53 protein-coding genes and 2 pseudogenes (2 of these 55 cut by a window edge) are annotated in these 57208 nt (G+C 58.1%); 30 read left to right on the plus strand and 25 right to left on the minus strand.

All coding sequences use genetic code 11. The features are described from left to right. From AFK66_RS19770 to AFK66_RS19805, 10 genes and pseudogenes are all read left to right on the plus strand, one after another. Window positions 1-3783 carry the 3' portion of an RHS repeat-associated core domain-containing protein gene (locus AFK66_RS19770; RefSeq protein WP_081050448.1) on the plus strand. It extends 777 nt beyond the left edge of the window, so 3783 of the gene's 4560 nt are visible here — the last part of the coding sequence; the start codon falls outside the window, past its left edge; it ends in the stop codon at window positions 3781-3783. A 10-nt stretch (window positions 3784-3793) separates the two neighbouring features. Then, on the plus strand, window positions 3794-4279 hold the full coding sequence (locus AFK66_RS19775) for an SMI1/KNR4 family protein (protein WP_007779851.1): 486 nt from the start codon (window positions 3794-3796) through the stop codon (window positions 4277-4279). A 516-nt stretch (window positions 4280-4795) separates the two neighbouring features. Continuing rightward, window positions 4796-7111 (plus strand): annotated as a pseudogene (locus tag AFK66_RS23095) (RHS repeat-associated core domain-containing protein); the annotation flags it as partial. 224 nt (window positions 7112-7335) lie between these two features. After that, window positions 7336-7509 (plus strand): hypothetical protein, encoded by a 174-nt coding sequence (locus tag AFK66_RS22660; protein ID WP_155242686.1) that lies wholly within the window; start codon window positions 7336-7338, stop codon window positions 7507-7509. A 12-nt stretch (window positions 7510-7521) separates the two neighbouring features. Next, on the plus strand, window positions 7522-8142 hold the full coding sequence (locus tag AFK66_RS19785) for a hypothetical protein (RefSeq protein WP_023897755.1): 621 nt from the start codon (window positions 7522-7524) through the stop codon (window positions 8140-8142). Window positions 8143-8339: 197 nt separating this feature from the next. Then, entirely contained in the window at window positions 8340-8702 is a 363-nt protein-coding gene (locus AFK66_RS19790) for an SMI1/KNR4 family protein (protein ID WP_032968527.1), read from the plus strand. Window positions 8703-8729: 27 nt separating this feature from the next. Then, window positions 8730-9008: an RHS repeat domain-containing protein gene (locus AFK66_RS19795; protein ID WP_007779857.1), complete on the plus strand. Its 279-nt coding sequence runs from the start codon at window positions 8730-8732 to the stop codon at window positions 9006-9008. Window positions 9009-9237: 229 nt separating this feature from the next. Then, window positions 9238-9537: pseudogene (locus tag AFK66_RS21920) on the plus strand (immunity 22 family protein). 144 nt (window positions 9538-9681) lie between these two features. Further along, entirely contained in the window at window positions 9682-10122 is a 441-nt protein-coding gene (locus AFK66_RS19800) for an SMI1/KNR4 family protein (protein ID WP_007779860.1), read from the plus strand. 445 nt (window positions 10123-10567) lie between these two features. Next, window positions 10568-10957, plus strand: a complete 390-nt coding sequence (locus AFK66_RS19805; protein ID WP_007779863.1) for a DcrB-related protein — start codon at window positions 10568-10570, stop codon at window positions 10955-10957. Between the two features lie 61 nt (window positions 10958-11018). Here the strand turns inward: AFK66_RS19805 and tpiA are convergent, their stop codons facing one another. Together tpiA and AFK66_RS19815 are read right to left on the minus strand one after the other, a co-directional pair. After that, the gene (tpiA, locus tag AFK66_RS19810; RefSeq protein ID WP_007872501.1) at window positions 11019-11786 is read right to left on the minus strand and encodes a triose-phosphate isomerase; all 768 of its coding nucleotides are present in this window, start codon (window positions 11784-11786) and stop codon (window positions 11019-11021) included. A gap of 106 nt (window positions 11787-11892) precedes the next feature. Next, window positions 11893-12492 carry a YiiQ family protein gene (locus tag AFK66_RS19815; protein WP_007779871.1) on the minus strand — a complete coding sequence of 200 codons (600 nt, stop codon included), beginning with the start codon at window positions 12490-12492 and terminating at the stop codon, window positions 11893-11895. Between the two features lie 114 nt (window positions 12493-12606). Between AFK66_RS19815 and AFK66_RS19820 the strand changes: the two genes are divergently transcribed. After that, on the plus strand, window positions 12607-13026 hold the full coding sequence (locus tag AFK66_RS19820; protein WP_007779874.1) for a DUF805 domain-containing protein: 420 nt from the start codon (window positions 12607-12609) through the stop codon (window positions 13024-13026). Here AFK66_RS19820 and fpr read toward each other — a convergent pair whose 3' ends face one another. The 5 genes from fpr to AFK66_RS19845 all read right to left on the minus strand — a co-directional run bounded on the left by fpr (window position 13027) and on the right by AFK66_RS19845 (window position 18834). Next, window positions 13027-13773, minus strand: a complete 747-nt coding sequence (fpr, locus tag AFK66_RS19825) for a ferredoxin--NADP(+) reductase (protein ID WP_007779877.1) — start codon at window positions 13771-13773, stop codon at window positions 13027-13029. Window positions 13774-13866: 93 nt separating this feature from the next. Further along, window positions 13867-14877 (minus strand): class II fructose-bisphosphatase, encoded by a 1011-nt coding sequence (glpX, locus tag AFK66_RS19830; protein ID WP_023897758.1) that lies wholly within the window; start codon window positions 14875-14877, stop codon window positions 13867-13869. A gap of 112 nt (window positions 14878-14989) precedes the next feature. Then, window positions 14990-15529 carry a mannitol operon repressor MtlR gene (gene mtlR, locus AFK66_RS19835; RefSeq protein WP_007779881.1) on the minus strand — a complete coding sequence of 180 codons (540 nt, stop codon included), beginning with the start codon at window positions 15527-15529 and terminating at the stop codon, window positions 14990-14992. Between the two features lie 48 nt (window positions 15530-15577). Continuing rightward, window positions 15578-16726 carry a mannitol-1-phosphate 5-dehydrogenase gene (gene mtlD, locus AFK66_RS19840; RefSeq protein WP_007779883.1) on the minus strand — a complete coding sequence of 383 codons (1149 nt, stop codon included), beginning with the start codon at window positions 16724-16726 and terminating at the stop codon, window positions 15578-15580. Between the two features lie 188 nt (window positions 16727-16914). After that, a complete protein-coding gene (locus AFK66_RS19845; RefSeq protein WP_007779929.1) occupies window positions 16915-18834 on the minus strand; it encodes a PTS mannitol transporter subunit IICBA in 1920 nt (639 codons plus the stop codon). A gap of 531 nt (window positions 18835-19365) precedes the next feature. On the opposite strand from AFK66_RS19845, the gene AFK66_RS19850 reads away from it, so the two are divergent. The 4 genes from AFK66_RS19850 (at window position 19366) to yiaY (ending at window position 24671) form a co-directional block, all read left to right on the plus strand. After that, a complete protein-coding gene (locus AFK66_RS19850) occupies window positions 19366-19974 on the plus strand; it encodes a glutathione S-transferase (protein WP_023897759.1) in 609 nt (202 codons plus the stop codon). A gap of 104 nt (window positions 19975-20078) precedes the next feature. Then, window positions 20079-21461, plus strand: a complete 1383-nt coding sequence (gene selA, locus AFK66_RS19855; protein WP_032983188.1) for an L-seryl-tRNA(Sec) selenium transferase — start codon at window positions 20079-20081, stop codon at window positions 21459-21461. Next, a complete protein-coding gene (selB, locus tag AFK66_RS19860; RefSeq protein WP_023897761.1) occupies window positions 21458-23305 on the plus strand; it encodes a selenocysteine-specific translation elongation factor in 1848 nt (615 codons plus the stop codon). Before selA ends, selB begins: the two co-directional genes overlap by 4 nt. 214 nt (window positions 23306-23519) lie before the next feature. Further along, window positions 23520-24671 carry an L-threonine dehydrogenase gene (yiaY, locus tag AFK66_RS19865; RefSeq protein WP_032983190.1) on the plus strand — a complete coding sequence of 384 codons (1152 nt, stop codon included), beginning with the start codon at window positions 23520-23522 and terminating at the stop codon, window positions 24669-24671. 24 nt (window positions 24672-24695) lie between these two features. On the opposite strand, the gene AFK66_RS19870 is transcribed toward yiaY, so the two are convergent. Further along, window positions 24696-25568 (minus strand): ROK family protein, encoded by an 873-nt coding sequence (locus AFK66_RS19870; protein WP_023897763.1) that lies wholly within the window; start codon window positions 25566-25568, stop codon window positions 24696-24698. Between the two features lie 156 nt (window positions 25569-25724). On the opposite strand from AFK66_RS19870, the gene AFK66_RS19875 reads away from it, so the two are divergent. From AFK66_RS19875 to nadS, 3 genes are all read left to right on the plus strand, one after another. Beyond that, the gene (locus AFK66_RS19875) at window positions 25725-26324 is read left to right on the plus strand and encodes a LysE family translocator (protein ID WP_007779941.1); all 600 of its coding nucleotides are present in this window, start codon (window positions 25725-25727) and stop codon (window positions 26322-26324) included. 199 nt (window positions 26325-26523) lie between these two features. Continuing rightward, a complete protein-coding gene (locus AFK66_RS19880) occupies window positions 26524-26844 on the plus strand; it encodes a hypothetical protein (protein WP_007779945.1) in 321 nt (106 codons plus the stop codon). Next, window positions 26844-27134 carry a NadS family protein gene (gene nadS / locus AFK66_RS19885; protein ID WP_007779948.1) on the plus strand — a complete coding sequence of 97 codons (291 nt, stop codon included), beginning with the start codon at window positions 26844-26846 and terminating at the stop codon, window positions 27132-27134. Before AFK66_RS19880 ends, nadS begins: the two co-directional genes overlap by 1 nt. Window positions 27135-27207: 73 nt before the next feature. On the opposite strand, the gene fdhE is transcribed toward nadS, so the two are convergent. From fdhE to fdnG, 4 genes are read right to left on the minus strand one after another with little or no spacing between them, the layout of a single operon-like run. Beyond that, a complete protein-coding gene (gene fdhE, locus AFK66_RS19890) occupies window positions 27208-28137 on the minus strand; it encodes a formate dehydrogenase accessory protein FdhE (RefSeq protein WP_023897767.1) in 930 nt (309 codons plus the stop codon). Further along, complete coding sequence (fdoI, locus tag AFK66_RS19895) at window positions 28134-28769, minus strand: formate dehydrogenase cytochrome b556 subunit (protein ID WP_004385165.1); 636 nt, start codon at window positions 28767-28769, stop codon at window positions 28134-28136. The genes fdhE and fdoI overlap by 4 nt, the downstream gene beginning before the upstream one ends. Beyond that, window positions 28766-29668 carry a formate dehydrogenase subunit beta gene (fdxH, locus tag AFK66_RS19900; protein WP_004385164.1) on the minus strand — a complete coding sequence of 301 codons (903 nt, stop codon included), beginning with the start codon at window positions 29666-29668 and terminating at the stop codon, window positions 28766-28768. The genes fdoI and fdxH overlap by 4 nt, the downstream gene beginning before the upstream one ends. A 12-nt stretch (window positions 29669-29680) precedes the next feature. Continuing rightward, window positions 29681-32731 carry a formate dehydrogenase-N subunit alpha gene (fdnG, locus tag AFK66_RS19905; protein ID WP_085959986.1) on the minus strand — a complete coding sequence of 1017 codons (3051 nt, stop codon included), beginning with the start codon at window positions 32729-32731 and terminating at the stop codon, window positions 29681-29683. 165 nt (window positions 32732-32896) lie between these two features. Between fdnG and fdhD the strand changes: the two genes are divergently transcribed. After that, window positions 32897-33739 carry a formate dehydrogenase accessory sulfurtransferase FdhD gene (gene fdhD, locus AFK66_RS19915; protein WP_007779970.1) on the plus strand — a complete coding sequence of 281 codons (843 nt, stop codon included), beginning with the start codon at window positions 32897-32899 and terminating at the stop codon, window positions 33737-33739. Window positions 33740-33869: 130 nt separating this feature from the next. Then, entirely contained in the window at window positions 33870-34079 is a 210-nt protein-coding gene (locus tag AFK66_RS19920; protein WP_007779971.1) for a YdgH/BhsA/McbA-like domain containing protein, read from the plus strand. Window positions 34080-34117: 38 nt separating this feature from the next. Here the strand turns inward: AFK66_RS19920 and AFK66_RS19925 are convergent, their stop codons facing one another. Both AFK66_RS19925 and AFK66_RS19930 read right to left on the minus strand, forming a co-directional pair. After that, on the minus strand, window positions 34118-34441 hold the full coding sequence (locus tag AFK66_RS19925) for an AzlD domain-containing protein (RefSeq protein WP_007779973.1): 324 nt from the start codon (window positions 34439-34441) through the stop codon (window positions 34118-34120). Then, complete coding sequence (locus AFK66_RS19930; RefSeq protein WP_105609483.1) at window positions 34441-35100, minus strand: AzlC family ABC transporter permease; 660 nt, start codon at window positions 35098-35100, stop codon at window positions 34441-34443. Before AFK66_RS19930 ends, AFK66_RS19925 begins: the two co-directional genes overlap by 1 nt. A 105-nt stretch (window positions 35101-35205) precedes the next feature. Between AFK66_RS19930 and AFK66_RS19935 the strand changes: the two genes are divergently transcribed. The 4 genes from AFK66_RS19935 (at window position 35206) to AFK66_RS19950 (ending at window position 40398) form a co-directional block, all read left to right on the plus strand. After that, window positions 35206-35754, plus strand: a complete 549-nt coding sequence (locus tag AFK66_RS19935) for a helix-turn-helix domain-containing protein (RefSeq protein ID WP_007779975.1) — start codon at window positions 35206-35208, stop codon at window positions 35752-35754. Between the two features lie 75 nt (window positions 35755-35829). Continuing rightward, on the plus strand, window positions 35830-36837 hold the full coding sequence (locus tag AFK66_RS19940; RefSeq protein ID WP_023897771.1) for a substrate-binding domain-containing protein: 1008 nt from the start codon (window positions 35830-35832) through the stop codon (window positions 36835-36837). Window positions 36838-36954: 117 nt separating this feature from the next. Then, window positions 36955-39078, plus strand: coding sequence for an alpha-galactosidase (locus AFK66_RS19945; RefSeq protein ID WP_007779979.1), 2124 nt, complete (start codon window positions 36955-36957; stop codon window positions 39076-39078). Window positions 39079-39135: 57 nt separating this feature from the next. Continuing rightward, the gene (locus tag AFK66_RS19950; protein ID WP_007779982.1) at window positions 39136-40398 is read left to right on the plus strand and encodes an MFS transporter; all 1263 of its coding nucleotides are present in this window, start codon (window positions 39136-39138) and stop codon (window positions 40396-40398) included. Between the two features lie 133 nt (window positions 40399-40531). Here AFK66_RS19950 and rhaM read toward each other — a convergent pair whose 3' ends face one another. The 4 genes from rhaM to rhaB all read right to left on the minus strand — a co-directional run bounded on the left by rhaM (window position 40532) and on the right by rhaB (window position 44619). Then, complete coding sequence (rhaM, locus tag AFK66_RS19955; RefSeq protein WP_007779984.1) at window positions 40532-40846, minus strand: L-rhamnose mutarotase; 315 nt, start codon at window positions 40844-40846, stop codon at window positions 40532-40534. A 213-nt stretch (window positions 40847-41059) separates the two neighbouring features. Next, window positions 41060-41884, minus strand: coding sequence for a rhamnulose-1-phosphate aldolase (gene rhaD / locus AFK66_RS19960; protein WP_007779987.1), 825 nt, complete (start codon window positions 41882-41884; stop codon window positions 41060-41062). Between the two features lie 9 nt (window positions 41885-41893). Further along, window positions 41894-43150, minus strand: a complete 1257-nt coding sequence (locus tag AFK66_RS19965; RefSeq protein WP_023897772.1) for an L-rhamnose isomerase — start codon at window positions 43148-43150, stop codon at window positions 41894-41896. Then, a complete protein-coding gene (rhaB, locus tag AFK66_RS19970) occupies window positions 43147-44619 on the minus strand; it encodes a rhamnulokinase (RefSeq protein ID WP_023897773.1) in 1473 nt (490 codons plus the stop codon). Before rhaB ends, AFK66_RS19965 begins: the two co-directional genes overlap by 4 nt. Before the next feature lie 301 nt (window positions 44620-44920). Here rhaB and rhaS point away from each other — a divergent pair, with 301 nt between their 5' ends. Continuing rightward, on the plus strand, window positions 44921-45757 hold the full coding sequence (rhaS, locus tag AFK66_RS19975; protein ID WP_007779279.1) for an HTH-type transcriptional activator RhaS: 837 nt from the start codon (window positions 44921-44923) through the stop codon (window positions 45755-45757). 70 nt (window positions 45758-45827) lie between these two features. Beyond that, window positions 45828-46679: an HTH-type transcriptional activator RhaR gene (gene rhaR / locus AFK66_RS19980; protein ID WP_032983143.1), complete on the plus strand. Its 852-nt coding sequence runs from the start codon at window positions 45828-45830 to the stop codon at window positions 46677-46679. On the opposite strand, the gene rhaT is transcribed toward rhaR, so the two are convergent. Beyond that, the gene (gene rhaT / locus AFK66_RS19985) at window positions 46676-47713 is read right to left on the minus strand and encodes an L-rhamnose/proton symporter RhaT (protein WP_032968488.1); all 1038 of its coding nucleotides are present in this window, start codon (window positions 47711-47713) and stop codon (window positions 46676-46678) included. The two genes, rhaR and rhaT, sit on opposite strands and share 4 nt — an antisense overlap. Window positions 47714-48084: 371 nt before the next feature. Between rhaT and sodA the strand changes: the two genes are divergently transcribed. Beyond that, a complete protein-coding gene (gene sodA / locus AFK66_RS19990) occupies window positions 48085-48705 on the plus strand; it encodes a superoxide dismutase [Mn] (protein ID WP_015387089.1) in 621 nt (206 codons plus the stop codon). Between the two features lie 70 nt (window positions 48706-48775). Next, on the plus strand, window positions 48776-49453 hold the full coding sequence (gene yiiM / locus AFK66_RS19995; RefSeq protein WP_007779269.1) for a 6-hydroxyaminopurine reductase: 678 nt from the start codon (window positions 48776-48778) through the stop codon (window positions 49451-49453). A 290-nt stretch (window positions 49454-49743) separates the two neighbouring features. Here yiiM and lldD read toward each other — a convergent pair whose 3' ends face one another. From lldD to lldP, 3 genes are read right to left on the minus strand one after another with little or no spacing between them, the layout of a single operon-like run. Next, a complete protein-coding gene (gene lldD / locus AFK66_RS20000) occupies window positions 49744-50949 on the minus strand; it encodes an FMN-dependent L-lactate dehydrogenase LldD (protein ID WP_004385743.1) in 1206 nt (401 codons plus the stop codon). Further along, a complete protein-coding gene (lldR, locus tag AFK66_RS20005) occupies window positions 50946-51734 on the minus strand; it encodes a transcriptional regulator LldR (protein ID WP_007704167.1) in 789 nt (262 codons plus the stop codon). Before lldR ends, lldD begins: the two co-directional genes overlap by 4 nt. Next, a complete protein-coding gene (gene lldP, locus AFK66_RS20010) occupies window positions 51731-53386 on the minus strand; it encodes an L-lactate permease (RefSeq protein ID WP_023897776.1) in 1656 nt (551 codons plus the stop codon). The genes lldR and lldP overlap by 4 nt, the downstream gene beginning before the upstream one ends. 403 nt (window positions 53387-53789) lie before the next feature. Here lldP and AFK66_RS20015 point away from each other — a divergent pair, with 403 nt between their 5' ends. Both AFK66_RS20015 and AFK66_RS20020 read left to right on the plus strand, forming a co-directional pair. Further along, complete coding sequence (locus AFK66_RS20015; protein WP_007779262.1) at window positions 53790-54110, plus strand: type II toxin-antitoxin system RelE/ParE family toxin; 321 nt, start codon at window positions 53790-53792, stop codon at window positions 54108-54110. Continuing rightward, window positions 54100-54306 (plus strand): hypothetical protein, encoded by a 207-nt coding sequence (locus AFK66_RS20020; protein ID WP_007798045.1) that lies wholly within the window; start codon window positions 54100-54102, stop codon window positions 54304-54306. The genes AFK66_RS20015 and AFK66_RS20020 overlap by 11 nt, the downstream gene beginning before the upstream one ends. Window positions 54307-54413: 107 nt before the next feature. Here the strand turns inward: AFK66_RS20020 and AFK66_RS20025 are convergent, their stop codons facing one another. The 3 genes from AFK66_RS20025 to AFK66_RS20035 form a co-directional block, all read right to left on the minus strand. Continuing rightward, window positions 54414-54776: a YibL family ribosome-associated protein gene (locus AFK66_RS20025; RefSeq protein ID WP_007779260.1), complete on the minus strand. Its 363-nt coding sequence runs from the start codon at window positions 54774-54776 to the stop codon at window positions 54414-54416. Between the two features lie 129 nt (window positions 54777-54905). Next, window positions 54906-56423 carry a glycerol kinase GlpK gene (gene glpK, locus AFK66_RS20030; RefSeq protein WP_007779258.1) on the minus strand — a complete coding sequence of 506 codons (1518 nt, stop codon included), beginning with the start codon at window positions 56421-56423 and terminating at the stop codon, window positions 54906-54908. A gap of 18 nt (window positions 56424-56441) precedes the next feature. Beyond that, a protein-coding gene (locus AFK66_RS20035; protein ID WP_007779257.1) for an MIP/aquaporin family protein crosses the window boundary here: on the minus strand, window positions 56442-57208 show its 3' portion. The gene runs 85 nt beyond the window's last position; only the last 767 of its 852 coding nucleotides appear in the window; its start codon lies beyond the right edge, outside the window; the stop codon is at window positions 56442-56444.

Here is a 57208-nt window from a genome sequence, read left to right on the forward strand (position 1 = left end):
GTGGTACGCGATATCCGCAGCGGTAAGAATTTCTGGGCGCGGCTTATCGGTAACGCTATCGGTAGCCTTGGGCCGGGAATATTGCGCAATCTCAGCAAAGGGTTGTTCAGGGCGATATTCAACCGTCGCATGGGCAAGATGTTCTGCTGCCAGCTTCTTTCTGATTTCACCATGGGGCTGACGACGATTGCCCTGCTTCAGGCGGGACGCATTGGCAGTGAGGCGCGCCAGACGCAGCACCCGGTGGATATCGCCAGCGGCGCGAAAATCCTCGCGGGCGGCGAAGACCGCGATTTCACGCTGGAAGACCGCATTCCGCTCATCTGGCAGCGTGTCTACAACAGCCGCAATCTGGCGACCGGTATGCTCGGCACCGGCTGGCTGCTGCCGTTTGAAACCCGCTTCTTCCGCCTTGAGAACAATCAGTTTATCTGGCGCGATATGTCGGGCCGCGAGCTGGGCTTCGGCGAGTTGACCCCCGGCGACGTGGTGGATTATCTCGAAGACGGCATCACGCTCTATTACACCGTCAGCGGCACGCTGATGCTCCAGATGACGAGCGGCGAATACCACGTCTACGAACCGGACCCGACGCGTCCGGGCGAGTGGCGGCTGTTCCGCATCTACGATCGTCACGAGAACTGCCAGTATTACAGCTGGGATGAACACGGCAGGCTGGTGCGGATTTCCGGCGACAACGAAGCGCTGGATGTCGAACTCGCGTATGAGAAAACGCATGGCCGTCTCGCCAGCGTGCATCAGGTATGCAACGGCGAGCGTCGCCTGCTGGTCACTTACGGCTATAACGAACACGGGCAACTGACTGACGTGACCGACGCGGACGGCATCGTCACGCGCCGCTTCGGCTGGGATCGCGCCAGCGACATGATGGGCTGGCACAGCTACTCCACCAACCTGAGCGTGCATTATCAGTGGCAGCCCGCCGCCGATGCACCGAACTGGCGCGTGTGCGGTTATCAGGTGCTGGACGACCAGGACAACGTGCTGGAGCGCTGGCGCATTGACGCCGACGAGGCGAAACGCTGCGCCACGGTCAGCTGCGACGCGGGTTTCTCGACGCGCCACTGCTGGGATTTCCTCTACCGCATCACGGAATACACCGACCGTCACGGCGGCGTGTGGCGCTACGAGTGGGCGGATTATGCCGAGCTGCTGACCGCGGCCACCACGCCGGACGGCAGCCGCTGGGTATATGGCTACGACGAGCACGGCAACTTGACGGAAGTGCGCGACCCGCTTGGCAACAGCACCTTCACGACGTGGCACCCGGTGTTCGCGTTCCCGGTGAAGGAAGTGCTGCCGGACGGCGCCACCTGGCAGTATGAATACAACCCGCGCGGCGATGTGGTCTCACTCACCGACCCGAAAGGCGGCGTGACGCGCTTTGAGTGGAACGAGCAGGGCGACCTGGTTCAGCAGACCGACGCGCTGAACAACACGCACCGGTTCTGGTGGAACGAGCGCGGGCAACTGGTGCGCGACGAGGACTGCTCCGGCAACCAGAGCCACCGGCTTTATGACGACGCGGGGCGACCGCTCAGCGCCAGCGACGCCGAAGGCAACACTGACCGCTGGACGCTGACTGCGGCGGGGCGTCTGCGCACCTGGCGGCGGGCGGACGGCCGCGAGACGCACTACGAATATGACAGCGCCGGGCTGCTGTGCGGGCAGGACGACGACGGGCTGCGCGAGCGCAAGGTGACGCGCAACGCGCGCGGCCAGGTGGTGAGCGCCGCCGACCCGGCAGGCCATCTGACGCGCCTGCGTTACGACCGCTTCGGCCGCCTGACGACGCTGGTGAACCCGAACCGCGAAAGCTGGCGGTTTGAGTATGACGCCGCAGGCCGACTGACGGGCCAGCGGGATTACGCGGGCCGCCTGACGGAATACCGCCACGACGCGCCAGGCCAGGTGACGGAGGTGATTCGCCATCCGCTGCCGGGCAGCGCGGACGCGCCGCTGGTCACCGCGTTTGAATATGACGTGCTGGGCCGCCTGACTGCACGCGAAACCGCAGAGCACCGCACCGAGTACCGCCACAATACGCTGTCGCTGGAAATCCGCCGCGCCACGCGCGCCGAATGGCGTCAGGCGCTGCTGGAAGAGCGGGAGCCTGAGTGGGACGCCGTGCTGGTCTTCACCCGCAACGCCGCGGGCGAGCTGGTGAGCGAGGAGAACCACGGCGGAAAATTTGAGTATGAGTACGACGCACTCGGCAACCTCAGCAGCACAACATTCCCGGATGGCCGCGAACTCGCCACGCTGCGTTACGGCACCGGTCATCTGCTGGAGATGCAGCTGCGCCACGGTGGCGCGACACACACGCTGGCGGCGTACGGCCGCGACCGGCTGCACCGGGAAGTTTCCCGCAGCCAGGGCGTGCTCTCGCAGGAGACCCGTTACGACACCGCCGGGCGCGTCACGCAGCGCACGGTGCTGGACGCGCGCCGCGAGCTGGTGTTCGAACGCCGCTACCGGTGGGACCGCACCGACCAGATAGTCCAGCAGATACACACCGACACCGCGCCTGCGACGCCGGGCGAGAAATACAGCCAGTACCTGTGGGGCTACGACGCGGCGGGCCAGGTCACAAAAGCCGTCGAACCGCAGCGGGAAGAACGCTTCTTCTGGGACCCGGCGGGCAACCGCACCGAAGCGCACCGTAACCCGGTGTGGCACAACCTGCTGCTGCGCCTCGACGGGCTTAAGCTTGACTATGACGGGTTCGGGCGGCTGATTCAGCGGCGGGACAAGTCTGGCGTTATCCAGCATTTTGCCTATGACGATGAGCAGCGGGTAAAGGAAATCACCTTCACCGGTCATGCGGAATTCAAAAAAGTGGAGTACCGCTACGACCCGCTGGGGCGCAGGACGCACAAGATATTATGGCGCTACAACGACCCGCAGCCGGAGACCATCCGCTTCGACTGGCAGGGCCTGCAACTGGCGGGCGAACAGAGCGACCGCGAGCCGGACCACTACGTTCAGTACGTCTACACCGAAGGCAGCTACGAACCGCTGGCGCGCATTGACAGTGTTTTCGACGACTGCGAGATTTACTGGTACCACACCGAACTCAACGGCCTGCCGGAACGGGTGACGGACGCGGACGGCCAGACCGTCTGGCGCGGGCAGTTCAGCACCTGGGGCGAAACGGAGCGCGAACTCAGCGTACCGCAGTGGCACGTACCGCAGAACCTGCGCTTCCAGGGCCAGTACCTCGACCGTGAAAGTGGGCTCCATTACAACCTTTTCCGCTATTACGACCCGGTGGCCGGGCGTTACACCCAGATGGACCCGATTGGGTTAGCGGGCGGGCTGAATACCTATGGATATGTGCCGGACCCATTAACTTGGGTGGATCCGCTTGGTTTAGCTTTACAAGGTGTAGATTTTTCTGGAAGCCCAGACCTTTTTCCAGAAAGTCCTGGTAAAAAAAATATAGTAGAAATCACTATGCAAGGCTCAAGAGATAGGGATTTTACGGAGGCTTATAAGCAAGCGGGTATAACCAAAGCAGAAGCTCACGGGTATACATGGCACCATGTTGATGATTTTGACCCGAATACGGGTAAAACAACTATGCAGTTAGTAAAAACATCTGCACATGAAGCCACTTTCCCGCATAAAGGATCAGTCTCCCAGTTTGAGAAACACTTTGGAGTAAAATATGGTACTCAAGAGGCTATCATAATATCGCATTCAAAAGGTTGGCTGAGAGGTCGGATACCGAAATCTCTTCGTGTTAGTTGTCGTTTATAGGGGGCAAAAGATGGGTAATAAGTTTCATAATTGCGAAGTCAGCATTAACAATGCTGATATCGAAAGATTAGAGGCTCAGGTTGCATATAAGTTTCCTGATAGTTTTGTCAATCATTATCTGAAATATAATGGTGGAGTTCCTGAAAAAAGCTGGTGGGATAGTGAGGATGAGTTTGAGCCTATAGAAATAGCGGCTTTTAAAGCTATTAAAACTGCTGCATCCGACGGCAAAGATGCCTCATCAACTATAAACGGATGCTATAACTTAATGATCTCCCGGCAGGTTATACCTAACAGTCTTATTCCTTTTGGTAATGACTGGGGAGGGAACTTTTTTTGTATAAATAAAAATGATGATAGTGTGGTTTTCTATGCCGTTGACGCTTTCGATGATGAGTTATCATTGGAAGATAATCATAATAATTTACAGAGAAAGCTTGCACCTACATTTGAGGAGTTTATTACTTCCTTGCGATCAGAAAATGAATTAGAATAAAGTGGATGTTATTAAAAAGGAATGATAAATTATTTTGGCGGGCTATGTCTCCCGCCAACTTACTATGGAATCATGTAATAAATTCAATTTTTTCGGAAGGGTCAATGTGAGGGGCAGTGTGGACTGCATTATAGAAATTTCCATCATTATAGAACGGTAACTAAATATTTTATCAGGCTAAACAGAAAAAATCAGTGTGAGGTGTAAATGCTCACAGGCATATGAATATTATCTTTTGCAAATGTTTATTTATACGATTAGGATGTTAAGCAATATAAAAAGGTCTGCGATATAAGCAATTCTACACCTTTATTAAGAAAGCCGAAGCGGCCTCTTAATGTGTTAAGTCTGATAAAAAAGGCCATCCCTTACCCTAAAAAGTATATCCATAAAATGCTCATTAGCATTTAAATGGCATCAAAAATAATATTATGGGGTTAATAAAACATTAGCTTCAAAAGCATTATCAATCATATTACGTAACTGTTAAATACGGTCGGCGTGTGGCGCTACGAGTGGGCGGATTATGCCGAGCTGCTGACCGCGGCCACCACGCCGGACGGCAGCCGCTGGGTATATGGCTACGACGAGCACGGCAACTTGACGGAAGTGCGCGACCCGCTTGGCAACAGCACCTTCACGACGTGGCACCCGGTGTTCGCGTTCCCGGTGAAGGAAGTGCTGCCGGACGGCGCCACCTGGCAGTATGAATACAACCCGCGCGGCGATGTGGTCTCACTCACCGACCCGAAAGGCGGCGTGACGCGCTTTGAGTGGAACGAGCAGGGCGACCTGGTTCAGCAGACCGACGCGCTGAACAACACGCACCGGTTCTGGTGGAACGAGCGCGGGCAACTGGTGCGCGACGAGGACTGCTCCGGCAACCAGAGCCACCGGCTTTATGACGACGCGGGGCGACCGCTCAGCGCCAGCGACGCCGAAGGCAACACTGACCGCTGGACGCTGACTGCGGCGGGGCGTCTGCGCACCTGGCGGCGGGCGGACGGCCGCGAGACGCACTACGAATATGACAGCGCCGGGCTGCTGTGCGGGCAGGACGACGACGGGCTGCGCGAGCGCAAGGTGACGCGCAACGCGCGCGGCCAGGTGGTGAGCGCCGCCGACCCGGCAGGCCATCTGACGCGCCTGCGTTACGACCGCTTCGGCCGCCTGACGACGCTGGTGAACCCGAACCGCGAAAGCTGGCGGTTTGAGTATGACGCCGCAGGCCGACTGACGGGCCAGCGGGATTACGCGGGCCGCCTGACGGAATACCGCCACGACGCGCCAGGCCAGGTGACGGAGGTGATTCGCCATCCGCTGCCGGGCAGCGCGGACGCGCCGCTGGTCACCGCGTTTGAATATGACGTGCTGGGCCGCCTGACTGCACGCGAAACCGCAGAGCACCGCACCGAGTACCGCCACAATACGCTGTCGCTGGAAATCCGCCGCGCCACGCGCGCCGAATGGCGTCAGGCGCTGCTGGAAGAGCGGGAGCCTGAGTGGGACGCCGTGCTGGTCTTCACCCGCAACGCCGCGGGCGAGCTGGTGAGCGAGGAGAACCACGGCGGAAAATTTGAGTATGAGTACGACGCACTCGGCAACCTCAGCAGCACAACATTCCCGGATGGCCGCGAACTCGCCACGCTGCGTTACGGCACCGGTCATCTGCTGGAGATGCAGCTGCGCCACGGTGGCGCGACACACACGCTGGCGGCGTACGGCCGCGACCGGCTGCACCGGGAAGTTTCCCGCAGCCAGGGCGTGCTCTCGCAGGAGACCCGTTACGACACCGCCGGGCGCGTCACGCAGCGCACGGTGCTGGACGCGCGCCGCGAGCTGGTGTTCGAACGCCGCTACCGGTGGGACCGCACCGACCAGATAGTCCAGCAGATACACACCGACACCGCGCCTGCGACGCCGGGCGAGAAATACAGCCAGTACCTGTGGGGCTACGACGCGGCGGGCCAGGTCACAAAAGCCGTCGAACCGCAGCGGGAAGAACGCTTCTTCTGGGACCCGGCGGGCAACCGCACCGAAGCGCACCGTAACCCGGTGTGGCACAACCTGCTGCTGCGCCTCGACGGACTGAAGCTGGACTATGACGGGTTCGGGCGGCTGATTCAGCGACGGGACAAGTCTGGTGTTATCCAGCACTTTGCCTATGACGATGAGCAGCGGGTAAAAGAGATTCGGTTTGAGGGGAACGCTGAGTTCCGCCGGGTGGAGTACCGCTATGACCCGCTGGGGCGCAGGACGCATAAGGTTCTGTGGCGCCATAACGACCCGCAGCCGGAAACCATCCACTTCGACTGGCAGGGCTTACAGCTCGCCGGCGAACAGAGCGACCGCGAACCGGACCACTACGTTCAGTACGTCTACACCGAAGGCAGCTATGAGCCGCTGGCGCGCGTCGACAGCGTCTTCGACGACTGCGAGATTTACTGGTACCACACCGAGCTCAACGGCCTGCCGGAACGGGTGACGGACACGGACGGCCAGACCGTCTGGCGCGGCAGTTCAGCACCTGGGGCGAAACGGAGCGCGAACTCAGCGTGCCGCAGTGGCAGGTGCCGCAGAACCTGCGCTTCCAGGGTCAGTATCTCGACCGTGACAAATTTTTCGGGAACAAATTTGAATACGCGTAGCGTACCCCGAAGTGGCGAGCCACAGGGATGTGGCGAGTAGTGCGGGCTTCACTACAACCTGTTCCGTTATTACGATCCGGTGGCCGGGTGTTACACCCAGATGGACCCGATTGGGTTAGCAGGCGGGCTGAACACGTATTCCTACATGGGTGATCCGCTGGTGTGGGTGGATCCGTTGGGGTTGATATGTAAATCAGCCTACAGCGGCAGAAGGGGTACAGTTAAAGCTAAAGCAGCTCTTGAAAAAAGGTTTTAAAGTTGTGGCTGAAGAAGTCACTATGAGAATTAAAAATAGCACAACCAATAAAACTTATAGGATCAGAGCTGATATTGTTGCTACGGATAAAATGGGTAATTACCATGTATTTTGGAAGCGGTAGGCTCACCCGTAAACAGCAAGGAACAGTAATGTTCGATATGACTAACCCTGCAAATACGAATAGCGGTTTGGGGGGAGGTATTATTAGACCTTCCGCAAGTAAAGCTGGAGAACTTGAGGTTGCAACTAAAGGCGCTAATGGCTTACCGCTCGGGGGCAATGGTGTCGTTTGGGATGCACGTTTCTGGTTATTGAAATATTGACAAGGTCCGAATATGTCTATTAATGTAAAAGATTTGAAAAAAGAATTTGAAAAAGAGCTCCTTGTATATTTAAAAGATAAATTTAAAGAGGTTTCGGGAGTTAAAGTCACAAAAAATAAAGTCACACTAACGACACCAGGATCTATCACCACTATTGATATTACTTTTTTAGATAAGTCGAAGGCATACGCAATGGTATGCCTGGTTCAGGCAATGGATATTAATAATAAAATTTCACAAATAAATCCGCCTTATAAATCAAATCTTCCCAATAAAGATTATACTTTATGTGTCAGCACGTTTGGGGAAAATGACAAGAGTCCTCTTTTGCCGACCACAGAAGATGGTATTAAGAAAACATGTGAAAACATCTTTTCCATTATAAAAGATGAATTTTTGGTAATGTCTAAAAATGTTGTTGAACTGAGTGATGAGTTGTTGTTAGATATTTGTAAAAATCCGCAAGTGTATTCATATCCTTTTTTGTTAGCATGTATGGCGATACGAAAGAATAATTTGGAAGAAGTGGATTGGGAGCATCTCCTTAGCGATAAAATATTGGGTTTTCATAATAAAAATGAATTAAAGATTAGATTTAATTCTGAATATGCAAAATCAAATTTTAAGTTCTAATAATAATGTTAATTTCTTAATGGGCGCTTTAAGGTCGCCTTATTTTTACCTATTATCTCAAATAGCTGGTGTTAGGTTCAGTATATAAATGGTTAATCTTATGAGAATATAGAAAAACATTGCTGACGAATATGCCATGTTAAATTTATGACAATAATATTTGATAAGTAGGCTTTGGAAAATATGGTGATTCTATTATGAACAAACATGCTGAAAGTATTAACAAAATTGAACTTGAGCGGAGTATTAAATTCCCTCCTTTATATAAAAAATTTCTCGCAAATGAAGTGAAAGATAGTGATACGTATGAGATAGCTAACAAGGATAACGGAACAATATATTTATATAGCTATAAAGATCTTGTCGAAAGAAATGAAGTATATGATATTCAAAGTGTTGAGCCTTATTATTTATTAATCGGGCAGGATGGCGACTTAGGATACTTTATCTATGTTGAAAGTGGAAAAGAAAGCGATGTCATATTTAGTATTGATTTGGGAGCACTAGGTAGCTTAGAGATGACTGAGGAAGCGAAAGATATATATTCATTAAGTGCTTGATTGAGCTTTTTGAAGAGCCGAGATTTAATGCTCGGCTTTTTAAGTATGATTTGCCAGCTTAGATATCCAACACTGCGACTTAGCGGGTATCTGACGCACCTGCGCTACGACCGCCTGACGACGCTGGTGAACCCGAACCGCGAGCGCTGGCGGTTTGAGTATGATGCCGCAAGCTGCCTGACGGAATACCGCCACGATGCCGCAGGCCAGGTGACAAAAGCCGTTGAGCTGCAGAAGGAAGAGCGCTTCTTCTGGGATGCGGCAGGCAACCGCACCGGGGAGCACCGCAACCTCCCACCATCATAGAAAACCGCAACTCATAACAGTCCTATTGAGCGTGTTTTACGCAAAAAACGGTACATTGACGTCTCATTTCAGGACAGTGTTTAATAACCTTTAAATTATAACCGGCATTTTATTGCCAGAGGCTTTTAAAATGATTAACAATAAGGTTCATATATGGATAGGGAATAAATTTTGATCGGCAGATGACTATATACGTTATTTTGAATTCAATTATTCTACCGATGCTGATATAGACGATCCCGATTATCAAGTGTGCGGATTCTGTAGGGATTTAGGTATCAAATGGTATGATGAAGACTTTATTGGAATTATACCCAGAGAAAATAAATAAGTTTCTTTAGATGATCTTCTTGAACAAGCTGCCGTAGACGAAAGTGAGAAAGAAAACGTTAAATCGAAATGTTACGCATCAGAAATTCAAAAAGTGAATGCTTTAGTATGGCATGCCGACTCCGCATTGGATATGAAGCCAGATCCATCAATTAGCTATAACGGTTTAAAGTACATTGGCCTGTTTAAAGGCGATTGATGTAATGATATTAAAAAATGTTTTGAAGTTAGTGATGCTTTTAACAAACAACTAATGTGCAAATATAGAGTATTTTTAAGAGAGAATAAAAATATCTTACGAGTTTTTCTGTTTAAAAATGACTTCCTAAAGGAGCACGCACCCATGGTTGAACTGGTCGATCCCGAAAGAAAGATAAGTAACATTGAGTGGACAGAATTTGCAAAAAGCTTTCCTGTAGCACTGCCGGAATCCTTCAAAGCGCACTACTTAAGAATAAACGGCGGTTACTTAGCTGAGGAAGACGTTGAGGCAGGCCGGTGGGGAATGCCGGTAGGTGGTTTTAACCCGATCAAGTATGGGGCGCTTCCCATTGAAACACTCATTAATGACATATTCAGCATTTCGCCTGCTGAGAGCGAATATGGCCCCTGGCATGAAAAGGAATTTATTCCGTTCGCTTACGATAATGGCGGGAATCCTTTTTTCCTTTCATTAAAAGCAACCGATTACGGTCATATCTATCTCTATGCGCAAGATGGCGATGCCCTCTTTGAGGTTGCAGAGTCATTTGATGATTTTATAAAGGCATTATACCGGCTATAAATGTGCTTATTTTCAGGATAAAGGCGAGATAGCGCCCGGCGGCTTTTTCCTTTTTTGTCGCCTTTCAACCTTTATCAACCCGATCTTACCGTCTGCTTTTTATCAATTAATGCTTATCTGTTGCCGCATCGGTTATATTGCCTGATCATATGCACAGTAAAATCATAAGAAAATAGAGAATTATCGCTGCTATTGCATAACTACAGCGCATATAACTTATTGTCTGTGTTGAATAAATTTCACATAAGGCAGGAAATTCTCGTCAGGGCTTTTAATTGCCCGACGAAACGCGTTATCCTCTGCCAGAAATGCGGTTTATCTTAACGCAAATACACCCAGCATAAATGTGCGCTTTTAAATATGGCGGTCGCCCGTGTGGCGTCGTGTTTTCTTTTTTTAACAGGTAGCAGAGCGTGTTACGCCCAAAATAGATAAAGACTGAGTTATGAATTTATTCCCCGTTAGTGACAGTAACGAAAGTGAATTAACCTTTGTCGTTTCCCGAGCCTCTGCCAATGCGGATGATAAGGTCCATGCCGTCGCCGCCCGCATCGTCAGAGAAATGGAAACCTCCCTGCCCGAATTCCGTCTGGAATCCACGGAGATGACCGTGATCGACGGCGAACCGGCGGTCGATATGTTTTATCAGTATATGGAAGACAATACGCCGGTGTTTCAGCGCCAGACAGTGATTCTGATAAACGATGCGCAGGAAGGCAAAAAGATGGTGAGCTACATCGGCACCTGCATCGGTGAATTTCTGGATTCACACCACTGGCAGTATCAGGAAATTATGCAGAGCATCAAGTTTCACCGTCAGCGGAAAAGCGCCTGAAGGCAATTGAGAGCGCAGGGAAGGGATAGAAGAGCGCCGCCCGAATGAGCGGCGCAGAGCATTACGCTTTTTTCGCTTCTTCAGCGGCTTTCACGATAACCGCGAACGCGTCCGCTTTCAGAGAGGCACCGCCTACCAGCGCGCCGTCGATGTCCGGCTGGGTGAACAGTTCTGCCGCGTTAGCCGCGTTCACAGAGCCGCCGTACTGAATAATAACCTGCTCGGCGATTTTCGCGTCGGCTTTGGCAATGTGGTCACGGATGAATTTGTGAACCGCCTGAGCCTGCGCCGGAGTAGCGGATTTGCCGGTACCGATAGCCCATACCGGTTCGTAAGCAATCACAACGCCTTCAAACGCCGCAGCGCCCTGGGTTTTCAGCACAGCGTCGATCTGACGTGCGCAGACTTCTTCCGTTTTGCCCGCTTCGTTTTCAGCTTCGGTTTCACCGATGCACAGTACCGGCACCAGACCCTGCGCTTTCAGCACGGCGAATTTTTTCGCGATCAGCTCGTCAGATTCCGCGTGGTAAGTACGACGCTCGGAGTGGCCGATAATGATGTATTTCGCGCCGATGTCTTTAAGCATTTCAGCGGAAGTTTCACCGGTGAACGCGCCGGAGAGGTTAACGTCGACGTTCTGGGCACCAAGAATGATGTGGCTGCCAGCAGCAGCCTGCTTTGCCAGATCCAGATACATCGCCGGCGGGGCGATCGCTACGTCGCAGCCAGATACGCCAGCCAGCTCTTTACGCAGGTTAGCTACCAGCTCGTTTACCATGTGGCGGCTGCCGTTCAGTTTCCAGTTACCCATCACTAAAGGATGTCGCATTTTCATTCTCCACGCGCTAAGCGAATTAAGGAATATTGCTGCCCGTCAGGCAGCGTGGTCTGTGAAACAGTATAGAGATTCGTACCCGGAAAGGCTTTGCTTTTTGTCATTTATTGCTCCCTTCCAGCGTTTGCGATAACGCAAGCTTAATCGGTTCAACCGCGAAGGTAAGACCTTTTTCGCCGCTGTCTGCGACAATATAGCGAATCGCGCCTTCGGCCTGGCTGAAGTAGCGTTTGCCCTTGCCCTCGGTAAGCAAGCGCGTCAGCCGCTGCTGGCTTTGCGCTTTGCTGATTTTCGGCGTGAAACTCCGCAGTAGCGCCGCCATATACTCCAGCGCTTTGGCTTTCGCCGCTTTCTGCTCCGGCCCCTGAATGGGCAGCCAGGTTATCTGGATACTTTTGATTTTGAGCGTGCCGCGCTCCAGCGCCGTGGAGGCATAGAGATTTTCATTAATCTTGCTGGCTGCGCGCATCAGATTGATTTTGTCGCCTTTCACGTCGATGGCGCGAAATTCATTAAGCGGGAGCGTGGGGTTGTCGGCGTTGAAGCGTTCGCGAAACTGGGAAATGGAGAGATCAAAGGTAGGCGAGCCGGGCAGCAGATAGGGCGCGGTCGGCGTCAGCGTATCCGGGTCGGTTTCGGCATCAGCGAAGCACGCCGCCAGCGGCAGCGTCAGAAAAAGAAGATAAAACAGCGGCTTCATGATTCACCTTTCCCGGTTGCGTATCACAGCGATTAAAACCAGATCGGGCTGGCTTGTCAAAACCCGTCCGCACCAGGGTAAACTGTGCGCTACGCACACAGTAAGGTTTTAGCTATGACCCTTCAGCAGTGGTTGTTCTCTTTTAAAGGCCGGATTGGCCGCCGTGATTTCTGGGTATGGATGGCGCTCTGGGTGGCGTCGATGATTATCCTTTTTACCCTCACTGGCAATGATTTACTGAATACGCAGACCGCCGCGTTTATGCTGGTTTGTCTGCTCTGGCCGACGGCGGCAGTGGTAGTGAAACGCCTGCACGACCGCGGCAAATCCGGCGCGTGGGCGCTGTTAATGATCCTCGCGTGGATGCTGCTCGCCGGGAACTGGGCGGTGCTGGGCGGCGTCTGGCAGTGGGCCATGGGGCGCTTCATCCCGACGCTCATCATGGTGATGATGGTGCTGGACCTGGGCGCGTTTCTCGGCACCCAGGGCGAAAACAAATACGGCAAAGACACGCTGGATGTGAAGTACCGCTGATTACCAGTAGTGCTCCGCCGTCATATGTCCCGGACGGCGGCGCAGGTGTTTCGCCATCTGGCGCGTATCTTTGAGCAACTGCTGCGTATCGCGCACCATCTGCGGGTTGCCGCACAGCATCACGTGGCTGGTCGCGGTGTCCATCGGCAGCCCGATCGCCTCTTCCAGCGCGCCGCTCTCAATCAGCGCCGGCACGCGCCCGGTCAGCGAGCCTGAGACCGTTTCCCGGCTTACCACGGTCTGCACCCGTAACTTGCCCTCGTAGCGCTGTTGCAGCTCCAGCATGAGCGGTAAGTAGCTCAAATCCTGGGCGTAGCGCACCGCATGCACCAGCACGATATTTTTGAAGCGCTCGAGATCTTTGCCTTCCTGTAAAATCGACAGATACGGGCCGATGGCCGTGCCGGTCGCCAGCATCCATAACGTCTCGCACTCGGGAATTTCTTCCAGCACGAAAAAGCCCGCCGCGTCGCTCACCACCATCACCTCATCACCTGGCTGCATCGCGTGTAGCCGCGGGCTGAGTTTGCCTTCCGGCACCGTCACCAGGTAAAACTCCAGATCCGGGTTGCCCGGCGCGTTGACGTAAGAATAGGCGCGCTGCACGCGCTCGCCGTCAATCTCAAGGCCCAGCTTGGTGAATTGTCCGGCGGTGAAAGGCGCGACAGGGGCGTGAACCACGAGACTGAAGAGAGAATCGGTCCAGTGCTGAACCCGAACCACTTTACCTGTAACCCAATCCGCCATGTTTCGCTCCTGTGTTAACTGATGCTTTATCTTCGCCAGCGCCGCGCATCATTTCCAGCCCGCGCGGGCCGGAAAGCTCGTTCCGACAAACGATTAAAGAATGTGTGTCTGGATCTCCGGGTCTTTGCGGTCAAGATAGTGAATCGACTGAATGCGGCGAATGGTGCGCGATTTACCGCGGATCAGCAGCGTCTCGGTGGTAGCGATATTGCCCTTGCGGGTGATGCCATCCAGCAGATCGCCTTTGGTGATGCCGGTCGCTGAGAAAATCACGTTATCGTTGTGCGCCATTTCATCCAGTTTCAGCACGTTGCCCGCCGTGATGCCCATCGCCTGACAGCGCGCCAGCTCCTGCTCGCCGATGCGGCGGTTTTCCGGCGTGTCGCCTTTCACAACGTGGCGCGCCAGCAGGCGGCCCTGCATATCGCCATCCAGCGCGCGGATCACTGCCGCCGACACCACGCCTTCCGGCGCGCCGCCGATGCCGTAAAGCACGTCCACTTCGCTGTCCGGCATACAGGTGAGAATAGACGCCGCCACGTCGCCGTCAGGAATCGCGAAAACGCGCACGCCGAGCTGCTGCATCTGTGCGATAACCGCATCGTGGCGCGGCTTGGCGAGAATGGTGACGGTGAGTTCACTAAGCGGTTTATTGAGCGCCGCGGCGATGTTCTTCAGGTTCTGCTCAAGCGGCAGGTTGAGATCGATAACGCCTTTCGCGCCAGGGCCGACAATCAGCTTTTCCATATACATATCGGGCGCGTTCAGGAAGCTGCCTTTATCGCCCACCGCCAGCACCGCCAGCGCGTTGGCCTGGCCCATCGCCGTCATGCGCGTGCCTTCGATAGGATCGACCGCGATATCAACCGCGTCGCCGTTGCCGGTGCCGACCTTCTCGCCGATATAGAGCATCGGCGCTTCATCGATTTCGCCTTCGCCAATCACAATCTGCCCGTCGATATCGACTTTATTGAGCATAATGCGCATGGCGTTAACGGCCGCGCCGTCAGCGAGGTTTTTATCGCCGCGTCCCAGCCACTTGTACCCGGCCAGCGCCGCCGCTTCGGTGACGCGTGAAAATTCGATGGCAAGTTCTCGTTTCATGACTCTTTTCCGCAAGATTAACTGCGTCGGAGTGTAGCACAGAGCGGGTAACGGCTGTTACGGAGGGCTGACCGGCGGGAGAGGGAACAGAAGCGCTACGCGGCCACCGAAGCTACTTCTGGAAGGCTTTTTTTAAGCTGATCCTTGAGAGCAGTTCGGTCAGGGAAAGGACCATGGTGGAGCGCACCACCTGCTGGTAGCGCTGCTGTTGCATCTGGATAAGCTGCGGATCGCTGCTTTCAAGCGCGGGCGGTGCCGGGGGCAGCGCGACGACGCAGTGCAGTTCGCCGAAGGGGCCGAGAATTTCGTCGTCGGTAAAGGCGTAGTCATTGCCGTCGTGATTGAGTTCTTCACGCAGCGCCATCAGCAGTTCGCAGTCTTCATATTCGGCGCGGCTTATCACGCCGAGCCCGTAAATCAGCTTCAGGCGCACGGAGAGATCGCCCAGCGGGCCGCTGCCGTCGAGCAACGGCTCAACGGCGTATTTGACCGCGTAGTCGTCTTTACGGAACACCTGCAACACCAGAATATTGACCGCCTCGGTGAGCAACTCTACGGCTGCGATCAAAAAACTTCTTACGGTTTTGCCAGCATTCAGACGCTCAAGCACACGGTTTTCAAAGGCCTGGGTTTCTTCCATCATTGCCTGCATATCTGACACGTCATCAGCGGGCGCAGACTCAGCCGCGCCCGTTATTCATTACGCTGTTGCGTTATACGCGTTTACTGCCGAAGCCACGACATCGCTGTTGGCGTCCAGACCGGAAATCTGCGCCAGCGCGGCCTGTGGGCCTTTGTCAGCGATAAGCTGCGCCAGCTCCTGCGCCTGCGGATCGTCTTCGCTGCGGAAATGCATCGCGGCGGCGATACCCAGCACCAGATTCTGATGCGGCAGGCCATATTCCAGCGTGCCCAGCAGCGGCTTGATCAGACGGTCGCCTGCGCTCAGTTTGCGCAGCGGCTGACGGCCAACGCGCTCCACATCGTCTTTCAGGTACGGGTTTTCAAAACGGCTAAGGATCTTCTCGATATACGCGGCATGTTTCGCGTCATCAAAGCCGTAGCGCTTAATCAGCACCGCGCCGCTCTCTTCCATCGCGCCGCGTACCACCAGACGAATTTTCTCATCCAGAATCGCGTCGCGAATGGTCTGATGGCCGGCCTGTTTTCCGAGGTAGGCGGTTATAGCATGCCCGGTGTTCAGGGTGAAGAGCTTGCGTTCAACAAATGCCATCAGATTGTCGGTCAGCTCCATACCTGCAATGGTCGGCAAATCGCCTTTGAACTGGGTTTTATCGACAATCCACTCGCTGAAGGTTTCCACGGTGACTTCCAGCGGATCGTGCGCGGCGGATGCCGACGGCGGCACGATACGGTCAACGGCGGAGTCAACAAAACCGATGTGGCTTTCCACCCAGGCTTTATCGCCCTCTGCGAGCGCGTTAAAGACGTGCGTTTTCAGTTGGCTGGTGCCGCGCACCATGTTTTCACAGGCGATGATATTGAGCGGGCGTTCGTTGCCCTGCGCTTTACGCAGCGCCAGGCCTTTGGCAATCGCCGGAGCGATGCGCTCCAGTACCACCGGGCCAACGGCGGTCGTCACCAGATCGACCGTGGCGATAAGCGTCACGACATCCTCGCTGGTGCTGTTAACCGCATCCACGCCGGAAACGGTATCAATCTGCTCCTGCTCGCCCACCACGCGCACCTGATAGCTGTGACGCGCGTTTAACGCGTCCAGTACCGTCTGGTTCACGTCGGCGAACGTCAGGCCGATGCCTGCGTCAGCGAGCAGTTTGCCAATAAAGCCACGACCAATATTACCTGCGCCAAAATGTAATGCTTTCATGGGAATACCTTCTTACTTAAAGCGGAAACTGTATCACCCGAGAGGGCGGGGGAAAGGGTGCTGCGTGCGACCTCCCTTTCCCTTGCCCTCTCCCTGAGCGGGAGAGGTAAGGTTGCCCTGGTGGAGCACAAACATCTCAATAGCTTCTCAATGAGAAAGAGAGGGACAGTGTCCCTCTCTGTATGGCGTTACGCCACGGTTTTACCGGAAAGCAGCGCCAGCACTTCATCGACGCTGTCGGTGTGCGCCAGGCGCTCAATCACGCTTTCATCATCCAGCGCATTGGTCAGGCTGGTAATGACCTGAATATGCTCGTTATTACGCGCCGCGATACCAATCACCAGACGGGCGATATCATCTTCTTCTTCACCGAAACGCACGCCCTGCGGATACTGGCAGAACACGACGCCGGTTTTCAGCACGCGATCTTTAGCTTCGACGGTGCCGTGCGGAACCGCGATAGACTCGCCGAGATAAGTCGGGGTGAGTTTTTCGCGCTCCAGCATTGCGTCCACATATTCCGGCTGCACGTAGCCGCCTTTCACCAGTTGCTCGCCCGCAAAGCGAATCGCCTCTTCTTTATTCGCCGCATGACGGCCAAGGAAGATGTTGTCCGCGCTGAGCTTAAACAGGTGGCTGTCGTTGGCGTCGAAGCTGTCCTGCAGGCTGGTGCGGACTTTCTCTTCGTTCTGCGTATGACGCTGCGCGGCCACCAGACGTTCGGTCAGGCCAGCGTACAGGCCACTGTCCAGGAAGTTGGTCAGAGAAATGTGCTGCGCGTGCGGTGCCTGGCGCATGGCGCGCTCGGTTAAATCGCGGTGGGTGATGACCAGATCCACATCGCCCGGCAGGCTGTTGATCGCACTGTTGGTGACGGAAATATGGCTCAGGCCCGCGTCCTGCACTTTCTTACGCAGTACGCCTGCGCCCATTGCACTGGAACCCATACCGGCGTCACAGGCAACGATGATTTTACGCACGTGGCTCAGGTCGTTGCTCAGATCCGCGCTCGCTGCGGTCGCGGCACCTTTCGACTGCGCTTTCATATCCTGCATGCGACGGGTCGCTGCATCGATATCGTCTTCTTCTTTCACTTTGCTGGTTTTCAGCAGGATGGCGGCGACTACGAAAGAGACGGCCATCGCGGCGAAAATCGCTACCAGGTTTGCGAAGTACGCGCCTTTCGGCGTCATTGCCAGCACCGCCAGGATAGAGCCCGGAGACGCCGGAGAAACCAGGCCGCCGTTCAGTACGGTCAGGCAGAATACGCCGGTCATACCGCCCAGGATAACGGCGATGATCAGACGCGGGTTCATCAGCACATACGGGAAGTAGATTTCGTGGATACCGCCCAGGAAGTGGATGATAGCCGCGCCGCCCGCAGACTGTTTCGCGCTGCCGCGACCAAAGAACATGTACGCCAGCAGGATGCCCATGCCCGGACCGGGGTTGGCTTCAATCAGGAAGAAAATAGATTTGCCGAGTTCATGCGACTGCTGAATGCCCAGCGGCGAGAAGATGCCGTGGTTGATGGCGTTGTTGAGGAACAGGATTTTCGCTGGTTCAACGAAAATCGACGCCAGCGGCAGCATGTCGTGAACCACCATGAAGTTCACGCCCGCGGCCAGCACTTTGGAGAGCACTTCTACCGCCGGGCCAATGCCGAGGAACGCCAGAATCGCGAGGATCATACCGATGATGCCCGCGGAGAAGTTGTTCACCAGCATTTCAAAGCCGGATTTGATTTTGCCGTCGACCGAGGCGTCGAATTTCTTGATGCAGAAGCCGCCGAGCGGGCCTGCGATCATCGCGCCCAGGAACATCGGGATATCCGCGCCGACGATAACGCCCATGGTGGTAATCGCGCCCACCACGCCGCCGCGCTCGCCGCCGACCAGCTTACCGCCGGTATAACCGATAAGCAGCGGCAGCAGGTAAGTGATCATCGGGCCGACCAGCTTCGCCAGCGTCTCGTTTGGCCACCATCCTGTGGGAATAAATAACGCGGTGATAATACCCCAGGCGATAAACGCGCCGATGTTAGGCATTACCATATTGCTGAGAAAGCGACCAAAGCTTTGCACTTTGATCTTGATATCGGATGACATAGAACACCCCTTCTTATGTTTACGCGCAGGCTTGCGGCCCGAGGTTTATTGTTAACGTGGCGGCAGAGGTAGCCGGACCCATGCTCTGATGACGCGAAATCTGGCACTGAATCGCGATGGTGTCCAGACAGGCCCTTTAAGTGTGATCGCGATCACTTGATAGCGGGGTGGTGGGGGTGTTGTTAGGTGATTTATGTCACAAAACAGGCGTGTAAAAAAAAGACAATGCGCAAAATGTCGCCATGAACGCCCATTAAATGTGAATAAAGTCACATTTTCATTTGGCATCTTTGTTATTCATTTGTGATGTAAATCACAAAATATTTCCCAGGAAAAATCCGAACAGGCAGCGTACATTTTTTACTCATGCTCACAAGGCGAGTCTGTAAGAAAGTTACAGCCGGACAATGACAGAAAAAGGCGGCGGTAAAGCGCAGCTCGCTGTACGTTTTAGCGCGCCGTCGCGCCTCCTTTTGGCGTATCCTGAATCATACTTACCCTTACCCTGGCGATAACGTAAAAGGACCCGGCATGAAACTTATCGGTAGTTACACCAGCCCGTTTGTGCGCAAAATCTCCGTCATGTTGCTCGAAAAAGGCATTGTGTTTGAATTCGTGAATGAGTCACCGTATGCCGAACAGAACGGCATGGCGCAGTACAACCCGCTCGGCAAAGTGCCGGCGCTGGTGACTGACGACGGCGAAACCTGGTTTGATTCGCCTATCATCGCGCAGTATATCGAGCTGCTGGACGCGCAACCGGCGCTGGTGCCGCAAGAGCCGCGCGCGGCGCTGAAAGTGCGCCAGCTGGAGGCGCTTGCCGACGGTATTATGGACGCGGCGCTGGTCTCGGTACGCGAGCAGGCGCGCCCGGCGGAACAGCAATCGGAAAACGAACTGCTGCGCCAGCGGGAGAAAATCAACCGTGGCCTCGACGCGCTGGAAGGGTATGCGGCTGACGGCACGCTGAAGGCCGACGAACTGACGCTCGCCACCATCGCCACCGCCTGCGCCATCGGCTATCTCAACTTCCGTCGCGTGGCGCCGGGCTGGTGCGCGCAGCGTCCGCATCTGGTGAAACTGGTAGAAGCGCTCTTTGCCCGCGACAGCTTCGCGCGTACCGAGCCGCCCAGCGCCTGAGCGGGCGGGAACCGCCCTTTATTGCGCTGACCGGGCGCGGGGACTGAACTGCCCCGCGTTTCCTGCTAAATTATCGCCACGTTTTATCCAGGTTTATGCACGCCATGACGACCGATTCCCGTCTGCTTTACAGCCAGCTTCCCGCCACCGACCGCCTGCTGCGCGACAGCGCGTTCCAGCCGTTGCTGGACACCTACGGCCATACCCGCGTGGTCAACACCCTTCGCGCGATGCAGGAGGCGGCGCGGCTCGCCATTCGCGAACGCCAGGCGCTGCCCTCATGGTGCGACGACTGGCCTGCGGCGGCGGCCGAGCGGCTGGCGCGCGGTTCGCAAAGCGCGCTGCGCCCGGTTTTTAATCTTACCGGGACGGTGCTGCACACCAATCTTGGCCGCGCGTTGCAGGCGGAAGAAGCGGTTGAAGCGGTCGCCCGCGCCATGCGCTCGCCCGTGACGCTGGAGTATGACGCCGAAGGCGGCGAGCGCGGCCACCGCGACCGCGCGCTGGCGGAGCTACTCTGTGAACTTACCGGCGCGGAAGACGCCTGTATCGTTAATAACAACGCGGCGGCGGTGTTGCTGATGCTGGCGGCGCTGGGCGCAGGCAAAGAGGTGATCGTGTCGCGCGGCGAGCTGGTGGAGATTGGCGGCGCGTTTCGTATCCCGGATGTGATGCGTCAGGCGGGCTGTCAGCTGGTGGAAGTGGGTACGACCAACCGCACGCACCTGCGCGATTATCTCGATGCTGTCGGCGAACAGACCGCGCTGCTGATGAAAGTGCACACCAGTAATTACCAGATTGAAGGCTTTACCAAAGCCGTGGACGCCGCCGAGCTGGCGCAGGCGTCGACGCTTCCGGTGATCGTCGATCTTGGCAGCGGTTCGCTTATCGATCTCAGCCAGTATGGGCTGCCGAAAGAGCCGATGCCGCAGGAGGCGCTGGCCGCCGGGGCGAGTCTGGTGAGCTTTTCCGGCGATAAACTGCCGGGCGGGCCGCAGGCGGGGATTATCGTCGGCAAAAAGGCGCTTATCGCGGCGCTTCAGAAACACCCGCTCAAGCGCGCGCTGCGCGCCGACAAAATGACGCTGGCGGCGCTCGACGCCACGCTGCGCCTTTATCTGCACCCGGAAAAACTCGCCGAACGGCTGCCGACCCTGCGGCTGCTGACGCGTCAGGCGTCTGACATTAACGAACAGGCGCAGCGCCTGCGCCCGGCGCTGGAGGCCCGCTACGGCGACGAGTTTCAGATAGACGTGACGCCCTGCCTGTCGCAGATCGGCAGCGGCTCGCTGCCGGTCGACCGCCTTCCGGGGGCTGCGCTCACGTTCACCCCGCGCGACGGGCGCGGCAGCCGACTTGAGTCGCTCGCCGCCCGCTGGCGCCGTCTGCCGGTGCCGGTTATCGGGCGCGTGGGCGACGGGCGGTTATGGCTCGATTTACGCTGCCTTGAAGACGAGGCAGGACTGATGGAGATGTTGTTGCAATGATTATCGCCACCGCCGGGCATGTGGACCACGGCAAAACCACGCTGCTTGAAGCGCTTACCGGCATTAACGCCGACCGTCTGCCGGAAGAGAAAAAGCGCGGCATGACTATCGATCTCGGTTACGCCTACTGGCCGCAGCCGGACGGGCGCGTTATCGGCTTTATCGACGTGCCGGGCCATGAGAAATTCCTCGCCAATATGCTGGCGGGCGTGGGCGGCATCGATCATGCGCTGCTGATGGTGGCATGCGATGACGGCGTGATGGCCCAGACGCGCGAGCATCTGGCGATTTTGCAGCTGACCGGCCAGCCAACGCTCACCGTGGCGCTCACCAAAGCCGACCGGGTGGATGACGCGCGCCTCGCGCAGGTGAAGGCGCAGGTGATGGCCACACTGAGCGATTATGGCTGGCACGACGCCACGCTGTTCGTCACGGCGGCCACCGAAGGCGTGGGCATTGAGGCGCTGCGCGACCATCTGCGCCAGTTGCCTGAGCGCACGCACCCTGCGGGGCAGCGCTTTCGCCTGGCGGTCGATCGCGCGTTTACTGTCAAGGGCGCGGGGCTAGTGGTCACCGGCACAGCGCTCTCTGGCGAGGTAAACGTTGGCGATACGCTCTACCTGACCGGCGCGAACACGCCGATGCGCGTGCGCGGCCTGCATGCGCAGAACCAGCCGACGGAACGCGCATTCGCCGGTCAGCGCATCGCGCTGAATATTAGCGGCGACGCGCAGAAAGCGGATATCCGACGCGGCGACTGGCTGCTCAGCGACGCGCCGCCGCAGGCCGCAGAGCGCGTTATCGTCACGCTCGACCGCCATGCGCCGCTGCAACAGTGGCAGCCGCTGCATATTCACCATGCGGCGAGCCACGTCACCGGGCGCGTCTCGCTGCTGGAAGATAACCTGGCGGAGCTGGTATTCGACACGCCGCTGTTCCTGGCCGATAACGATCGGCTGGTGCTGCGCGACATCAGCGCGCGCCAGACGCTGGCGGGCGCGCGCGTCGTCACGCTCGAAACCCCGCGGCGCGGCAAACGCCAGCCGGAATTTCTCGCGTTTCTCGCCGAACTGGCGAGTGCCAGAACCAACGCCGACGCGCTGCGGCTCCACGCCTCGCGCGGCGCGGTCGCGCTCGCGACGTTCGGCTGGGCGCGCCAGCTCTCTGCGGCATCGCTCAACGCGCTGGCGGGCAGTGGGGACTATCTCCAGGCGAACGGTTATCTGTTAAGCAGCGCGCTCGCGGCGCACTGGCAGGAGAAGCTGCTCGCCACGCTCGCCCGCTACCATGAAACGCACAGTGAAGAGCCGGGCCCTGGCCGCGAGCGCCTGCGGCGCATGACGCTCCCTTCCGAGCCGGAGCCGCTGGTGCTGGCGCTGATAGAGAGGATGCGGCGCGACGGGCAGCTCGCGAGCCGCGAAGGCTGGCTGCATCTGCCGGGCCATAAGGCCGGTTTCAGTCAGGCTCAGCAGGCGCTGTGGGAGAAAATCCAGGGGCTGTTTGGCGATGAGCCATGGTGGGTGCGCGATCTGGCGCGCGAAGCGGGCGAAGAAGAACAGGCGATGCGCCAGCTGTTGCGGCTCGCCGCGCAGCAGGGCTTTATCACGGCGATCGTCAAAGATCGCTACTACCGTCACGATCGCATTGTGGCGTTCGCCGATCTGATCCGCGCGCTCGATCGTGAAAAAGGCGCGACCGTCGCCGCCGATTTTCGCGACAGCCTGAACGTGGGCCGTAAACTGGCGATTCAGATTCTGGAATATTTCGACCGCATCGGCTTTACCCGCCGTCGCGGTAATGAACATCTGTTGCGAGACAGCGCGCTGTTTAATTCCTCACTGTAAAAAATAATAACGGAATCGGGGGATGTATATTTAGTAAGGATATATTCCCCGAGTTTTAATTATCTCATGAATAATTCCGTAAAATTTTTCTAACTATTTTATTTTATGGTGCTTTTTGTCAACTAATTCGCCGTAATCCGCGGTGTCTCGCTTTTTTCACCCTGCCATGCGGTGTATTTTCGGAAGCTCATTTCATTCATTAAGGATAATGAGTATGACCGCGTCTGTTTTTTATATTCCCTCCATTAATATGATTGGCATGAATAGTCTCGATGAGGCGCTGAAAACGGCCAGCGAATATGGCTACCGCAACGCGCTGATTGTGACGGACGGTATGTTGTCAGCGCTGGGCATGGCCGGCCAGCTCAAGGAAATGCTCTCGCAGAAAGGCATTAACAGCGTGATTTTCGACGGCACGCACCCGAACCCGACCACGGAAAACGTGGAAGCAGGCTTAAGTATGCTGCGCGCGCACCGCTGCGACTGCGTGATTTCGCTGGGCGGCGGCTCACCGCACGACTGCGCTAAAGGCATCGCGCTGGTGGCTGCCAACGGCGGCGATATCCGCGATTACGAAGGCGTTGACCGCTCCCGCAAACCGCAGTTGCCGATGATCGCCATCAATACCACGGCGGGCACGGCGTCGGAGATGACGCGTTTCTGCATCATCACCGACCAGGAGCGGCACGTGAAAATGGCGATTGTCGATAAACATGTGACGCCAGTGATGTCGGTTAACGATCCGGCACTGATGATGGGTATGCCCAGATCGCTGACCGCCGCGACAGGCATGGACGCGCTTACCCACGCCATCGAAGCGTATGTTTCCACCGCCGCCACGCCGGTGACTGACGCCTGCGCGCTGAAAGCCATCACCATGATTGCGCGCTCGCTGCCGCAGGCGGTGGAGGAGGGGGATAACGTCGCGGCGCGCGAAGCGATGGCCTGGGCGCAGTTTATGGCGGGAATGGCGTTTAATAACGCCTCGCTCGGGTATGTTCATGCGATGGCGCATCAGCTTGGCGGTTTTTACGACCTGCCGCACGGCGTCTGCAACGCCATCCTGCTGCCGCACGTACAGCGCTTTAACAGCAGCGTGGCGGCGCACCGCTTGCGCGACTGCGCGCAGGCGATGGGCGTGGATGTCAGCGCGATGAACGACACTGAAGGGGCAAATGCCTGTATCGAAGCGATTTGCGCGCTGGCTCGCCGGGTGCATATTCCAGCCGGTTTACGCGAGCTGAGAGTGCGTGAAGACGATATCTCTCAGCTGGCGGAAAACGCACTTAAAGACGCCTGCGGTTTTACCAATCCGGTGCAGGCAAGCCACGCGGAAATCATGGCGATTTATCGCGCGGCGATGTAATGCGTAAGCCCCGTCGCGGCGGGGCTACTGTTTCTGTTTCGCGAGCCACACCGCGCCCAGCCGCCCGGCCTGGTTGCCGAGCTGGCAGGGCTGAATGGGCACTCGCAGCGCATCCCAGAAGTTATATTTTTCAAGCGTGCGTTCAAGCATCGGGTAGAGTTCTTTCTGCTGGCTGATACCGCCACCAATCAACACCACCTGCGGATCGTAGAGCGACACCACGCTGTAAACGCCGCGCGCCAGATAACTGACCCAGCGCTCCACCACTTCACGCAGATGCATGTCGCTGCCCATACGCTCGAAAATTTCTTTGCCATGCAGCGGCGCGTCGGACGGCAGCGACAGCGCCTGGCGGCTCGCCTCCACCAGCCCGCGCGCGGAGGCGATCTGGTGCATGTTTTCGCCGTTGTCGCCGACCGGGATCACGCCAAATTCGCCCGCGCGGAAATGCGCGCCGCGCAGCAGTTCGCGGTTCAGTATCAGGCCGCCGCCGATGCCGGTGCCAATGGTCATACAGATAAATGAGTCGTAGCGCTGACCGGCGCCGCGCCACATTTCGCCGAGCGCCGCGCAGTTGGCGTCATTTTCCACCGTGACCGGCAGCGACGTCAGTTCGCCAAACAGCTCCAGCAAATTGCAGCCGTCGAGAAACGTCAGCGCGCCCGCCTTCGGCACATGGCCGGTATTCGGGTTGATATAGCCAGGGAAACTGACGCCGATGCCCGCGATGTCGTCATTCTGCTGGTAGCGCTCAACCGCCTCCCGCCAGGCCTTTTTGAACGCGTCAGGATCGTAGTGGGTGTCATATTCGTCGCTGGAAAGCTCCTCGCCCTCTTCGGTAATAAGGCCGTGTTTGATATGCGTGCCGCCAATGTCAAAGCCGATAAACTTACGCATGGTCTTTCCTTCTGTGACAAACCGGGTTATGCCTTTGAGTATGGCGTACCTGCGAAAACGCAACGTAAAGGAAGGTAATCCGCCGCTATTTCTGGTGAATACCGCGCATGACGTGATTGTGGTTAAGTAACGGCTGATGCGAACAGAGGCGGTGGCGTGGATATTTCAGGTTTTGTGCTGGCCATTGTGCCGGTGGCGCTTTCTCCCGGCGCGAGCTTTACGCTGGCGATGAACAATGTGATCCACCGGGGGATGACGGGCGTGTTCAGCGTTATCGCAGGCACGCTTATCGGGATTTATATTCACGCCTCGCTGGTAGGGCTTGGCGTCACGCAACTGCTGGTGCGCTATCCGGCCGTGATGAAAACCTTACAGCTGACAGGCACGCTCTATTTGCTCTGGCTGGCGCTGCGGCTTGTTGTAAGCGGCATTCAGGCCTGGCGGCGTCCGCAGCAAACAACAGGCCGCGGCGCGGGCGTGAAAGAGGCGCTGCTGGCGAACCTTTTTAATATCAAAGCGATTTTGCTCTGGCTGACCGTGGTGCCCGCCTTCGCCGGAACGGCCTTTACGCACTATCTGCTGCTCGCCAGTATTCATGTTGGCATTATGGCCGCATGGCTGCTGCTGTGCGGCGGTGCGATTGTGCTGACCACGCGCCGCTTTTCGGTGCGCTGGCTGAAGATCGTTGTCGATACCGGCGGCGGGCTGTTTCTGTTTATCCTCACTCTCTCCTCCGCGCTGGCCATGCTGAAATAAGCGGGAGCCTGGCTATCCAACCGTATATTTATCCCATTGATGTAATGGTACAAATCATTACGGAAGGGGGATCGCAGAAGGGAAATTTTTCCAGGTCGGATATTGTCTGGCGCATCGCGTCACGATAGCGTATTGCCGTCAGGGTACGTCATTGACGTACCTTTTTGCTGTGTTAACATCAGCCAGTGGCGTAGGGAATATGCTCTTCATTGAAACGGAAATCTTTACCCGGGCCGTGGCCGCCCTGCTCAGTGATGACGATTACCAGCGGTTGCAGCGGTTGCAGTGGTTCCTGGCCCTGCGGCCCGATTACGGTGATGTTATCCCGGATACCGGCGGGCTTCGTAAAGCTCGCTGGCTTGCAGGCGGACGGGGCAAACGAGGCGGCGTCAGGATCATCTATTTTTATCGCGCTGCTGCCGATGAAATCCGCCTGCTGCTGATTTATCGCAAGGGGATAAAAGACGATCTCTCGCCTCACGAAAAATCTGTGCTCAGAATGCTGAATGAGAGGTGGTGATGGACAACGCGCTGTTTGAACAGTTAACCGAAAGCCTGCGGCAGATGAATGATATCAGCGAAGGCCGCCGCGAGCCTTCACGGGCTTTTGTCATCGACGCGCTGAAAATAAAAGAGATCAGACAGGCATCAGGGCTTTCTCAGACGAAATTTGCCAGCCTGATTTCGGTAAGTGTGGATACGCTGCGCAACTGGGAGCAGGGAAGGCGTTCGCCGACGGGGCCCGCGCGTGCGCTGTTGCGTGCGATTGCGAACGATCCGCAGCATGTTATCTCTGCACTGGCGTTGTAACCTGCAAAGAGAATGCTGTGTCGATAACAAGCGTGAACTAGCCCGCCCTGAACGAGCGGGCTACAGACAAGGTTTACTCACCCTCTCCCGGGAACAGGAACGGGTTGATGGAGCTTCTGGCGAAGCCTTCCTGCTCCATGCGGGCGTCGAGTACCAGCGAGGCGAGGTCATCCGCCACCGGCTCCACGTTCGGGTCTTTTTCCTGATACAAAATCTTCAGGTAAGTCCCGCAGTCGCCGCAGCTTTCGGCTTTAATGGCCGCCTGCTCGCTCTCCAGCGACCAGTAGTGCAAATCGCGGGTTTGCTCGCAGTTGCTGCATTTAACGCGCACCACGTGCCACTCGGTTTCGCACAGGTTACAGTGCAGGTAGCGCAGCCCCTGGCTTGAGCCGATATGCACCATGCTGGAGACCGGAATGCTGCCGCAGACCGGGCAGAACTGACGCGCTTCGCCATACTCCGCCCGCGCTTTGCCGGGGATAAGGCTCGCCATCTGCGCCCAGTAGAGCGACAGCGCCGCCCAGATAAACGGGGCTTTGTCGCTGCTCACCGCGCTGAAATCGGCGCTGAACAGCGCGCTCGCCATGGTTTCCAGCTCCTGCGCCGAGGCTTTTTCGAGATTCTCGATAACCGCCAGCGCCGGGCCGCTCATCTCTGGCTTCAGCTCGGCAATCAGCGACTGCAACAGCTTCTGCCAGTGGCCGTCGCGCGGCAGCACGTGGATATCGAGCGGAGGCTTGCCCTGTTCCGCAGCTTCTTTGATGCGGGCCGTCAAATCCATCTCCAGCGGGTGGTCATAGAGCACCACCTCCTGGGCATGCGCAATAAGCGCGGCAAAACGCAGGTAATCGCCCAGCGGATTATTTTCAGCCAGCTCGCGCAGGCGTGCGGCGCGGCGGTTATAGAGATTTTTCAGTCTGGGGAACAATAACGGCGGAATCACTTCCGCCGTACGTTTATCGCTCTTCTCCAGCTGGTCTTGCGGGATGATGCGAATACTCATTCAGATGATTTTTCCTGTTTCTCGCGCACTTCGCGATACCAGCGCGGGTGGTGTTTCTTCGCCCAGGTTTTGGTAACCCAGCCTTCCACCATGGCGGTAATGGTGCCTTTGACCCACAGGGCCGCGTAAATATGCACCATGATAACCACAATTAAGGCCACCGCGGCAAATGAATGCGCCAGCAGCGCCAGGCGAATCACCGGGATGGGGAACATCGGCGCGAACCACGGACGCCAGATAACCACGCCGCTTGCCAGTAACAGCAGAAGCAGCAGGATGGCCGCCCAGAAGACGCACTTCTGACCGAAATTATAGCGCCCGGTATCGCCCACTTCCTCGTTCATGGCGATTTTGTGGATATTTTTTGCCCACAGAATATCGTCACGGTTAATGAGGTTGTGGTGCCAGTAACGGAAAAACATCAGCATAAACGAGACGAACATCACCACCCCAACGAAGGGGTGGAGGATGCGCGCCAGCTGCGGCGTGCCAAGAATGTTCATCAGCCAGTTGAAGGAGGGGAAAAAGAACCCCAGCCCGCTCACCGCCGCCAGCACGAAGGCGAAGGCGGTGATCCAGTGGTTGATTCGCTCTGGCGCGCTGTAGCGCACGATGGTGTCACGTCTTTTCATTTACGCACCTCATCATCGTCATGGTGCAGATTGTCTTCATCTTCCTCGGCGCGGTTTGGACCGATACCGACGTAGTGGAAGACGCTGGCTGCGAAGGTCGCCGCAAAGCCGATGGCGGCGAGCGGTTTCCAGATGCCTTTCCAGAACTTAACGGCTTCGCTGATTTCCGGGTTCTCCGGCAGGCCGTGATACAGATTCGGCTTGTCGTTGTGGTGCAGCACGTACATCACGTGCGTACCGCCAACGCCTGCCGGATCGTACAGGCCCGCGTTTTCGTAACCACGGGTTTTCAGCTCCGCCACGCGCTCGCCAGCCAGCTGTTTCATATCCTCTTTGGTGCCAAAGTGGATAGCGCCGGTCGGACAGGTCTTCACGCACGCCGGCTCCTGGCCCACGGTCACGCGATCCACGCACAGGGTGCATTTGTAGACGCGGTTATCTTCCGGGTTCAGGCGCGGGACGTCGAACGGACAGCCCGCGATGCAGTAGCCGCAGCCGATACACTGTTCAGACTGAAAATCGACGATGCCGTTGGCATACTGAATGATAGCGCCTTCCGACGGGCACGCTTTCAGGCAGCCCGGATCGGCGCAGTGCATACAGCCATCCTTGCGGATAAGCCATTCCAGTTTGTCGTTCTGCTCCACTTCCGAGAAGCGCATCACGGTCCAGGACTTGGCGGTCAGATCCGCCGGGTTGTCATACACCCCGACGTTATGACCGACTTCGTCACGCAGATCGTTCCACTCGGAACAGGCCACCTGACAGGCTTTACAGCCGATACAGGTGGTCACATCGATAAGCTTCGCCACTTCCTGCTGGTGGTCCCGCGCCTGCGGCGCGGGCGTGAAACCGTTAGTCGCGGAACGACGGATAATGTCTTGCGATTGATAAGCCATAAGTCGTCTCCGTTACACCTTTTCCACGTTCACCAGGAACGCCTTAAATTCCGGCGTCTGGGTGTTGGCGTCGCCCACGAACGGCGTCAGCGTGTTGGCGATAAAGCCTTTCTTCGCGACCCCTTCGTAACCCCAGTGGATTGGAATACCGATGGTATCCACCTGTTTGCCATCCACGTTGAGCGTGCGAATACGCTTGGTCACCACCGCTTTGGCTTTGATATAGCCGCGGTTGGAGGAGACTTTCACGGTATCGCCCTGCGCGATGCCAAGCTTGCCGGCGAGTTTCTCGCCAATCTCCACAAACTGTTCCGGCTGCGCGATGGCGTTCAACAGCGCGTGCTTGGTCCAGTAGTGGAAATGCTCGGTCAGACGGTACGTGGTGCCGACATACGGGAACTTATCCGCTTTGCCCATCGCTTCCAGATCGCCTTTGAACACGCGCGCCGCCGGGTTAGACACCACGTTCGGGTGCAGCGGGTTGGTGCCAATCGGCGTCTCGAACGGCTCGTAGTGTTCCGGGAACGGGCCTTCCGCCATTTTGTCGATGGCGAACAGGCGGCCCATGCCTTCCGGCTGCATGATAAACGGACCGACATCGCTGCCCGGAGGCGCGGTGCTGTAGTCCGGGATATCGGCGCCGACCCACTTGCCGTTGGCGTAAGAGAGAAGCTGACGTTTCGGGTCCCACGGTTTGCCCTGCGGATCCGCGGAGGCGCGGTTATACAGGATGCGGCGGTTCAGCGGCCACGCCCATGCCCAGCCCAGCGTATTGCCAAGGCCCGACGGGTCGGCGTTGTCGCGGCGCGCCATCTGGTTGCCGTCCGGCGTCCAGCTGCCGGCGAAGATCCAGCAGCCGCTCGAGGTGGTGCCGTCGTCACGCAGATGCGCGAAGGTGCCCAGCTGATCGCCTTTCTTCGCCAGTACGTTGCCGGTCACCGGATCGATGATATCCGCCAGCGCTTTACCGTTGCTCTCCATGGCCACTTCTTCCGGCGACGGGTTTTCCGGCGTCGAATAGTTCCAGCTCATGTTGAGGACCTGTTCCGGGCATGCGCCGCCCTGCTCGGCGTACATCTTACGCAGGCGCAGGAAGATACCGGCCAGGATTTCGCCGTCGTTCAGCGCTTCGCCCGGCGCGTCCTGACCTTTCCAGTGCCACTGCAGCCAGCGGCCGGAGTTCACGATAGATCCGTTCTCTTCGGCAAAGCAGGTGGACGGCAGGCGGAACACTTCGGTCTGAATGCTCGCCGGATCGACATCGTTCTGCTCGCCGTGGTTCTGCCAGAAGGTAGAGGTCTCGGTATTGAGCGGATCGATAGTCACCAGGAACTTCAGTTTTGAGAGTGAAGCGACCACTTTGTTTTTGTTCGGGAACGAGGCGACCGGGTTAAAGCCCTGGCAGATATAGCCGTTGACTTTGCCCTGGTGCATCATCTCGAAATATTGCAGGACGTCGTAGCCTTTATCCCACTTCGGCAGCCAGTCGAAGCCCCAGCTGTTCTCCGCCGTCGCTTTGTCGCCATAGAAGGCTTTCATCAGCGAAACGAAGAATTTCGGGTAGTTGCCCCAGTAGTTCACCTGGCCTTCCAGCAGCGGTTTCGGCGTGTTGGCGGTCAGGTAGGTTTGCAGATCGGCTTGTTTTTCGCTTGGCAGCGACATGTAGCCGGTCAGGCTCTGGCTCAGCAGACCGAGGTCGGTCAGGCCCTGAATGTTGGAGTGTCCGCGAAGCGCATTCACGCCGCCGCCCGCCATACCCATGTTGCCCAGCAGCAGCTGGATCATGGCCATAGTACGGATGTTCTGGGCGCCCACGGAGTGCTGCGTCCAGCCGAGCGCATACAGGAACGACGCGGTTTTGTCGTGTACGCTGGTTTCGGCGATGTATTCGCACACCTTCAGGAAATCGGCTTTCGGCGTACCACAGATATTCTCAACGACATCCGGCGTGTAGCGGGAGACGTGCGTTTTCAGCAGGTTCCAGACGCAGCGCGGGTGAGAAAGCGTGGTATCGCGTTTTGCGAAGCCTTTTTCGTCCAGCTCATAGTGCCAGCTGGTTTTGTCATATTTGCGTTTTTCCGCGTCATAGCCGGTGAACAGGCCGTCATCGAAACCGTAATCTTCACGCACGATCAGGCTGGCGTTGGTGTAGGCCTCGACATATTCGCGGTTAACCTTGTTGTTGTTCAGCAGGTACAGCAGTACGCCTGACAGGAAAGCGATGTCAGTACCGGAACGGATAGGCGTATAGAAATCGGCCACCGACGCCGTGCGCGTAAAGCGCGGGTCAATCACGATAAGCTTCGCGCCATTGTGGATCTTGGCTTCCATCGCCCAGCGGAATCCCACCGGATGCGCTTCTGCCGCGTTCCCACCCATCACGACGATGAGGTTGGCGTTCTTCATATCAACCCAGTGGTTGGTCATCGCACCGCGACCAAATGTTGGAGCAAGACTTGCTACCGTTGGTCCGTGTCAGACACGCGCCTGGTTATCCACGGCTAACATGCCGAGGGCGCGGGTAAATTTCTGGGTTAAATAGCCGGTTTCGTTACTGGAAGCGGAGGCGCACAGCATACCGGTGGAGAGCCAGCGGTTAACGGTCGTGCCTTCGGCATTTTGCGCGATGTAGTTCGCGTCGCGGTCTTCTTTCATCAGCTTCGCGATGCGATTAAACGCCTCGTCCCAGCTGATGCGCTGCCATTTATCGGAGCCAGGCGCGCGGTATTCAGGGTATTTCAGACGCGATTCGGAGTGGATGAAATCCACCAGACCTGCGCCTTTCGGGCAAAGCGCCCCGCGGTTGACCGGATGATCCGGGTCCCCTTCGATGTGGAAAATCGAGGATTTCGCGTTTTTCGCGCCGTCGCCGAGGCTATACATCAACAGCCCACAGCCGACGGAGCAGTACGTACAGGTATTACGGGTTTCGCGGGTGCGCAGCAGTTTATATTGCCGTGTTTCCGCCAGCGCGACGCTGGGAGCAAATCCCAGTGCGGCTGCCGTGGTGCCTGCCATACCGCCAGCGCAGATCTTAAAGAACTGCCTTCTGCTGACCTGCATGGATTGCTCCTTGTTCAGACATTGTCACAAAGTAAGTCGTATGGTTTTTCTTTTGCGGATGCCGCCGCAACGGTTCACAATCGTAATTCCCTTCTTAACGAGGAGGGATTAGGCGCAACAGAATACCACAATGTTGCTGAGGCTGTTTCAGACGGTTAATAAAAAGTGAATAAGAACCATCCAGAACTGTTGCAAAACGTGACCGATGTCACGGCCGCTCGTTCCCTTCCGCTCTGGAAAAGAGAGAACCTCACCACCACAGAGCCGGACTGGCTGGCGGAAGAAGTGCCGGTAGCGCTGGTCTACAACGGTATCTCTCACGTCGTGATGATGGCGTCTCCCAAAGATTTGGAAATCTTCGCCCTTGGATTTTCGTTATCGGAAGGAATTGTCGAATCTTCACACGAAATTTACGGCATGGATATTATCCATGGGTGTAATGGTATCGAAATTCAGGTGGAACTTTCCAGCCGTCGCTTTATGGGGCTCAAAGCGCGCCGCCGTAATCTGGCGGGGCGAACCGGCTGCGGCGTCTGCGGCGTGGAACAGCTTAACGATATTGTGCGTCCTCTGGCTCCGCTGCCATTCACGCAAACTTTCTCGCTCGATAACCTCGACGGCGCGCTGCGTCAGCTCGCCAGCGTCCAGCCTGTCGGCGAGCTCACCGGCTGTACGCACGCCGCCGCCTGGCTGACCCCGCAGGGCGACATTGCGGGCGGGCATGAAGATGTCGGGCGTCACGTCGCGCTCGATAAACTGCTCGGCCGACGCGCGCGCGAAGCGTGGCAGCAGGGCGCGGTGCTGGTCTCCAGCCGGGCCAGCTATGAGATGGTGCAGAAAGCCGCGACCTGCGGCGTGGAAATTCTCTTTGCGGTCTCCGCCGCCACCACGCTCGCCGTGGAGGTCGCCGAGCGCTGCAACCTGACGCTGGTGGGCTTTTCGCGCCCTGGCCGCGCGACGATTTATACGCATCCGCAACGCCTGATCGCAGGCGATCAAAACGCGTAATTTTTGTTCAGTTTTTCTGAAAAAGTACGGCAAATCCTTCCGCTTTTGGTTTCCGGTTTGCAGGTCTACTATTACACACATCGAAGGCAAAGCGCCTTCTAACGTAAAACAGACCTGAAGGAATATTGCCATGAACACTATCAAATATTTTGTTGCAGTTATGACCCTTGCTACCGCTTTCGGCGCTTTCGCTGGCCAGTCCATCACCGCGACCGACACCACGCTCTCCGGCGCAGAAGCTAAAATCGCCGCGCAGGCCGAGCAGATGGGCGCGACGTACAAAATCACCGAAGCGTTCACCGGTAATCAGGTCCACATGACCGCCGAACTGAACAAATAAGCCAGAAGTTGTCGAAAGAGCGCCTGCGGGCGCTTTTTTTATGGCATGCCCGCCAGACGCAGCAGCGCGGTGACGACCGCCGCCGCAAAAATCACCACGATTAACGGTGCCTTGCGCCAGGCCAGAAAAAGCGCGAACGCGACACCCACCACCCTCGCCATACCCGCAAAGCTTTCACCTTCGTAAAACGTCGCCGCCAGCGCCACGGCAAACAGCAAGGTGGTTGCCGCATCGGAGAGCAGCGCCTGCGCGCGTTCGCTCAGCGCCAGTTTGTTACCGAGCTTCGCCCCGCCAAAGCGCATCAGATACGTGCCGACAGAGAGCACGGCGATCCCGGCCAGAATCATCATGGTACTCGCCATTATTTCTTCCTCGTGAGTAAGCCTGCCAGCGAGAGCAGCACCGGCAGCCCGACCGGCGCGAACGGCACGGCGGCAAGCGAAAGCGCCGCGCCGCTGCCTGCGCGGATAAGCGTGGTTCTGTTTTTCAGGGCGGGCAGCACCAGCGCGAGTAAGATCGCCGGGAAAACGGCGTCAAGACCAATGGTTTCCGGCGCGGGCAGCAGCGTGCCCATCGCCACGCCGATAACAACGCCAAGCGGCCAGCACAGCGCCACGCCAAGCCCGCACAGCCAGTACGCCGCTTTACGGGTTTCGGGCGTCTCCTGCGATAACCCGAACACCACGCTTTCATCATTCATGATGTGCGAGCCCAGCAGCCTTTTTGCGCCCCGGCCCACCAGATCCCGCACCGTGATGCCAAACGGCAGATGGCGCGCGTTAACCAGCAGCCCCGCGGCGGCCGCCGCCAGCGGATTACCGCCGCTTGCGACGATGCCGATAAAAATAAACTCCGACGCACCTGCCAGTACCGATATAGACAGCAGCAGCGGCACCCACATCGCGAAGCCATAAGCCATCGCCAGCGTGCCATAAGACACCCCGACCACGCCGACGGCCAGACAGACCAGTAAAATAGCCTTTATAATGTCGCCTTTAAGACAGGCGAACCGGTGCAGAATCATACGTTTTTCACCCATAACGAACGAATGAACATTATAATGAACATGCTGCCACCGATTTTCAACACGAACGTTTGTTCATTTTAACGAACCAGGGAGCCTCACATGACACAGCCCATTACCGTGATTGCTAAAAGCCTGGTGCGCGAACGTACGCGCGCGGGGTTATCGCTGGCCGAAGTGGCCCGCCGCGCGGGGATTGCCAAATCCACACTGTCGCAGCTCGAAGCCGGTAACGGTAATCCGAGCCTGGAGACGCTCTGGGCGCTATGCGTGGCGCTTGATATTCCTTTTGCCCGCCTGATGGAACCGCAGGCCAATCAAACGCAGGTGATCCGCCGCGGTGAAGGGCCAAAAGTCGTTGCGGAACTCGCTAATTATCAGGCGATTTTGCTGGCGACCTGCCCGCCAGGCGCGCGTCGTGATATCTACCTGCTGCTGACGCAGCCGGAAGGCGAGCGTCTGTCACAGCCGCACCCGGCGGGCTCGGTGGAACATATCATCGTGACGCAGGGGCGTGCGCTGGTCGGGCTGGTAGAAGCGCCGGAGGAGCTGCACGCCGGGGATTACATCTGTTACCCCGCCGATCGGGCGCATATTTTTCGCGCGCTGGAGCCGGATACTCAGGCAATTCTGGTGGCGGAACAGAATTAAGCCCTACAGAATCTGTGGACGCCTGCGCCACCTCAGGCGACACTTTTACGCACCCTGCAATCAGGCACTTAACTTATGTCGCTTAAAGCAATCGCCGCACAACTTGGCCTCTCCGTCACCACCGTCAGCCGCGCACTGAACGGCTACGACGACGTTTCTCAGGAAACCCGCGCGCGGGTGGAGGCTGAGGCGGCGCGACGCGGCTACCGGCCAAATACGTTCGCGCGTCGCCTGAAAATGGGCAAAATCGACGCCGTCGGGCTGGTCTTTCCCGTACATCCCGTGCCGCTCAATAACAGCGTCTTTATGGAGATGGTGGGCGAGATAAGCCGCGAACTGGCGCAACATGAGGTCGATTTGCTGCTGATTGCCGACGACGATCTGGCGGACAGCCACAGCTATATGCGCCTGGTGCAAAGCCGCCGCGTGGACGCGCTGATTGTGGCGCATACGCTTGATAACGACCCACGTTTGCAGCAGCTTCAGACGGTGAACTTTCCTTTCCTGGCGCTCGGGCGCAGCCGGTTGCCGCAGCCGTACGCCTGGTTTGATTTCGACAACTACGCCGGTACGCATCAGGCCACCGAGCGGTTAATTCGTCTCGGCCACCGGCGCATCGCGATGCTTGGCGAGCACAACAGCCAGGCGTTTATCACCCAGCGCCGCGAGGGCTGGCGCGACGCGCTGAAAGCGCATCAGCTTGATGACAGCGGGCTGCGAATGCTGCCGCCCACGCGCCGCGCGGGTTACAAAGCGGTACTGGAACTGATGGCGCTGCCCGCGCCGCCGACGGCCATTGTGACCGATTGCAACTCGCTCGGCGACGGGGCCGCGATGGCACTGCAAACGCTCAATCGCTTAAAGGGCGAAGGGGCCGTTTCGCTGGTGGTCTATGACGGCCTGCCGCCTGACAGCATCGTGGAGATGGATGTGGCGGCGGTCATTCAGTCCACGCGTGCAGGCGTGGGGCGGCAAATCGCCGACATGGTGCAGCGTCTCATCGCGGGCGAGCCGGCAGAACAGCTTCAGGTGCTCTGGCAACCCGATTTTCTGGAAGGCAACACGCTTCATCCCGCAGGCTAAAGCCAGGTCATTTTCCTAAGCAAAATTCTGTACAGATCACATAACCGAAACGTTTTGGTTGGCATCCGAAACGTTTCGGATCAACAGTAAAAGCATTCTTTTACCGGAGATGCTTTTATGGAAACCCGCATTCATCGCCTCACCAGCCCCACAACCGATGTTGTTATCAAAACGCACCCGTTCGCTGAAATTCTCTACTGGGGGCCGCATCTTGCGCACTTTTCGCAGCAGGATTGCGCGAGCCTTGTGCGCCCGGTCGCGAATGGCCGTCTGGATACCGATTCACCCGTCACGCTAATGGCGGAGAACGGCCACGGGCTGTTTGGCGCGCCGGGGCTGGAAGGGCACCGCAATGGGCTGGACGCCTCGCCGGTGTTTACCACGCAGGACGTCAACCAGAACGGGCAGACGCTGATAATTACCAGTGAAGACGCCACCGCCGGGCTGCGGCTCGTGAGCGAGCTTTCGCTCAGCGACAGCGGCGTGCTAAAGGTGCGCCACGGCCTGACCAATCTGCGCGATGGTGCCTGGCAGGTGGATCGTTTCGCGGTCACGCTGCCGGTGGCGGAACGGGCGTTTGAAGTGATGGCGTTTCATGGCCGCTGGATACGTGAGTTCCAGCCGCACCGCGTAACGTTAAGCCACGACGGCTTTGTGCTGGAAAACCGCCGCGGGCGCACCTCGCACGAGCATTTTCCGGCGCTTATCGCCGGTACGCCGGGTTTTGGCGAGCAGCACGGCGACGTCTGGGGCGTGCACCTTGGCTGGAGCGGCAATCACCGGCTGAAGTGCGAAGCGAAAACCGACGGGCGGCGCTATCTCCAGGCCGAGGCGCTCTATCTGCCAGGCGAAATGGCGCTGGCCACCGGCGAGACGCTGCACACGCCCTGGCTTTATGCCAGCCACTCCACGCGCGGCCTGAACGGTATGAGCCAGCAGTTCCACCGCTTTCTGCGTGAGGAAATTATTCGTTTTCCCGGCAACAAACCGCGGCCGGTGCACCTCAACACCTGGGAGGGGATCTACTTCGACCATCAGCCGGAGTACATCATGCAGATGGCGACCAGGGCTGCGGCGCTCGGCGTGGAGCGCTTTATCATTGACGACGGCTGGTTTAAGGGCCGCAACGACGACCATGCGGCGCTCGGCGACTGGTATCTCGATGAGCAGAAATACCCGGACGGCCTGATGCCGGTGATTAACCATGTGAAAAACCTCGGCATGGAGTTCGGCATCTGGGTGGAGCCGGAGATGATCAACCCCGATTCCGATCTTTACCGCGCGCACTCGGATTGGGTGCTGGCGCTGCCGGGCTACCCGAAAACCACCGGACGTCACCAGTGGGTGCTTAATCTCAACATTCCTGACGCCTTCGATTACCTGCTGGAACGCATGAGCTGGCTTTTGGGCGAGCATCCGGTTGATTACGTGAAGTGGGATATGAACCGTGAGCTGGTGCAGCCGGGCCACGCGGGCAAAGCGGCGGCAGACGCCCAGACGCGCCAGTTCTATCGCCTGCTGGATGTACTGCGCGCGCGCTTCCCGCACGTTGAGTTTGAGTCCTGCGCATCCGGCGGCGGGCGTATCGATTTCGAAGTGCTGACGCGCACGCACCGCTTCTGGGCCTCCGACAACAACGACGCGCTGGAGCGCAATACCATCCAGCGCGGCATGAGCTACTTCTTCCCGCCGGAAGTCATGGGCGCGCATATCGGCAACCCGCGCTGCCACGCGACTTTCCGCCAGCACAGCATTGAATTTCGCGGCCTGACGGCGCTGTTCGGTCATATGGGGCTGGAGCTGGACCCGGTCAGCGCGGGCGAGCAGGAGGCGGCGGGCTATCAGCGTTATGCCGCGCTCTATAAAGAGTGGCGTGAGCTGATCCACACCGGAGACCTGTGGCGCGTGGAGATGCCGGACGCCGCCACGCAGGTGCAGGGCGTCGTCAGTCAGGATAAGACGCAGGGGCTGTTTCTGGTAAGCCAGCTGGCGATGCCGGACTACACGCTGCCGGGCGCGCTGCGCGTGCCGGGGCTCGATCCGCAGGCCCGTTACCAGGTGCGGCTGGTGGATCATCCGAATATTCAGCTGACCGGCGAAGGCGGCCACACCATGCGCCAGTTGCCTGGCTGGATGAGCGAGCCTGTCAGCGCCAGCGGCGAATGGCTGGCGCAGGCGGGGCTGCAACTGCCGGTGCTCGACCCCGAAACTGCGATGCTTATCGCGTTTGAGCGCGTGTAACAGGCGGGCGCCGTGAAAGCGGCACCTCAATGGTCTGGTCTTCTAAGGGCGACAATAATGAAAAATACCGTCTGTACCCGGAAACATAACCCGAACTTCTGGATCTTTGGTCTCTTCTTCTTTTTCTACTTCTTCATCATGGCCACCTGCTTTCCGTTTCTGCCTATCTGGCTGTCGGATGTGATTGGCCTGAACAAAACCGATACCGGCATCGTGTTCTCCTGTATGTCATTGTTTGCTATTGCGTTTCAGCCGGTGCTGGGCGTGATTTCCGACAAGCTGGGCTTAAAAAAACATCTGCTGTGGATTATCACCACCTTGCTGGTGCTGTTCGCGCCGTTCTTCCTGTGGGTGTTCGGGCCTCTGCTGAAGGTGAATATCTGGCTCGGCGCGCTGATGGGCGGGCTGTATATCGGCTTTTGCTTCTCCTCTGGTGCCGGGGCGATTGAGGCATACATTGAGCGCGTGAGTCGCAGCAGCGGCTTTGAATATGGCAAGGCACGCATGTTTGGCTGCCTCGGCTGGGGGCTGTGTGCTTCGACGGCGGGGATGCTGTTTAACGTCAACCCGGCCATCGTGTTCTGGATGGGTTCCAGCGCGGCGCTGGTGCTGATGGGGCTGCTGCTGTTCGCGCGTCCTCGCGCCAATCAGACGGCGCAGGTGATGAACGCGCTCGGTGCCAACCAGCCGCAGGTGACGGCGAAAATGGCGCTGGGCCTGTTCCGTCTGCCGAAGCTGTGGATGTTTATTCTCTATGTGGTCGGCGTGGCGTGCGTGTATGACGTGTTCGACCAGCAGTTCGCCACGTTTTTTAAATCGTTCTTCCCGACGCCGCAGGCGGGCACGCAGGCGTTTGGTTTCGCCACCACGGCCGGGGAGCTATGTAACGCCATCATTATGTTCTGCTCGCCGTGGATCATTAACCGCATCGGCGCGAAGAACACGCTGCTGATTGCGGGCACGATTATGGCCACGCGTATTATTGGCTCGGCGTTTGCCACGAACGTTTATGAAATCGTGGCGCTGAAAATGCTGCACGCGCTGGAAGTGCCGTTCCTGCTGGTGGGCGCGTTTAAATACATTACCGGCGTGTTCGATACGCGCCTGTCGGCGACCATTTATCTGATTGGTTTTCAGTTTGCCAAGCAGATGGCAGCGATTTTTCTCTCCGCCTTCGCCGGTACGATGTATGACCGGATAGGTTTTCAGGATACGTATCTGATTCTCGGCAGCTTTGTGCTCGCGATAACGGTGGTGTCGGCGTTTACGCTCACAAACACGCGGCAGGCGGTGGTGTCAGAAGAGACGGTGAAGGCGTAAGGTTGGCGTTTGTCATTTGTAACCGTAATGACGGCGGGTGCGCTTTGCTTACCCGCCCTACGGTTAACGGAAGGCCTTATATTATGTAGGGCGGGTAAGCGCCAGCGCACCCGCCATTCATCCACACCCGCGCTCACTCCAGATAAAACACGTTTTTCAACTCCTGGCTCACCGGGCTGTTATCCGGGTTGGAGGGCATAATCTCGCGCATATGCTTCCACCAGCGCTGGCACACCTCGGTTTGCGCCACGGCGTTCCAGCGCGCCTCGCTTTCAATCTCAACCGTCGCGAAGAGCAAATGACGCTGCGCATCAAGCCAGATGGCGTAATGGTGCGCGCCGTGCGCTTTCAGCACCGCCTCAAGCTCCGGCCAGATGGGGGAATGGCGGCGCTGATACTCCTCGTGCGCGTCCGGGTTGACCTGCATTACAAACGCTTTGCGGATCATTATGTCTCCTGACAACATTTACGGAGGGCCAATATCGCGTTCATGCGGCTCTCCCTGGTTTTGCGGTAATGGCGGGTGCGCTTTGCTTACCCGCCCTACGGTTATATTCGCGGCGGCGGGTGCGCTTCGCTTACCCGCCCTACCAGTCATCTCATCAATGTAGGGTGGGTAAGCGCAGCGCACCCACCGTTCAACCGGCTCACGCCCGCCCGCTTACAGCGCGATGGCACCCGCGTGCGGCGTCACGCCAAAACGCTCGCCGAGGGCAATCAACTCCTCGCGCGTGATGGTCTGCTTCATGCCGCCCATCGACAACACCTTGACCAGGATCTCGGCGGATTTCTCGGCGGTATCGATAAGCCCGAACGCCTCGTCAAGCGTCGGCCCGGTGCCGAAAATACCGTGATGCGGCCACAGCACCAGCGTGTGGGTTTTCATCTGCTCCGACGTGGCGCTGCCGATGCCATCGGTGCCCGGCACCATCCACGGCACAATGCCGATGCCGTCCGGGAACACCACCAGACACTCGGTGCTGCCTTCCCATAACAGGCGCGTAAAGCGCGCTTCATCCAGCTCCAGCACAAAGCTCAGCGCAATCAGGTTCGTGGCGTGACAGTGCATAATCACGCGGTCCTTGCCGCCGGAGACGGCTTTGCGTACCGCGTGCGACTGAAAATGCGACGCCAGCTCCGACGTCGGCAGGCCGCCGTTGGTCAGCCCCCAGTGAATGTGATACGCCATGCCATCGTCGGTGATTTGCAGCAGCACCAGCGTGTCGGCCGGGTCGAGCTGCACGTTGCGGAAAAACTTCCCGGAGCCGGTTACGAGGAACCAGCAGCCCGCCAGCTCCGTGCGCGGCTGGCTCAGCTCCACGCAGCGTGGCGCGGGGTAAAACTCGTCGCGATAAGGCTCCACGTCGGCTGCGTCAAGGCGCAGGCTCACATTGCCGCCGTTGCGTTCGTCCCAGCCTTTCAGCCACATATCACTGGTGGCTTTAACCATCCCCTGAATGAACCAGGAAGAGAGAATGCGTTGCATGAGTGCTCCTTAGCGCGTGCTTAATACGTGTTGTTCATAGTGGCGGACGGCGGAGAGCCACGCGGCATCGGCTGGCGTGTCGTGGCGCTCGCAGTACATCTCCCAGACGGCCTGCCACGGCAGCGATTTTTGCTCTTCGAGCAGCGCCAGACGCGCGGTGTAATCGCCTTCAAGCTCCAGCTGACGCAGTTGCGCGGTCGGCTCCAGCAGCGCGCGCAGCAGCGCTTTCTTCATGTTGCGGGTGCCAATCACCCACGCCGCGATGCGGTTAATAGAGGCGTCGAAGAAATCGAGGCCGATATGCACGCGGTCAAACAGGTCATGGCGAATAATTTCGCCGGCGATGGCCTGGGTTTCGTCATCCAGCAGCACGACATGATCGCTGTCCCAGCGCACCGGGCGGCTCACGTGCAGCAGCAGGCGCGGCACGTAAAGTATCGCGGCGGAGATTTTGTCGGAGATCACTTCAGTCGGGTGGAAATGCCCGGCGTCGAGGCACAGCGCGGTCTGGCGGCTCGCGGCATAGCCCAGGTAAAACTCGTTCGAGCCGACGGTGTAGCTCTCCGCACCGATGCCGAACAGCTTGCTCTCTACCGCGTCGATGTGGTGCGCCGGGTTAAGTTTTTCGCTAATGACCTCATCCAGCGCGGCGAGCAGACGGCGCCGCGGCGCCAGGCGATCCACCGGCGTATCTTTCATGCCGTCCGGGATCCAGATGTTCATTACCGACGGCGTGGCGAGCTGTTCGCCAAACGACGCCGACACGCGGCGGCTCGCCTGGCAGTGTTCAATCCAGAACTGGCGAATTTCCGGGCTGGGGTGCGAGAGCGTAAAGCCGTCGGCGCTCAGCGGGTGCGAGAAGCACGACGGGTTGAAATCCAGCCCCAGCTGGCGTTCGCGCGCCCACGCCACCCAGTTTGCGAAGTGTGCCGGTTTAATGTCATTGCGGGCGACCGGCGTGTCAGATTCCAGATAGATGGCGTGCAGGTTGAGGCGCTTGGGGCCGGGGATCAGGCGCAGCGCCTGGTCAAGATCGGCGCGCAGCTCTTCGGCGTTACGCGCCTTGCCCGGATAGTTGCCGGTCGCCTGAATGCCGCCGGTGAGCTGCCCCTGCGGGTTTTCAAACCCGGCCACGTCGTCGCCCTGCCAGCAGTGCATGGAGACCGGCAGGCGGTCGAGCTGGCTTAACGCGGCTTCGGCATCGACGCCAACGGCGGCGAAGCGCTGCTTCGCCAGTTCCCAGGCCTGGTGAATGTGAGTGGTCATGCGTAAAGCTCCTTCCTGATTTGACGGGACGGCGATACCCGCGCCGCGTGGCGCGCTATTTCGCTGTCCGTCTGAGGGTGAAATGGGGTCAGCGTCTGGCTGGCGGTGACAACGCGGCGAAACGCGTCGACGTCGGCGATGTCGTCCAGCGCCATCAACTGGCAGCCGATATTGCCGAGCGTGGAGGCTTCCACCGGGCCGGCCAGCACCGGAATACCGCAGGCATCGGCGCAGAGCTGATTCAGCAGCGGGTTCTGGCTGCCGCCGCCGACGATATGCAGCACCGTGAATGGCCGCCCGCGCAGGGCGGTGAGTTCTTCCAGCACGCGGGCATACAGCAACGCCAGGCTGTCAAAAACACAGCGGGCCAGCTCTGCCGCGCTTTGCGGCGCAGGCTCGCCGCGCTCCAGGCAGGCGGCCTGAATTTCGCGGCTCATGTTTTCCGGGTTGATAAAGCGGTCGTCATTGGGGTTCACGACAAAGCGGCAGGGCGCAAGCGCGCGCGCCTCGTCGATAAGCGCGGGCAGATCGGTAATCTGTTGCTCCTGACAGACGCGCTGCAACAGCCACAGCCCCATGATGTTTTTCAGCACCCGGTAGCGCCCTTCGGCCCCGCCTTCGTTGGTGATATTGGCTGCGAGCGCGCGGTCATCGGTGTACGGCGTTTTGCTCTCAAATCCCATCAACGACCAGGTGCCCGAAGAAAGATACGCCGCGTCCGGCGTCGCCAGCGGCGCGGCGATGACGGCGCTGGCGGTGTCGTGCGTCGCCACGGAAACCACCGGCACCTCCACGCCCTGCGCGCTGCGCCAGTGGCCGATCACGTTGCCCGGATGCGTCGGCGCGCCGAGCCAGTGGTGCGGCACACCCGCCCAGTCGAGCAGCGTCTCGTCCCAGTTATCGGTGTTGATATTGATAAGCTGCGTGGTGGTGGCGTTGGTGTAATCCCAGTTCAGCGCGCCCGTCAGCCGGTAGCAGAGGTAATCCGGGATGAGCAGCGCATGCGCCACGTGGTCAACCAGCTCCGGCTGCTGCTCCACCAGCGCGCGAAACTGATACAGCGTATTAAACGGCAGGAACTGAATGCCGGTGCGGCGATAAATCGCCTCGCGGCCCATTTGCTGCTCCGCGCGGGCCATAATGCCGTCGGTGCGGCTGTCGCGGTACGACACCGGCAGGCCGACGCGCTCGCCGCGCGCATCCAGCAGCACATAATCGACGCCCCAGGTGTCGATGCCGATGCTGTCGATATCGACGCCGCGCGCGCAGGCTTTCTCCAGACCCGCGCGCACTTCACGCTCCAGCGCATCCACATCCCAGGTGTCGAAGCCGTCCACGCGGCGCAGGCCGTTGGCGAAGCGGTGGATTTCCTCAAGCGTCAGGCGCTGTCCGTGGCTGTCGTAGCGGGCCAGCATCACGCGGCCGCTGGACGCCCCCAGATCGACCGCGACGCTATGGCGAATAGTCATGGTTGGGGTCCTTGTTGGAATCTCTGACGCCAGTCTAGGGAGCGGCGCGGCGGCGCACCTTCACTCCACGGACAGCGTGTTAAGCGGGCTGGCAAGGAAGCAAAGATGAACGTGAGGAAGTTCACAAAATGGCGTCTGGCCGTCTGGCTGGCAGGGGTGTGAGCCGCGCCGCATTTCCAGAAATTTCACAGTGTTTCTTAAAAAACCGACGTGCTTTGCGCGTTTTGGCGTCGAAAATTTAAGGTGTAAGTGAGAACCGTTATCTACTATCAGGCAGGATTCACAGAACGCGGGGGCGAGGATGACGGTACTACAGAGCGTTGATTTTTTCCCATCCGGCGCGGCGTCGGTCACCATTGAACCGCGTCTGCCGCAGGCGGCATTTCCTGAGCATCATCATGATTTTTATGAGATTGTCATCGTTGAGCACGGCACCGGCACGCATGTGTTTAATGGTCAGCCGTATACGCTCAGCGGCGGCTCCGTCTGCTTTGTGCGCGACCACGATCGCCATCTCTACGAGCACACCGAAAATCTCTGCCTGACCAATGTGCTGTATCGCTCGCCGCAGGCGTTCAGTTTCCTGTCGGGGCTTGAAAAGCTTCTGCCGCAGGAGCAGGACGGCCACTATCCGTCGCACTGGCGCGTCAGCCAGCAGACGCTGCAGCAGGCCCGCCCGCTGGTCGGGCAGCTGGAAGCGCTGCGCGAAAGCAGCGATGTGCATGCCATCGCCAGCATGGAGATGCTCTTTATGCAACTGCTGATTTTGCTGCGAAGCGGTGCGCACGCGCAGGGCGACGGCCGCCCTGATGAACGGCTGAACCAGCTTATCGCCTGGCTTGAGGAACATTACGCGGAAGAGATTTGCTGGGAGCAGCTCGCCGACCATCACCGGCTGTCGCTGCGCACGCTGCACCGCCAGCTTAAGCAGCGCACCGGCCTGACGCCGCAGCGCTACCTTAACCGCCTGCGCCTGATGAAAGCGCGCTATCTGTTGCGCCACAGTGAAGAGAGCGTCACGGATATCGCCTACCAGTGCGGCTTTGGCGACAGCAACCACTTCTCCACGCTGTTTCGCCGCGAGTTTTCGTGGTCGCCGCGTGATATTCGTCAGGGGCGCGACGGGCAAATCCAGTAACGCGAAGGGAATCACCGTTTTCGGCGGCGAAAAAGCGCATACTTTGCAGCCATTTGCCCGGAGATACGCTGTGGCCGCTCAGTTAGTGCTCAGGAAAGCGGATTTCTTCGCGACACCCACCCAGCCGGTCGTCGTGGCGGATCGCTACCCGCAAAACGTCTTTGCCGAGCATACCCACGAGTTCTGCGAACTGGTGCTGGTGTGGCGCGGCAACGGGCTGCATGTGCTGAATGACAGGCCTTACCGCATCACCTGCGGCGATCTCTTTTATATCCGCGCCGAAGACCGCCACAGCTACCAGTCGGTTAACGATCTGGTGCTGCATAACATCATCTACTGCCCCGAACGGCTAAAACTTAACGTTAACTGGCGCGATCTGCTGGAAAATCCGCGTGGCGCGAACGGCGACCCGCGCTGGCGGCTCAGCAGCCAGGGCATGGTGCAGGCGCGCCAGGTGATTGATCAGCTTGAGCATGAAAGCCCGAAGCAAGACGCGCTCTCGCACTGCCTGGCCGAAAGCCTCTTTTTACAGCTGGCGATTACGCTGCGCCGTCATCGTTACCAGCCATCGGGCGGTACGGGGCCGGGCGAGGGCGAAACGCTCGATCTGCTGATGGCCGCGCTCGGCAACAGCCTCGACGTGCCGTTCGATTTACAGCACTTTTGCAGCCATTATCAGATTGCCGAACGCCCGCTGCGCCAGCTGTTCCGCCAGCAGACGGGCATGACCATCAGCCAGTACCTGCGCCAGTTACGCATTTGCCAGGCGCAGTATCTGCTGCGCCACTCTTCGTTGCTGATAAGCGAAATCGCCGCGCGCTGCGGCTTTGAAGACAGTAACTATTTCTCGGTGGTGTTTACCCGTGAAACGGGCGTGACGCCACGGGTGTGGCGTCAGCAGTGGAGTGCGATGGCCGGTTAGTTGGTCGCCATGCCCAGCCCGACGATATTCGCCGCCACGATAATTACCACGCAGCCCAGGCTCAGCACGCTGACCGGGCGGCGTCCTGCCGCTTTCCACTCGCGCAGCACCAGCCCGACGATGCCGCCGCACAGCACGTAGAAGCTCATGTGCAGCATCCAACTGATGTAGTCATACTGCGCCGGGATACGCGCATGGCCCCAGGCATAGAAAAAGAACTGCAAATACCACATCAGCCCGCCCAGCGCCGAGAGCAGCACATTGCTGATAAGCAGCGGTTTCGCCAGCGAGAAATCGGCTTTAATCGACAGGTTTTTCACCTTCGCGAGGCGAATAAAACAGAAGCCGAGGTTAATCAGCGCGCCGCCGCCCATGATAACGACATAGCTTGGCAGCGCGACGTAGAGCGGATCGACGCCGAGTTCTGCGGCGGCTTCATGCATCGGCTTCGCGGCGTCCATCGCAAACGACATACCTGCGGAGAACACGCCGCACAGCACCGCCAGCACCAGCCCTTTCTTCAGGTTAAACTCTTCGGCTTTGATGCCCATCTGGCGCTCTTTCAGCTGGCCTGCGCGGGTGACGATGGCGACGCCAATAAGAGCGACGAACACGCCAAGCAGCGTCATCCGCCCGCCCGCGGTGCCGACGAGCACACCGAATTTGCCGTTCAGCAGCGGCGTCATCAGCGTGCCGACAATCAGCGTAATACCAATCGCGATGCCGATGCCCATCGACATACCGAGATAGCGCATGGTCAGGCCGTAGTTAATATTGCCGATGCCCCACATCGCGCCGAACAGAAACACCGGCAGCAGCGTGGCGGCGCTGAACGAGCGGTAATAGGCCCAGAAATCGGGCAGCAGCAGCGCGCTGACCACCCAGGGTAAAATCAGCCATGACACCACGCCGCCCACCGACCACATGGTCTCCCATGACCAGTGCCGAACCTTTTTAAACGGCGCATAAAAGCAGGCGGCGCTCGCCGCGCCAATCAAATGCCACAGGATACCCATGGTTATTGCGTTACTCATGCTGTCGTCCTCGTTTCCGTCACAGAGCCAACGGGAGCGAAAGCCGCCCCCTAACCGAATCGAGTCTATTGAGGCGCTCACGCTTTCACCTTCGGGGCGCTGCCGCGAAGCGTTAACGGGTGGCAAAAAACAGCGAGTAAGCCGAACGGGGATCACACTTTATGGTGAATTCAGACGATGCCTAAGCGTTGGAAATGTGTGCGAAAAACGGCGCAGGGTGTCCATTTTTGGCTAATATTGCGTTAAGTTATAACCATATAAAAACTGCGGCATTGATAAACATTTTCAATATCATTTAATTAACTATAATGAACCCACTGCTTACGCGGCGTTAACACCTATGCCGCCCGACAATAATGGAGATGATGAATATGAGTTACACACTGCCATCCCTGCCGTACGCATACGACGCCCTGGAACCGCATTTCGACAAGCAGACGATGGAAATCCATCACACCAAACACCACCAGACCTACGTCAACAACGCTAACGCGGCGCTGGAAAGCCTGCCGGAGCTGGCGAATCTGCCGGTTGAAGAGTTGATCACCAAACTGGATCAGGTTCCGGCTGACAAGAAAACCGTTCTGCGCAACAACGCGGGCGGCCACGCGAACCACAGCCTGTTCTGGAAAGGCCTGAAAAAAGGCACCACCCTGCAGGGCGACCTGAAAGCGGCTATCGAGCGCGATTTCGGCTCCGTTGAGAAATTCAAAGAAGAGTTCGAGAAAGCGGCTGCGACCCGTTTCGGCTCTGGCTGGGCGTGGCTGGTGCTGAAAGGCGACAAACTGGCTGTCGTTTCCACCGCAAACCAGGATTCCCCGCTGATGGGCGAAGCTATCTCTGGCGCTTCCGGCTACCCGATCCTGGGCCTGGACGTGTGGGAGCACGCGTACTATCTGAAATTCCAGAACCGTCGTCCGGACTACATCAAAGAGTTCTGGAACGTGGTTAACTGGGACGAAGCCGCAGCGCGTTTCGCTTCTCAGAAATAAGGTTGCAACCTGACCTGTAAAAAGCGAGCCTGATGGCTCGCTTTTTTTATATCCGCAAAAGGAGGCGCGTATGTATTTCCCGGTGCAGGTGTATCTCGGCAAAATCCGCGACTATAAAGGCAGCAGGCCCAGCGCCATCGGCAAAGTGCAGGTGGAGGGCGAGTTGTCGCTTACCAGCCGCGGGCTGGTTGGCGATCAGCAGGCGGAGAAGAAAATTCACGGCGGGGCGGACCGCGCGCTGTGCCACTACCCGCGCGAGCATTACGCCGTCTGGGCGCGTGAATACCCGGAACAGGCGGAGTGGTTTGCGCCGCCCGCGTTTGGCGAGAATCTCTCGACGCTGGGGCTGACGGAAGAGAACGCGTTTATCGGCGATATCTTTCGCTGGGGCGAGGCGCTGATACAGATCACCCAGCCGCGTTCGCCGTGTTTTAAGGTTAATTTTCACTCGGGAATTAGCGAGCTTTCCGGCCGGATGCAGGATACCGCGCGCTGCGGCTGGCTCTACCGGGTGATCGGCGAAGGGAAGGTGTTTAGCGACGCGCCGCTGGAGCTGGTGTCGCGGGTGAGCGCCATTTCCGTGCGCGAGGCCGCCGCGATTGCGTGGCATACGCCGTTTGATGACGAGCAGTATCACCGGCTCCTGAGCGCAGGCGGGCTTTCCGCCAGTTGGGCGAAAACGCTGCAAAACCGGCGTCTTAACGGGAAGATCGAGAGTTTTTCGCGCAGGTTGTGGGGCAGAGGATAGCAGGTCACGGTGGGTGCGCTGCGCTTACCCACCCTACGGGAAATGGGGCGGTGTTTGTTGTTGGGTGCGCTTCGCTTACCCACCCTACGGGAAATGGGGCGATGTTTGTGCGGTGGGTGCGCTGCGCTTACCCACCCTACGGGAAATGGGGCGGCGTTTGTTGGTGGGTGCGCTGTGCTTACCCCCCTGGGGAAACACATCTTTATGCGTTGTAGGGCGGGTAAGCGCAGCGCAGCCGCCGTCGCCACTTACCCGTCACTACTCACCCGCCACCCTCACATCACCAACTTTTACGCCGCGTCATCCTGCTCAGGTTTCGCGCTGGCTGCGGGCAGATCCGCTAAAACGGACGTAAATTCCGGTGACGGCACCAGCGATTCACGGGTGATCTCCTTAATCGACTTCGCGCCGGTCAACGTCATCGCCACCCGCATCTCCTTCTCAATCAGATTCAGCAGGTTCGCCACGCCTTTCTCGCCGTGGGTCGCGAGCGCATAAAGGTACGCGCGGCCCAGCAGCACGCTGTCGGCACCGAGCGCAATCATGCGCACCACATCCAGCCCGTTGCGGATGCCGCTGTCGGCGAGAATGGTGATGTCGCCTTTCACTGCATCGGCGATGGCGGGTAGCGCGCGGGCTGACGAGAGCACGCCGTCAAGCTGGCGGCCGCCGTGGTTGGAGACCACAATCCCGTCGGCACCGAAGCGCACCGCGTCGCGGGCATCTTCCGGGTCGAGGATCCCCTTGATCACCATCGGGCCGTCCCAGAATTCGCGGATCCACTCCAGGTCTTTCCACGAGATAGACGGATCGAAATTGTTCGCCAGCCAGCCGATATAATCCTCAAGCCCGGTCGGCTTGCCAAGGTACGCGGAAATATTGCCGAGATCGTGCGGACGGCCATTCAGGCCCACGTCCCACGCCCACTGCGGGTGCGTCACCGCCTGCCAGTAGCGGCGCATGGCGGCATTGGTGCCGCTCATGCCGGAATGGGCGTCGCGGTAGCGCGCGCCGGGCGTGGGCATATCAACGGTAAACACCAGCGTTGAGCAGCCTGCCGCCTTGGCGCGCTCCAGCGCGTTACGCATAAACCCGCGGTCGCGCAGCACGTAGAGCTGAAACCACATCGGACGATTCATCACTGGCGCGACTTCTTCAATGGGGCAGACGGATACCGTCGAGAGCGTAAACGGAATGCCTTTCGCCGATGCCGCGCGCGCCGCCTGAACTTCGCCGCGACGCGCGTACATGCCGCACAACCCGACCGGCCCGAGCGCGACGGGCATTGAGAGCGTTTCGTTAAACAGCGTCGTCTCAAGGCTTAAATCCGACATATTTTTCAGCACGCGCTGGCGCAGCGCCACCTGCGAGAGATCTTCCACGTTGCGCTTAAGGGTATATTCCGCGTAGGCCCCGCCGTCGATGTAGTGAAACAGAAACGGCGGCAGGATACGCTGCGCCGCTGCGCGATAGTCGCTGGCTGCGGAAATAATCATTCTTTATTCTCCCTGGAAGGTTGCATTACGTCGTCGGGCAGGCGGGTGACACGCGCCTGGCGGGCGACATCTTCATCAAGCTGTTTAATCGTGGAGTGGACAAAGCCGAGGTGGCGCAGCGTCGCGTTGCGCGCTCGCTCGGCATCGCCGGTTTCGATCGCCTCCAGCATCTCGCGGTGCTGGCCGGTGAGCTGCGCGAAAATCGGCTGCTGCTGATACATCCGCTGGCGGCTCTCCATCACCGACGATTGCAGCAGATCGAAAAAGCCGCGCATGGTCTGGAGTAACACCACGTTGTGCGACGCCTCGGCAATCGCCAGGTGAAAGCGCACGTCGGCCTGCGAGGCAAGATCCGGGTCGTCGCGCTCGGTAAACTGCAACATCGCGTCGAAGCAGTAGCGCAGCTTTTCTTTATCCTGCGCGGTGGCGCGCAGCGCCGCATACCACGCGGTGCTGGCCTCAATGGCGTGGCGTGCTTCTAAAATGTCGTAGCGATAACCCGGATCGTCCGCCATCAGGTTACGGATGGGCTGGACGATGCGCTGTTCAGACCACGGCTCCAGCTGATAGCGCACAAAGGTGCCACCGCCGCGACGGCTTATCAGCAGCCCGTCGCGAATCAAAATCTGTAACGCTTCGCGCAGTGAATTGCGCGAGACGCCAAGCTCCTGCGCGAGCTGTCGCTCAGAGGGCAGGCGCATTCCGGCTTCCAGCCCGCGCTCGGTAATGAGCGCACGAATGCGCTCTACCAGATGGTCGGCCAGTCGCCGGGTCATCAATGTCATGGGATCATCCAGGTAAAGTAATAAGCCTGAAGCAGCGTGATAAGCCCCACCATGCAGGTGAACGCCAGGCTGTGCTTCACGGTAAAACGGAAAAGATCGGACTCTTTGCCCACCAGCCCCACTGCTGCGCAGGCGATAGCGATAGACTGCGGCGAAATCATCTTGCCGGTCACGCCGCCGGTGGTGTTCGCCGCCACCATCAGAATATCCGAGACGCCGGTCTGCTGCGCCGCCGTAGCCTGGAGCGCCGCAAAGAGCGCGTTCGACGACGTATCTGAGCCGGTCAGGAACACGCCAAGCCAGCCGAGGAACGGCGAGAAGAACGGAAACGCGCTGCCGGTGTGCGCGAGCGCCAGCGCCAGCGTTGAGGAGAGCCCCGAGTAGTTAGAGATAAACGCGAACGCCAGCACCATGCCGATGGAGTAAATCGGCAGCGCCAGCTCTTTCAGCGTCTGGCCGAAGGTTTCCACGGCGGCTTTCGGCTTCATACGCAGCCAGAGAATCGAGATGATGGCCGCCACGAAAATCGCGGTGCCGGTGGCGGAGAGCCAGTCGAATTTGTAGACCGCAGCGTAGGACGTGGCCTTTGCGACGACCGGCGGCATGCGGGCCACGAGGCCATCGAGGTATGGCACGGCGACGTTAAACACCAGGTCTGAGAGTGGGCCGCCTTTGGCGAACAGCGCTTTAAACGGCGGAATGCTCCAGAGCGTTACCGTGGCGGTCAGGAACAGGAACGGCGTCCAGGCGCGCACCACCTGGCCTGCGGTGTAGTTCTTGCGCGCCAGCGTCTGATCGACCACCGAGGCACCCATATCACCGAAGCGGAAAATACGCACCGGCTGCCAGCGTTTGAGAAACAGCGTCAGGCAGACCAGCGACACCAGCGAGGAGATAATGTCCGGCAGCTCCGGCCCGATAAAGTTCGAGCTTAAATACTGGGCGATGGCGAACGAGCCGCCTGCCACCAGCACCGCGGGCCAGGTCTCTTTAATGCCGCGCCAGCCGTCCATAATCGCCATGATCCAGAACAGCACGATAATGGTCAGGAACGGTAACTGACGGCCGACCATCTGGCCAATCTGGAAGCTGTCGAGGCCGGTCACCTGGCCTGCCACCAGAATCGGAATACCCATCGCGCCAAACGCCACCGGCGCGGTGTTAACAATCAGGCACAGCCCGGCGGCGTACAGCGGGTTAAAGCCGAGCCCTACAAGCAACGCGGCGGTGATCGCCACCGGCGCGCCAAAGCCTGCGGCCCCTTCCAGAAACGCCCCGAAGGAGAAACCGACAATCAGCATTTGCAGACGCTGGTCCGGCGTGATGGAGAGAATCGACGAACGGATGATGTCGAACTGCCCGGTTTTCACCGAAATTTTATAAACGAACACCGCGGCGATGATAATCCACGCGATAGGCCACAGGCCGTAGAAGAAGCCGTAAATCACCGACGCGAACGCGCGTTCCGCCGGCATTTTGTAGAAAAAGAGCGCCACCAGCAGCGCGATGGCGACGGTAATGGTCGCCGCCAGATAGCCTTTCAGCCGGAGCTTAATCAGCGCGAAAAAGAAAAACAGGATCGGCAAAGCGGCAATCAGGCTTGATAGCCAGATATTCCCTGCCGGGTCGTAATTCTGCTGCCAGAGGTGCATAGCGAATCTCCTGCGGGCCTTCATTCGTGCCGGAAGTCTGTGCTTCTGTTAGCGCGGATTTGTAAAAGTGGCCCAACCAATGTGTTGTTGTAGGGTGAATGACAACAAAAGGTTAACCATTTGTTAAGTGTCGGCAACACACTGATTACGCTTTTTTGGGGTTTTGTGAGTGGGCGGTAAGTTTGCGAGGGAATTGGTAGGGCCAATGTGTGTTATGACTGAAGGTTTACTACATCTCGTTTTTCGTATAGAGAAAGCCTGGAATGTCTCTCGCAATACTCGCACATAAAACAGTTTGCTTTCGTTTACCGCAGTAAAATCATCTTCGATTCCAGTGGCAGGATGCCCGGAAGGTATGACAGAGAATGATGCCGGAGAATGACCCTATGCATGGATGCGCGTCATGTTTGAATTAATTTTTCATCCGGGCGCGGCGAAAGAGCTTTACGCGCTTGATCCCGTTATGCAGGCGAAAGTATTGAGAGGGCTGGAAAAGCTTGAACGAGAAGGCTTCCGGCTGCGTTATCCAGACACTCGTGTGCTGACCAGGGGCTTGTACGAACTCCGGGTTGGCGGTAAAGATATCGCACGCACGTTTTTTGCTTTCGCGGTGGGGCAGCGCATTTTTATTTTGCGTACTTTTATAAAAAAGACGCAAAAAACGCCGCAGTGTGAAATCGAAATTGCACTCAAACGATTAGAGGAAGTCAGCCATGTCGGTTAAAGGTGTTACCTTTGCGCAGGTGAAAGCATGCGCCTTAGAAAACGCGGCGGTTCAGGCAGCTTACGAGCAGCAAATACGGGAAGAGGAACTCAGCGCCCTGCTTATTGCAATGTGTACGCAGGCAGGCCTAACAAAAAACAACGTGGCTGAAAAAAACGGAGGTATCACGGCCAGAAGCCAGCCAGCTGGAAAATAATGCCCTGGGCGCCAGCGCCGACACGCTTCAAAGCTATGCGCAGGCCTGCGGCGTTACGTTAAAACTCTCTCTCGGTTAAATACGGCCGCCAGACGACGGCCCGCCGATTAAAACTCGCTTTTCGCAAAGCCGGTCATCTCTTTCAGGCCCATTTCACGGCCCAGCGCGGTCATCGGATGAACGACCACCAGCCCGCGCACGCTTTTCTTCAGCTTGCCCATATCGGCCTGCTCTTTTTTGGTGATGGGGCGTTTAAACGGCATCGCCATCAGCTTCTGCGCTTCTTTGCTGAGCTTGTCGGTACGCACATCTTTCAGGCGCGCAATTTCCGTTTCCAGCGTGGCGATTTCCTGCTCCAGCTCCGCGTATTTATCGGCGGCTTCCGTCAGGGAAACGGCGGCCTGCTGGTGACGCAGGGCATCAAGGCGGTCGCTCAGGCGTTTAATTTCAGCTTTTTCGATCTCTTTCATTCACACAAACCATCAGAAAAGGGGGGATTGCTGCAAAGGATACACTAATTGCGGGGGACGAATGAAAAAAGCGGGAAAAGTCTCCCGCCCGAAGGCGGGAGAAAAGGGAGATACCAATGAGGTTAACGCTTACTCTTTGTCGTGCTCTTCCCAGGCCATGGCGCGTTTAACCGCCTTGCGCCAGCCTTCGTAGCGGTAGTTACGCTCGGTGGTTTCAATACCCGGGCGGAACTCACGCTCAATCACCGCTTTTTCCTGCAGTTCGTCCAGATTCTGCCAGTAGCCGACCGCAAGACCCGCCAGGTAGGCCGCGCCCAGCGCAGTGACTTCACGGACTTCCGGGCGCTCCACGCGGGTACCGAGAATGTCAGACTGGAACTGCATCAGGAAGTTGTTCGCCACCGCGCCGCCGTCCACGCGCAGGGCGTGCAGACGAATGCCGGAGTCGGCCTGCATCGCTTCCAGCACGTCGCGGGTCTGGTAGGCGATAGATTCCAGCGTCGCGCGAATAATGTGATTCGAGTTCACGCCGCGGGTGAGGCCGAAAATCGCGCCGCGGGCGTACGGGTCCCAGTAGGGCGCGCCGAGGCCGGTAAATGCCGGTACCACATAGACGCCGTTGGTGTCTTTCACTTTGGTCGCGAAATATTCGGAGTCAAAGGCGTCGCTGATGAGCTTCATCTCGTCGCGCAACCACTGAATTGACGCACCCGCCATAAACACCGCGCCTTCCAGCGCATAGTTCACTTCACCGCGCGGGCCGCAGGCGATGGTAGTCAGCAGGCCGTGGGTGGACGCCACCGCTTTTTCGCCGGTGTTCATCAGCATAAAGCAGCCAGTGCCGTAGGTGTTTTTCGCCATCCCTTCTTTCACGCAGAGCTGGCCAAACAGCGCCGCCTGCTGGTCGCCCGCGATACCGGCGATAGGAATACGGGTGCCGCCTTTACCGCCGATGTTGGTCTGGCCGTACACTTCAGACGATTTACGCACCTGCGGCAGCATGGCGCGCGGAATATCCAGCGCCTCCAGCATTCTGTCATCCCAGTCGAGGTCATGGATGTTGAACAGCATGGTGCGCGAGGCGTTGGTATAGTCGGTCACATGCACGCGGCCCTGGGTCATTTTCCAGATAAGCCAGGTATCGACGGTGCCGAACAGCAGTTCGCCGCGCTTCGCGCGTTCACGGGCACCGTCGACGTGGTCAAGGATCCACTTCACTTTGGTGCCGGAGAAGTACGGGTCAATGACGAGGCCGGTCGCCTGGCGCACGTAATCTTCCATACCGTCGCGCTTCAGCTTCTCGCAAATCTCGGAGGTACGGCGGCACTGCCAGACAATGGCGTTATGAATCGGTTTACCGGTTTCACGCTCCCAGACCACCGCCGTTTCGCGCTGGTTGGTAATGCCGATAGCGGCAATTTGATCGGAACTGATATCCGCTTTCGCGAGGGCTTCCACCAGCGTGGAGCTCTGGGAGGCCCAGATTTCCATCGGGTCGTGTTCTACCCAGCCTGGACGCGGGTAGATTTGTTCAAATTCACGCTGGGAGACGCTGACGATGTTGGCGTCATGATCCAGCACGACAGCGCGGGAACTGGTCGTGCCCTGGTCGAGCGCAACGATATATTTTTTTTCTGTAGTCATCATTTTTATCCCGTAAATCGGTTACAGCGAAGCTTTCTGTTGTGCGCTGCTGGTGGCAGAAGGTTTATCCGCTTCCGGCTCGCAGGTATCGCACGGTAAATGGCGGCCAATCAGTTTGCGGTAGCCAAACGCGCCAAGCGCCGCGCCGACGACCGGGCCGAGGGCCGGCACCAGGAAGTAAGGAATGTCACGCCCGCCGGTAAAGGCCACGTTACCCCAGCCTGCGAGCCACGCGAACGCCTTCGGTCCTAAATCGCGCGCCGGGTTCATGGCGAAGCCGGTCAGCGGGCCCATTGACGCGCCGATAACCGCAATCAGCAGGCCAATCAGCAGCGGTGCCAGCGGGCCACGCGGAATGCCGTTGCCGTCGTCGGTCAGCGCCAGGATAACGCCCATCAGAATGGCGGTAATGATCATTTCAACCGCAAAGGCCTGCACCAGGTTGATATGCGGGTTTGGATAAGTCGAGAAAATACCGGCCAGATCGAGACTTTCGACGCTGCCGCGAACCATGTGGTGAGTCTGTTCGTAATCGAGGAAGAGATTGTAGTAAAGCCCGTAAACTAACGCCGCTGCGCAAAAGGCGCCGGCAAATTGAGAAATAATAAAAGGAACTACTTTGCGCCCGTCGAAACAGGCAAACAGCCACAACGCGATGGTTACCGCCGGGTTAAGATGCGCGCCGGAAACGCCTGCGGTCAGGTAGATGGCCATTGCCACGCCCAGACCCCAGATGATGCTGATTTCCCACTGACCGAAACTGGCTCCTGCCACTTTCAGCGCCGCCA

Origin of the sequence: Cronobacter malonaticus LMG 23826, from assembly GCF_001277215.2 — a bacterium.
GTDB classification, from domain to species: domain Bacteria; phylum Pseudomonadota; class Gammaproteobacteria; order Enterobacterales; family Enterobacteriaceae; genus Cronobacter; species Cronobacter malonaticus.

Bases quoted from the DNA above. Each gene is read 5' to 3' on its own strand.
- rhaM (WP_007779984.1), bottom strand. From the start codon at position 40,846: ATGATCCGCAAAGCGTTTGTAATGCAGGTCAACCCGGACGCGCACGAG.
- glpX (WP_023897758.1), bottom strand. From the start codon at position 14,877: ATGAAACGAGAACTTGCCATCGAATTTTCACGCGTCACCGAAGCGGCG.
- AFK66_RS19850 (WP_023897759.1), top strand. From the start codon at position 19,366: ATGAAACTTATCGGTAGTTACACCAGCCCGTTTGTGCGCAAAATCTCC.
- AFK66_RS19965 (WP_023897772.1), bottom strand. From the start codon at position 43,150: ATGACCACTCACATTCACCAGGCCTGGGAACTGGCGAAGCAGCGCTTC.
- rhaT (WP_032968488.1), bottom strand. From the start codon at position 47,713: ATGAGTAACGCAATAACCATGGGTATCCTGTGGCATTTGATTGGCGCG.
- AFK66_RS19820 (WP_007779874.1), top strand. From the start codon at position 12,607: ATGACCCTTCAGCAGTGGTTGTTCTCTTTTAAAGGCCGGATTGGCCGC.
- AFK66_RS20020 (WP_007798045.1), top strand. From the start codon at position 54,100: ATGTCGGTTAAAGGTGTTACCTTTGCGCAGGTGAAAGCATGCGCCTTA.
- sodA (WP_015387089.1), top strand. From the start codon at position 48,085: ATGAGTTACACACTGCCATCCCTGCCGTACGCATACGACGCCCTGGAA.
- lldR (WP_007704167.1), bottom strand. From the start codon at position 51,734: ATGACATTGATGACCCGGCGACTGGCCGACCATCTGGTAGAGCGCATT.
- selA (WP_032983188.1), top strand. From the start codon at position 20,079: ATGACGACCGATTCCCGTCTGCTTTACAGCCAGCTTCCCGCCACCGAC.
- AFK66_RS19775 (WP_007779851.1), top strand. From the start codon at position 3,794: ATGGGTAATAAGTTTCATAATTGCGAAGTCAGCATTAACAATGCTGAT.
- AFK66_RS19785 (WP_023897755.1), top strand. From the start codon at position 7,522: ATGTCTATTAATGTAAAAGATTTGAAAAAAGAATTTGAAAAAGAGCTC.
- lldP (WP_023897776.1), bottom strand. From the start codon at position 53,386: ATGCACCTCTGGCAGCAGAATTACGACCCGGCAGGGAATATCTGGCTA.
- fdhE (WP_023897767.1), bottom strand. From the start codon at position 28,137: ATGAGTATTCGCATCATCCCGCAAGACCAGCTGGAGAAGAGCGATAAA.
- AFK66_RS19805 (WP_007779863.1), top strand. From the start codon at position 10,568: ATGAATTTATTCCCCGTTAGTGACAGTAACGAAAGTGAATTAACCTTT.
- mtlR (WP_007779881.1), bottom strand. From the start codon at position 15,529: ATGCAGGCAATGATGGAAGAAACCCAGGCCTTTGAAAACCGTGTGCTT.
- fdoI (WP_004385165.1), bottom strand. From the start codon at position 28,769: ATGAAAAGACGTGACACCATCGTGCGCTACAGCGCGCCAGAGCGAATC.
- fdxH (WP_004385164.1), bottom strand. From the start codon at position 29,668: ATGGCTTATCAATCGCAAGACATTATCCGTCGTTCCGCGACTAACGGT.
- glpK (WP_007779258.1), bottom strand. From the start codon at position 56,423: ATGATGACTACAGAAAAAAAATATATCGTTGCGCTCGACCAGGGCACG.
- selB (WP_023897761.1), top strand. From the start codon at position 21,458: ATGATTATCGCCACCGCCGGGCATGTGGACCACGGCAAAACCACGCTG.
- AFK66_RS19815 (WP_007779871.1), bottom strand. From the start codon at position 12,492: ATGAAGCCGCTGTTTTATCTTCTTTTTCTGACGCTGCCGCTGGCGGCG.
- lldD (WP_004385743.1), bottom strand. From the start codon at position 50,949: ATGATTATTTCCGCAGCCAGCGACTATCGCGCAGCGGCGCAGCGTATC.
- AFK66_RS19880 (WP_007779945.1), top strand. From the start codon at position 26,524: ATGCTCTTCATTGAAACGGAAATCTTTACCCGGGCCGTGGCCGCCCTG.
- AFK66_RS20025 (WP_007779260.1), bottom strand. From the start codon at position 54,776: ATGAAAGAGATCGAAAAAGCTGAAATTAAACGCCTGAGCGACCGCCTT.
- rhaD (WP_007779987.1), bottom strand. From the start codon at position 41,884: ATGCAACGCATTCTCTCTTCCTGGTTCATTCAGGGGATGGTTAAAGCC.
- rhaS (WP_007779279.1), top strand. From the start codon at position 44,921: ATGACGGTACTACAGAGCGTTGATTTTTTCCCATCCGGCGCGGCGTCG.
- AFK66_RS19800 (WP_007779860.1), top strand. From the start codon at position 9,682: ATGGTTGAACTGGTCGATCCCGAAAGAAAGATAAGTAACATTGAGTGG.
- AFK66_RS19845 (WP_007779929.1), bottom strand. From the start codon at position 18,834: ATGTCATCCGATATCAAGATCAAAGTGCAAAGCTTTGGTCGCTTTCTC.
- yiiM (WP_007779269.1), top strand. From the start codon at position 48,776: ATGTATTTCCCGGTGCAGGTGTATCTCGGCAAAATCCGCGACTATAAA.
- AFK66_RS22660 (WP_155242686.1), top strand. From the start codon at position 7,336: ATGTTCGATATGACTAACCCTGCAAATACGAATAGCGGTTTGGGGGGA.
- nadS (WP_007779948.1), top strand. From the start codon at position 26,844: ATGGACAACGCGCTGTTTGAACAGTTAACCGAAAGCCTGCGGCAGATG.
- AFK66_RS19920 (WP_007779971.1), top strand. From the start codon at position 33,870: ATGAACACTATCAAATATTTTGTTGCAGTTATGACCCTTGCTACCGCT.
- AFK66_RS19925 (WP_007779973.1), bottom strand. From the start codon at position 34,441: ATGGCGAGTACCATGATGATTCTGGCCGGGATCGCCGTGCTCTCTGTC.
- AFK66_RS20015 (WP_007779262.1), top strand. From the start codon at position 53,790: ATGTTTGAATTAATTTTTCATCCGGGCGCGGCGAAAGAGCTTTACGCG.
- fpr (WP_007779877.1), bottom strand. From the start codon at position 13,773: ATGGCGGATTGGGTTACAGGTAAAGTGGTTCGGGTTCAGCACTGGACC.
- rhaB (WP_023897773.1), bottom strand. From the start codon at position 44,619: ATGACTATTCGCCATAGCGTCGCGGTCGATCTGGGGGCGTCCAGCGGC.
- AFK66_RS19935 (WP_007779975.1), top strand. From the start codon at position 35,206: ATGACACAGCCCATTACCGTGATTGCTAAAAGCCTGGTGCGCGAACGT.
- yiaY (WP_032983190.1), top strand. From the start codon at position 23,520: ATGACCGCGTCTGTTTTTTATATTCCCTCCATTAATATGATTGGCATG.
- AFK66_RS19940 (WP_023897771.1), top strand. From the start codon at position 35,830: ATGTCGCTTAAAGCAATCGCCGCACAACTTGGCCTCTCCGTCACCACC.
- AFK66_RS19795 (WP_007779857.1), top strand. From the start codon at position 8,730: ATGCTCGGCTTTTTAAGTATGATTTGCCAGCTTAGATATCCAACACTG.
- mtlD (WP_007779883.1), bottom strand. From the start codon at position 16,726: ATGAAAGCATTACATTTTGGCGCAGGTAATATTGGTCGTGGCTTTATT.
- tpiA (WP_007872501.1), bottom strand. From the start codon at position 11,786: ATGCGACATCCTTTAGTGATGGGTAACTGGAAACTGAACGGCAGCCGC.
- AFK66_RS19945 (WP_007779979.1), top strand. From the start codon at position 36,955: ATGGAAACCCGCATTCATCGCCTCACCAGCCCCACAACCGATGTTGTT.
- AFK66_RS19790 (WP_032968527.1), top strand. From the start codon at position 8,340: ATGAACAAACATGCTGAAAGTATTAACAAAATTGAACTTGAGCGGAGT.
- AFK66_RS19950 (WP_007779982.1), top strand. From the start codon at position 39,136: ATGAAAAATACCGTCTGTACCCGGAAACATAACCCGAACTTCTGGATC.
- AFK66_RS19870 (WP_023897763.1), bottom strand. From the start codon at position 25,568: ATGCGTAAGTTTATCGGCTTTGACATTGGCGGCACGCATATCAAACAC.